55 protein-coding genes, 2 pseudogenes and 2 riboswitches (1 of these 59 running past the window's edge) are annotated in these 57,671 nt (G+C 40.8%); of the genes and pseudogenes, 12 read left to right on the plus strand and 45 right to left on the minus strand.

Going from position 1 to position 57,671, the window contains the following annotated elements; all coding sequences use genetic code 11:
* The 7 genes from HGJ98_RS02005 to HGJ98_RS02035 form a co-directional block, all read right to left on the minus strand.
* A partial coding sequence (locus HGJ98_RS02005; RefSeq protein ID WP_291349321.1) for a slipin family protein occupies positions 1–764 on the minus strand: 764 nt, incomplete at its 3' end.
* 6 nt (positions 765–770) lie between these two features.
* Positions 771–1,064 (minus strand): hypothetical protein, encoded by a 294-nt coding sequence (locus tag HGJ98_RS02010; protein ID WP_291349322.1) that lies wholly within the window; start codon positions 1,062–1,064, stop codon positions 771–773.
* Between the two features lie 546 nt (positions 1,065–1,610).
* Complete coding sequence (locus HGJ98_RS02015; protein ID WP_291349323.1) at positions 1,611–2,618, minus strand: WYL domain-containing protein; 1,008 nt, start codon at positions 2,616–2,618, stop codon at positions 1,611–1,613.
* On the minus strand, positions 2,605–3,888 hold the full coding sequence (locus HGJ98_RS02020; protein WP_291349324.1) for a WYL domain-containing protein: 1,284 nt from the start codon (positions 3,886–3,888) through the stop codon (positions 2,605–2,607). The genes HGJ98_RS02015 and HGJ98_RS02020 overlap by 14 nt, the downstream gene beginning before the upstream one ends.
* Before the next feature lie 27 nt (positions 3,889–3,915).
* Positions 3,916–4,395 (minus strand): GNAT family N-acetyltransferase, encoded by a 480-nt coding sequence (locus HGJ98_RS02025; RefSeq protein WP_291349325.1) that lies wholly within the window; start codon positions 4,393–4,395, stop codon positions 3,916–3,918.
* A gap of 57 nt (positions 4,396–4,452) precedes the next feature.
* Positions 4,453–4,764 (minus strand): AzlD domain-containing protein, encoded by a 312-nt coding sequence (locus tag HGJ98_RS02030; protein WP_291349326.1) that lies wholly within the window; start codon positions 4,762–4,764, stop codon positions 4,453–4,455.
* Positions 4,754–5,470, minus strand: a complete 717-nt coding sequence (locus HGJ98_RS02035; protein ID WP_291349327.1) for an AzlC family ABC transporter permease — start codon at positions 5,468–5,470, stop codon at positions 4,754–4,756. The genes HGJ98_RS02030 and HGJ98_RS02035 overlap by 11 nt, the downstream gene beginning before the upstream one ends.
* 118 nt (positions 5,471–5,588) lie before the next feature.
* On the opposite strand from HGJ98_RS02035, the gene HGJ98_RS02040 reads away from it, so the two are divergent.
* Positions 5,589–6,464 (plus strand): LysR family transcriptional regulator, encoded by an 876-nt coding sequence (locus HGJ98_RS02040; protein WP_291349328.1) that lies wholly within the window; start codon positions 5,589–5,591, stop codon positions 6,462–6,464.
* A gap of 172 nt (positions 6,465–6,636) precedes the next feature.
* On the opposite strand, the gene HGJ98_RS02045 is transcribed toward HGJ98_RS02040, so the two are convergent.
* The 6 genes and pseudogenes from HGJ98_RS02045 to HGJ98_RS02065 form a co-directional block, all read right to left on the minus strand.
* On the minus strand, positions 6,637–7,080 hold the full coding sequence (locus HGJ98_RS02045; RefSeq protein ID WP_291349329.1) for a PPC domain-containing DNA-binding protein: 444 nt from the start codon (positions 7,078–7,080) through the stop codon (positions 6,637–6,639).
* Positions 7,081–7,235: 155 nt separating this feature from the next.
* Complete coding sequence (locus tag HGJ98_RS02050) at positions 7,236–7,646, minus strand: Uma2 family endonuclease (RefSeq protein ID WP_367142649.1); 411 nt, start codon at positions 7,644–7,646, stop codon at positions 7,236–7,238.
* Positions 7,636–7,803 carry a hypothetical protein gene (locus HGJ98_RS22310; RefSeq protein ID WP_367142650.1) on the minus strand — a complete coding sequence of 56 codons (168 nt, stop codon included), beginning with the start codon at positions 7,801–7,803 and terminating at the stop codon, positions 7,636–7,638. The genes HGJ98_RS02050 and HGJ98_RS22310 overlap by 11 nt, the downstream gene beginning before the upstream one ends.
* Positions 7,804–8,258: 455 nt before the next feature.
* Positions 8,259–8,585, minus strand: a complete 327-nt coding sequence (pylSn, locus tag HGJ98_RS02055) for a pyrrolysine--tRNA(Pyl) ligase small subunit (protein WP_291349330.1) — start codon at positions 8,583–8,585, stop codon at positions 8,259–8,261.
* Positions 8,586–8,871: 286 nt separating this feature from the next.
* Positions 8,872–9,915: pseudogene (gene pylB / locus HGJ98_RS02060) on the minus strand (methylornithine synthase PylB); the annotation flags it as partial.
* A 191-nt stretch (positions 9,916–10,106) separates the two neighbouring features.
* Positions 10,107–10,904, minus strand: coding sequence for a methyltetrahydrofolate cobalamin methyltransferase (locus tag HGJ98_RS02065; protein ID WP_291349331.1), 798 nt, complete (start codon positions 10,902–10,904; stop codon positions 10,107–10,109).
* Positions 10,905–11,397: 493 nt separating this feature from the next.
* Between HGJ98_RS02065 and HGJ98_RS02070 the strand changes: the two genes are divergently transcribed.
* Positions 11,398–12,879, plus strand: a complete 1,482-nt coding sequence (locus HGJ98_RS02070) for a sigma 54-interacting transcriptional regulator (RefSeq protein ID WP_291349332.1) — start codon at positions 11,398–11,400, stop codon at positions 12,877–12,879.
* On the opposite strand, the gene eutH is transcribed toward HGJ98_RS02070, so the two are convergent.
* The 10 genes and pseudogenes from eutH to HGJ98_RS02120 form a co-directional block, all read right to left on the minus strand.
* The gene (eutH, locus tag HGJ98_RS02075) at positions 12,874–14,115 is read right to left on the minus strand and encodes an ethanolamine utilization protein EutH (protein WP_291349333.1); all 1,242 of its coding nucleotides are present in this window, start codon (positions 14,113–14,115) and stop codon (positions 12,874–12,876) included. The two genes, HGJ98_RS02070 and eutH, sit on opposite strands and share 6 nt — an antisense overlap.
* 204 nt (positions 14,116–14,319) lie before the next feature.
* Positions 14,320–15,735, minus strand: a pseudogene (locus HGJ98_RS02080) (trimethylamine methyltransferase family protein).
* A 112-nt stretch (positions 15,736–15,847) separates the two neighbouring features.
* Positions 15,848–16,483, minus strand: a complete 636-nt coding sequence (locus tag HGJ98_RS02085; RefSeq protein ID WP_291349334.1) for a B12-binding domain-containing protein — start codon at positions 16,481–16,483, stop codon at positions 15,848–15,850.
* Positions 16,484–16,872: 389 nt separating this feature from the next.
* Entirely contained in the window at positions 16,873–17,712 is an 840-nt protein-coding gene (gene pylSc, locus HGJ98_RS02090; RefSeq protein WP_291349335.1) for a pyrrolysine--tRNA(Pyl) ligase large subunit, read from the minus strand.
* Positions 17,713–17,944: 232 nt separating this feature from the next.
* Positions 17,945–19,084, minus strand: coding sequence for a 3-methylornithine--L-lysine ligase PylC (pylC, locus tag HGJ98_RS02095; protein WP_291349336.1), 1,140 nt, complete (start codon positions 19,082–19,084; stop codon positions 17,945–17,947).
* Between the two features lie 74 nt (positions 19,085–19,158).
* Positions 19,159–20,415, minus strand: a complete 1,257-nt coding sequence (locus HGJ98_RS02100) for a PocR ligand-binding domain-containing protein (RefSeq protein ID WP_291349337.1) — start codon at positions 20,413–20,415, stop codon at positions 19,159–19,161.
* Positions 20,416–20,767: 352 nt separating this feature from the next.
* Positions 20,768–20,944, minus strand: coding sequence for a hypothetical protein (locus tag HGJ98_RS02105; protein ID WP_291349338.1), 177 nt, complete (start codon positions 20,942–20,944; stop codon positions 20,768–20,770).
* A 127-nt stretch (positions 20,945–21,071) separates the two neighbouring features.
* Positions 21,072–21,824, minus strand: coding sequence for an alpha/beta hydrolase (locus HGJ98_RS02110; RefSeq protein ID WP_291349339.1), 753 nt, complete (start codon positions 21,822–21,824; stop codon positions 21,072–21,074).
* 145 nt (positions 21,825–21,969) lie between these two features.
* Entirely contained in the window at positions 21,970–22,410 is a 441-nt protein-coding gene (locus HGJ98_RS02115) for a GyrI-like domain-containing protein (protein WP_291349340.1), read from the minus strand.
* Between the two features lie 66 nt (positions 22,411–22,476).
* On the minus strand, positions 22,477–23,373 hold the full coding sequence (locus HGJ98_RS02120; protein ID WP_291349341.1) for a YafY family protein: 897 nt from the start codon (positions 23,371–23,373) through the stop codon (positions 22,477–22,479).
* A gap of 306 nt (positions 23,374–23,679) precedes the next feature.
* Between HGJ98_RS02120 and HGJ98_RS02125 the strand changes: the two genes are divergently transcribed.
* Together HGJ98_RS02125 and HGJ98_RS02130 are read left to right on the plus strand one after the other, a co-directional pair.
* Positions 23,680–24,114 carry a NapC/NirT family cytochrome c gene (locus HGJ98_RS02125; protein WP_291349342.1) on the plus strand — a complete coding sequence of 145 codons (435 nt, stop codon included), beginning with the start codon at positions 23,680–23,682 and terminating at the stop codon, positions 24,112–24,114.
* A 17-nt stretch (positions 24,115–24,131) separates the two neighbouring features.
* Positions 24,132–25,400, plus strand: a complete 1,269-nt coding sequence (locus HGJ98_RS02130) for an ammonia-forming cytochrome c nitrite reductase subunit c552 (RefSeq protein WP_291349343.1) — start codon at positions 24,132–24,134, stop codon at positions 25,398–25,400.
* A gap of 46 nt (positions 25,401–25,446) precedes the next feature.
* On the opposite strand, the gene HGJ98_RS02135 is transcribed toward HGJ98_RS02130, so the two are convergent.
* The 4 genes from HGJ98_RS02135 to HGJ98_RS02150 all read right to left on the minus strand — a co-directional run bounded on the left by HGJ98_RS02135 (position 25,447) and on the right by HGJ98_RS02150 (position 29,970).
* Positions 25,447–25,596, minus strand: a complete 150-nt coding sequence (locus tag HGJ98_RS02135; protein WP_291349344.1) for a hypothetical protein — start codon at positions 25,594–25,596, stop codon at positions 25,447–25,449.
* A 476-nt stretch (positions 25,597–26,072) separates the two neighbouring features.
* Complete coding sequence (locus HGJ98_RS02140; RefSeq protein ID WP_291349345.1) at positions 26,073–26,522, minus strand: hypothetical protein; 450 nt, start codon at positions 26,520–26,522, stop codon at positions 26,073–26,075.
* A gap of 149 nt (positions 26,523–26,671) precedes the next feature.
* Positions 26,672–29,032 carry a trans-4-hydroxy-L-proline dehydratase gene (hypD, locus tag HGJ98_RS02145; RefSeq protein WP_291349483.1) on the minus strand — a complete coding sequence of 787 codons (2,361 nt, stop codon included), beginning with the start codon at positions 29,030–29,032 and terminating at the stop codon, positions 26,672–26,674.
* Positions 29,033–29,067: 35 nt separating this feature from the next.
* Positions 29,068–29,970 carry a glycyl-radical enzyme activating protein gene (locus HGJ98_RS02150; protein ID WP_291349346.1) on the minus strand — a complete coding sequence of 301 codons (903 nt, stop codon included), beginning with the start codon at positions 29,968–29,970 and terminating at the stop codon, positions 29,068–29,070.
* 258 nt (positions 29,971–30,228) lie between these two features.
* On the opposite strand from HGJ98_RS02150, the gene HGJ98_RS02155 reads away from it, so the two are divergent.
* Positions 30,229–31,281 carry an asparaginase gene (locus HGJ98_RS02155; RefSeq protein ID WP_291349347.1) on the plus strand — a complete coding sequence of 351 codons (1,053 nt, stop codon included), beginning with the start codon at positions 30,229–30,231 and terminating at the stop codon, positions 31,279–31,281.
* 180 nt (positions 31,282–31,461) lie between these two features.
* On the plus strand, positions 31,462–31,959 hold the full coding sequence (locus tag HGJ98_RS02160) for a hypothetical protein (RefSeq protein WP_291349348.1): 498 nt from the start codon (positions 31,462–31,464) through the stop codon (positions 31,957–31,959).
* Between the two features lie 62 nt (positions 31,960–32,021).
* On the opposite strand, the gene dapA is transcribed toward HGJ98_RS02160, so the two are convergent.
* From dapA to HGJ98_RS02195, 7 genes are all read right to left on the minus strand, one after another.
* A complete protein-coding gene (dapA, locus tag HGJ98_RS02165) occupies positions 32,022–32,897 on the minus strand; it encodes a 4-hydroxy-tetrahydrodipicolinate synthase (protein ID WP_291349349.1) in 876 nt (291 codons plus the stop codon).
* A gap of 160 nt (positions 32,898–33,057) precedes the next feature.
* A riboswitch (Lysine riboswitch) is annotated at positions 33,058–33,231 on the minus strand.
* Between the two features lie 330 nt (positions 33,232–33,561).
* Positions 33,562–34,371 (minus strand): MerR family transcriptional regulator, encoded by an 810-nt coding sequence (locus HGJ98_RS02170; protein WP_291349350.1) that lies wholly within the window; start codon positions 34,369–34,371, stop codon positions 33,562–33,564.
* 217 nt (positions 34,372–34,588) lie between these two features.
* Positions 34,589–35,116 carry a DUF3795 domain-containing protein gene (locus tag HGJ98_RS02175; RefSeq protein WP_291349351.1) on the minus strand — a complete coding sequence of 176 codons (528 nt, stop codon included), beginning with the start codon at positions 35,114–35,116 and terminating at the stop codon, positions 34,589–34,591.
* Between the two features lie 380 nt (positions 35,117–35,496).
* Positions 35,497–36,027, minus strand: coding sequence for a hypothetical protein (locus tag HGJ98_RS02180; RefSeq protein WP_291349352.1), 531 nt, complete (start codon positions 36,025–36,027; stop codon positions 35,497–35,499).
* Positions 36,028–36,053: 26 nt separating this feature from the next.
* On the minus strand, positions 36,054–36,791 hold the full coding sequence (locus HGJ98_RS02185) for an energy-coupling factor transporter transmembrane protein EcfT (protein WP_291349353.1): 738 nt from the start codon (positions 36,789–36,791) through the stop codon (positions 36,054–36,056).
* The gene (locus tag HGJ98_RS02190) at positions 36,772–38,301 is read right to left on the minus strand and encodes an ABC transporter ATP-binding protein (protein ID WP_291349354.1); all 1,530 of its coding nucleotides are present in this window, start codon (positions 38,299–38,301) and stop codon (positions 36,772–36,774) included. Before HGJ98_RS02190 ends, HGJ98_RS02185 begins: the two co-directional genes overlap by 20 nt.
* 100 nt (positions 38,302–38,401) lie before the next feature.
* A riboswitch (cobalamin riboswitch) is annotated at positions 38,402–38,577 on the minus strand.
* A gap of 81 nt (positions 38,578–38,658) precedes the next feature.
* Positions 38,659–40,797, minus strand: a complete 2,139-nt coding sequence (locus HGJ98_RS02195) for a catalase (protein WP_291349355.1) — start codon at positions 40,795–40,797, stop codon at positions 38,659–38,661.
* A 376-nt stretch (positions 40,798–41,173) separates the two neighbouring features.
* On the opposite strand from HGJ98_RS02195, the gene HGJ98_RS02200 reads away from it, so the two are divergent.
* Positions 41,174–41,440 carry a hypothetical protein gene (locus HGJ98_RS02200; protein ID WP_291349356.1) on the plus strand — a complete coding sequence of 89 codons (267 nt, stop codon included), beginning with the start codon at positions 41,174–41,176 and terminating at the stop codon, positions 41,438–41,440.
* A 70-nt stretch (positions 41,441–41,510) separates the two neighbouring features.
* On the opposite strand, the gene HGJ98_RS02205 is transcribed toward HGJ98_RS02200, so the two are convergent.
* The 3 genes from HGJ98_RS02205 to HGJ98_RS02215 are packed head-to-tail and all read right to left on the minus strand — an operon-like array spanning position 41,511 to position 45,146.
* Entirely contained in the window at positions 41,511–41,987 is a 477-nt protein-coding gene (locus HGJ98_RS02205; RefSeq protein WP_291349357.1) for a (2Fe-2S)-binding protein, read from the minus strand.
* Positions 41,980–42,822: an FAD binding domain-containing protein gene (locus tag HGJ98_RS02210; protein WP_291349358.1), complete on the minus strand. Its 843-nt coding sequence runs from the start codon at positions 42,820–42,822 to the stop codon at positions 41,980–41,982. The genes HGJ98_RS02205 and HGJ98_RS02210 overlap by 8 nt, the downstream gene beginning before the upstream one ends.
* Positions 42,819–45,146 (minus strand): xanthine dehydrogenase family protein molybdopterin-binding subunit, encoded by a 2,328-nt coding sequence (locus HGJ98_RS02215; protein WP_291349359.1) that lies wholly within the window; start codon positions 45,144–45,146, stop codon positions 42,819–42,821. The genes HGJ98_RS02210 and HGJ98_RS02215 overlap by 4 nt, the downstream gene beginning before the upstream one ends.
* 367 nt (positions 45,147–45,513) lie before the next feature.
* On the opposite strand from HGJ98_RS02215, the gene HGJ98_RS02220 reads away from it, so the two are divergent.
* The gene (locus HGJ98_RS02220; protein ID WP_291349360.1) at positions 45,514–46,431 is read left to right on the plus strand and encodes a YIEGIA domain-containing protein; all 918 of its coding nucleotides are present in this window, start codon (positions 45,514–45,516) and stop codon (positions 46,429–46,431) included.
* Between the two features lie 3 nt (positions 46,432–46,434).
* Complete coding sequence (locus HGJ98_RS02225) at positions 46,435–46,638, plus strand: hypothetical protein (RefSeq protein ID WP_291349361.1); 204 nt, start codon at positions 46,435–46,437, stop codon at positions 46,636–46,638.
* A 152-nt stretch (positions 46,639–46,790) separates the two neighbouring features.
* Here the strand turns inward: HGJ98_RS02225 and HGJ98_RS02230 are convergent, their stop codons facing one another.
* The 5 genes from HGJ98_RS02230 to HGJ98_RS02250 are packed head-to-tail and all read right to left on the minus strand — an operon-like array spanning position 46,791 to position 51,367.
* A complete protein-coding gene (locus HGJ98_RS02230; RefSeq protein WP_291349484.1) occupies positions 46,791–47,645 on the minus strand; it encodes an ABC transporter permease subunit in 855 nt (284 codons plus the stop codon).
* Between the two features lie 3 nt (positions 47,646–47,648).
* Positions 47,649–48,545: an ABC transporter ATP-binding protein gene (locus HGJ98_RS02235; protein ID WP_291349362.1), complete on the minus strand. Its 897-nt coding sequence runs from the start codon at positions 48,543–48,545 to the stop codon at positions 47,649–47,651.
* Positions 48,545–49,585: a hypothetical protein gene (locus HGJ98_RS02240; protein WP_291349363.1), complete on the minus strand. Its 1,041-nt coding sequence runs from the start codon at positions 49,583–49,585 to the stop codon at positions 48,545–48,547. The genes HGJ98_RS02235 and HGJ98_RS02240 overlap by 1 nt, the downstream gene beginning before the upstream one ends.
* Before the next feature lie 59 nt (positions 49,586–49,644).
* On the minus strand, positions 49,645–50,697 hold the full coding sequence (locus HGJ98_RS02245) for a HAMP domain-containing sensor histidine kinase (RefSeq protein WP_291349364.1): 1,053 nt from the start codon (positions 50,695–50,697) through the stop codon (positions 49,645–49,647).
* Complete coding sequence (locus HGJ98_RS02250) at positions 50,690–51,367, minus strand: response regulator transcription factor (RefSeq protein WP_291349365.1); 678 nt, start codon at positions 51,365–51,367, stop codon at positions 50,690–50,692. The genes HGJ98_RS02245 and HGJ98_RS02250 overlap by 8 nt, the downstream gene beginning before the upstream one ends.
* Positions 51,368–51,694: 327 nt before the next feature.
* Between HGJ98_RS02250 and HGJ98_RS02255 the strand changes: the two genes are divergently transcribed.
* From HGJ98_RS02255 to HGJ98_RS02265, 3 genes are all read left to right on the plus strand, one after another.
* Positions 51,695–52,678, plus strand: a complete 984-nt coding sequence (locus HGJ98_RS02255; protein WP_291349366.1) for a tyrosine-type recombinase/integrase — start codon at positions 51,695–51,697, stop codon at positions 52,676–52,678.
* Positions 52,679–52,989: 311 nt separating this feature from the next.
* The gene (locus HGJ98_RS02260; protein WP_291349367.1) at positions 52,990–53,427 is read left to right on the plus strand and encodes a hypothetical protein; all 438 of its coding nucleotides are present in this window, start codon (positions 52,990–52,992) and stop codon (positions 53,425–53,427) included.
* Positions 53,428–53,457: 30 nt separating this feature from the next.
* The gene (locus HGJ98_RS02265; protein WP_291349368.1) at positions 53,458–54,846 is read left to right on the plus strand and encodes a 4Fe-4S binding protein; all 1,389 of its coding nucleotides are present in this window, start codon (positions 53,458–53,460) and stop codon (positions 54,844–54,846) included.
* Between the two features lie 159 nt (positions 54,847–55,005).
* Here the strand turns inward: HGJ98_RS02265 and HGJ98_RS02270 are convergent, their stop codons facing one another.
* The 3 genes from HGJ98_RS02270 to HGJ98_RS02280 all read right to left on the minus strand — a co-directional run.
* Positions 55,006–55,320, minus strand: coding sequence for a ferredoxin family protein (locus HGJ98_RS02270; protein ID WP_291349369.1), 315 nt, complete (start codon positions 55,318–55,320; stop codon positions 55,006–55,008).
* Entirely contained in the window at positions 55,304–56,992 is a 1,689-nt protein-coding gene (locus HGJ98_RS02275; protein ID WP_291349370.1) for an adenylyl-sulfate reductase subunit alpha, read from the minus strand. The genes HGJ98_RS02270 and HGJ98_RS02275 overlap by 17 nt, the downstream gene beginning before the upstream one ends.
* 62 nt (positions 56,993–57,054) lie before the next feature.
* A protein-coding gene (locus HGJ98_RS02280) for a nitrite/sulfite reductase (RefSeq protein ID WP_291349371.1) crosses the window boundary here: on the minus strand, positions 57,055–57,671 show its 3' portion. Its footprint extends 1,006 nt past the window's final position; only the last 617 of its 1,623 coding nucleotides appear in the window; its start codon lies beyond the right edge, outside the window; the stop codon is at positions 57,055–57,057.

Here is a 57,671-nt window from a genome sequence, read left to right on the forward strand (position 1 = left end):
AAGCTGCCTCCACCTATAAGGGATATATTTCCGATCTTATCACAGATTTTTTCTAAGAACTCCAGTTCCTTTAAACGATAAAGAGTCTGGTTTTCCTCCATAAGCTTTGCCGTATTTAACAGGCTTCTGGTTGAAGCAACTTCCTCTCGCCGAGTGATGACGTTGGCTTGCGCCTTCTTTTCCGCAATCAACACGGTATTGAGAATTTCTTTAATTTCCCCAGGCAGAATAATATCTTTCACCCCAACGAACATAAACTCCACACCAAAACCGGAGCTTTTTTCTTGGAATTTTTCAAGGATGTAGTTTCCAACTTCTTGCTTTTTCAAAAGAAGATCGTCTAACTTTAAGGATCCTATATATTCTCTTAAGATGAGCTGTAAAATGATATAAAGCTGTTCCTCAAAGGACTTTACTGCAATGACTTTTAGTGGATCGATAATTTTGTACTGACAGACAAAGTTCAATCTTAAGGTGATCTTGTCTTCCGTCATAATTTCTTGACCCGTCATATCCATCTGCTGCTGTCTTAGATCAACATTTTTTACGGCAATATGTACCGGACTCTTCCAGAAGTAATATCTGCCGGGTTCCAATATCCTTTGAATTTGATTGTCGTAATAGAGAATCCCTTTTTCATAGTTTGCAACTTCAGAATAATTCAAAAAACCGACCAGCTTCGGGTTACTATAGACTGAAGGGTCTATGTCCGATTGGACTTCGGGATTGCGTATGTCTATGATGATAAACTCATGCTTTTTCATGACGTTTCAGAAGGCATACTTTCCTGGCTTTAGCACCTCAACAAGCTTCTTATCTTCAAAATGGATAGCAATCTCATAGTCCTGGATATCAACAACTGTGAGTTCCTGCAAAAGTTCATGATCTCCAAGAAACAGATTGATATTTTTACCGTTCGTCTCAAACGTTTGGTTAACATCTGATGTCACGACCTGATATTTAAGCAATGGATTAAAGTAATGTTTCCCAGGTTTTAAGCATTTTGTATAGTTACCGTCTTTGAATAATAAACCTCTTTCATCATTCTTAATGCTTACCTTCATTTTAATCCATCCTTTTCTTAACAATTTTTGCTGAATCTTTTTCGAGAACCCCTTCGGAACCTTAGCGGAGTACTGCTTAAGGACAGAGTTACCTACTTTGGTCATGAAGAATTGTTAATGCCTCAGACTTAGCCTTGGCGTGAACGACTTCAGACTAGTTTAGGTTTTCTTTATCCGGTATCCGCGCACTTCATGGCTTAAGTCTCGATGTCCTTGCAGATGTACTGCCTAAACGTGGGATTCTCTCCAAAGATCCAATCTTCAGGTGACCATTGAGAGCTAACCATAGTTTCAGATCCTTAAATCTGATGGGGATTCAAACCCCTTCTTGCCGAAGGCTCTGCCACTGAGCTAATTACCTTTATGGTAATGGAGGAATCGAACCTCCGTTCCTCGGTTCTTGAGCTCCACATTCCGATACCGGCATACCTAAATCTTAAAAAGTCAGGCACCGTAAGATTATACAGAAATCTATGTAAAGGAATTAGGAACATTTTTAGTATACCGGGATAATTTGCCGGTCAAAAGACAAAAAGTTTGCAACATTTATCTTGTTGCAAACTCTAATGATTTTTTTACTCGGCTTACTATTTCATCAGCGATTCTTTGAGGGGATGTTACCTTGACATAGGGTCCTAACGAAATAATATTCCGTATTAAATTTTCTTCTTCAAATAGGTAGTAATGAAGTTGTAACTCGTATTTATTATTTCCTAAATGTTTTGCTGATCTCTCCATACCGGAAAAGCACATGAAACTTCTTTCCATCGCTCCCTTTTTGTCCGTCACTTCTATGACAATGGGTTCTTGGGAGTATATTCCAAAAAGCAATGCCCTTGCGGCTTCTCTATCTATAGGGACCTTTTCGTTGACGATCCTTAGGTTTGCCAGCGTAAAAAGGTTGGCCATAATCGGCCTGTTATCATCTAGCGAAAACATAGATATGCGAAATCTACCGTCTCTCATTGAATATTCAAGGCTAACCGGCATGGCCAGTTTATTCTTATGAACATTCCCTTTTCTATCTTTGTTATCATAGCGAATAGGTTTATCTTGAATCAACGCTTCTAAGAGCAATCGAAAATTAGTTTCGTAAATCTCCGGGTTAGAAATCTCAGGCAGCTGAATGATATTTGTCATTTCCAGATAGTCTTCTTTAATCGGTGTATCAATGTCACGCAGAATGGTTTGAAGCTGGGCCAAAGTCTCGTCACTTAAAATCATTTCTATTCCCGGTTGGCTAAGCAGCGCTTTTAGCCATGCTTTTTCCAGGTTTGTAAAACGAATCGGTAAGGGGTTTTTCCCAGTATCTCTAATGCACGGAAAAAACAGATCATTCTCTTGCTTTAAAAGGTTGAAATTATGGTTATCATCACCACTATTCAATACGAGATCAGCAAAAGTGTGTTGATTTTTTCCGATAACTTTTTGATCAAATTCTCCCTCATCAATAATCATTAAAATCTCATCTTTGGTTTTCCCGAAGACGCATTCGTTAATAATTATAAATAGCAGATGAAAATATCTGTTCTTTACTTCATCAAACAACTCCATAGGACAAAAGAATCTCCTTCCAGTCTGCTGCAAGTTTTTCGGCAAGCTCAGCACTTTTTAAGACACGGATGTTTCCGGCATAGCTTCTAAGCCAGGGAATCATCTCACCACTGTCACTGACCTTCAGGGAATAATGATAGCGACCTTCCTCGATTTTCTCCATTTTCCCACCGGGCGCCTCGTTTTTTATCTTTTCAATCAAATATCCTTCCGAGACTTCATCAATCAACAGTTCTATTTTAATGTTTTCCGGTTCCTTTCCATCTACCAAAGCTACACTTGACCAAGTGTATTTCATACGCTCTTTGTAATTTTTTTTATAATCTTCCCTGCTGAAGGATTCCTTTTGCAGTTCAATACTCTCGATCCTATCCAGCCTTGAAATAATGCACTTACCATAATTATTGAAGGATATTAGATAAAATCTGCCATGACGTACATCATATCGTAGTTTGTAAGGAGTTAGAACTTTATATGAGTTCTTATCGGGTCTTTTTGCAGTATGATAGTAGAGTTTAATCTTTCGTTGTTGATGAATTGCCTTCAGAATCTCCCATAGGATCTGTTCCTCAATTACAGGATGAAAGTGAACATACTTGTAATTAAATAAGTTAACAGTGACGCTGTGATTTCTTTCATACTTCAAATAGTCCTGAAGTGTCTGGGTGCAGAAATAACCGATAGTTGTTGGAAATAGAATATTTTTATAGAGATCAATGGCCCTAAGCAGCTCTAGTAACTGGTCGCAGCTAAGGAGATCTAATATATCCGGTGCTATATAGTACTGTTTTGTCCTTTTCTCCGTATCACAAGAAAGTATGCCAATTCCTTTAGACATTTCATTAAGTTTTCTTTCGATGGTCTTTACGCTGATATTTTCGAAGTTTAAATTTCCATTCTCAATTAGTTCATCGACGATAGTATTTACTGAACAAGGAGTATTTTTTGACTGAAGGTACAATAGAATCAGAAAATACAAGTAAAGGTCAGTCCTGGTAAAACTTTTTGTCATAAATGTATTAACCAGAAAATTGTCTGGATGTCTTAAGAAATCGTAAGTAAGGCTAATGAGTTTATACCGCCCATCCATATCTACCTTTACATATTTCTTTTCAACATACTGTTGAATACGCCGTATTTCATAGCTCACTTTTCTGGGGCTAATATTCCTTTTAGTTTCGAGATCGTCAATCGAAAAGCATCCGTACAAAAAACAATCTCTGAGAATAACTCTAATGGTATTATAATGTTTAATAAAATCGTTAAACATAATGCTCCTTATAATAACTAGAACTCATTAAACTATAAATTTATAAAGCCCTTTTAAATCATCACAAGTATAATTATTATACTCTAGTACTTTCCTTGAAACACTGTTACCTTCAAGGGGGTCTGCAATGATTTGAGCAGGTTTTTCATTCTCAATAACCATTTGAGTTAGTTTGTTAACGATCTGCTTTCCAATTCCTTTGCCTAAAAACTCTTCATTGCCGATAAGATAATCAATGCCGAATGTGCCTTCCGGCTCATTGTCCCATCCGTACCCCTCACCAGTTTTACTACAGTCGTAATACTGGCAAAATCCCATCGGCTTATCTTCATATTCAATAATGTAATGGTTTATCCAATCATATTGGCTTTCGCGATTATAAATTTCGTTAAGCCATTCCCGAGGATCACCAAACCATTTTCGAACATGCTCTTTGTTCAGCCATATCTTAACCAGCGGTATATCCTGGTTATTCATTTTTCTGAGCTTCAAGTCCTCCCTACCCATACTGTTCTTGATGACTCCCTTCCTTACAATAATAACTATAAAAGGTTAACCTTCTTGTCAGCCCCATACCATCAACTCAAAAATAAAGACCGATAAACAAGCCAGGATGGAAACCTTGAACAGACTGCCACCTCGATAGGCCAGGATTAAGGCTGTGCCAAATCCTGCCAGGGCGGACCACAGGTTTGCCGTCGCGCTTAAGATCGCGGGAAAGGTCATCACCGCCAGGGTCACATAGGGAACATAATATAGAAAGGATTTAAGATAAACATTCCTGATTTCCTTACGCATGAAAATCAAGGGAATCAGTCTGATCAAATATGTAACGCCCGCCATAACCAGAATATAGAGATAGATATTACCCCTCATGGGCAGCCTCCTTCACCGGAAACAGAAGAGCAGCAATTCCTGCTATCGCTACCGTTAAGATAATGATTTTAAATCCCTGGGAGATTTGACTAAGGATGGGTAGTTGGGCAAACAGCAAACTCAGCAGCATGGATGAGATAATGATTCCCGTCAATAGTTTGTTTCCTTTTGCCGGCGGGATAATCACAGCGATAAACATCCCATATAGGGCAACACTTAAGGCGCTGATGATCCTTGCGGGCAAAATCTCCCCTGAAACAACACCGCAAAAGGTGCCCAGCATCCAGCCCGATATACTAACACTCATCAGACCGTAATTGTAGAAAGGGTTCAGTTTACCTTCTTTGCAAACGGATACCCCGAATATTTCATCCGTAACGCCGAAGGCCACCAGAAAGCGATGAGGCCAGCCTGTTCCTACCTCTAATTTTTGCGATAATGAGCAGGACATGAGACAGTATCTTAAATTAATAACCAGTTGAGTCAGGGCCATTTCCAGATAAGTTGCGGAAGTCCCGATTAAAGCCAGTGCTCCGAATTGTCCGGCTGATGTCAGGTTGGCTCCGGACATGAAGACGGCCTGAAAGGGCGTCAGACCGGCCTTCTTCGCCACAATGCCAAAGGTAAAAGAAACCGCGAAGTAGCCGAGAGCGATGGGGATACCGTCTTTGATCCCGTTTTTCCAGGGGATAATCTTGTTGCTCATTGAAACTTACCTCTGATCTATCATTATATTTGCTTCATCATACTCTCCCCTCTTGACATAAGTAAAACGAATTTCCATAATGAATATATAAGTTATTCTAATGTATATGAGGTAAGCCATGAACCGCTATCAAGCTTTTATGAAAATCATCGAGACAGGAAGTTTTACCAAAGCCGCTGAGGAACTCGGTTACACCCAATCCGCTATCAGCCAGATGGTCCGCGCCCTAGAGGAGGAACTCTCCACCATACTCTTTTTGCGTTCGCGCAAAGGGATCGCTCTAACGCCTGATGCCGAGGAATTCCTACCCTACATTAAAGGGGTACATAATTCCCTCCGAGAGCTTGAGGAAAAACACCGGGAAATGCAAGGACTGCAAAAAGGGATTATTCGCATCGGCACCTTCTCCAGCATTTCAAGCAATTGGCTGCCTGATTTGATCAGGGATTTTAAAGCCAGGTACCCTTCGGTATGCTTTGAGCTTCACCAGGGGGAGTACACCAGCATTGCCCAGTTGATTAAAGAAGGAAGCGTGGATTTCGGCTTTGTCAATCCCGACGCTCAAGCTGTATCCGAACTAATGACAATCCCCCTCCAACAAGACGAAATGCTGGTGGTCGTTCCCAAAAACCACCCCTTAACGCGCAAAAAGAAGCTATCACTCCGGGATCTGGTCAATGAAGCCTTTATCCTCTTGGATGAAGGTCAATTAAGCGTGCCCTTGGAGTTTTTCAAACGGGAAAATCTTCATCCCAACATCCAATACCGTGTTCATGACGACTATACGATTATGTCCATGATTGAAAGCGGTTTAGGAATATCTATTCTGCCAAAGTTAATTATCAGCAGGTCCCCTTATCATATCGCAACCTTAGAGCTGTCTCCGCCCATTGTCCGCACCATCTCCCTGGCCTTTAAAAACAAGAAGGTATTGCCTATCGCCAGCCGGTACTTTATGGATTTCATTGTCGAGCAGTATGGAAGGAGTTCCTGAGTCCGCTGAGATGAAATGAGCGCAAGGAATCAGTCGCGGACCTCTATGGCCTCCGCAATCTTAAAAGCGTGGTGGTTATGATTCGACTAACAATAAAAAGCTAACAATCCTGTCAGCCCCATGATGCCCCATTATATAGTTAAGCCTGTCCCTCTGGTCATGTCTGTAAGTGTTACAACTCCAATAGTTCAAAACCAGTTTCCGGATCTACTTTTCTCTGTGCTGTAGAATTAGCTAATTCAAAAATAATCACCTCGCCAATATGCCAGATCTTGACCCCTTCTCTTGTACATCCTGTAACAGTGTCTCTATTACGCCCAAAAGCGGAGTGTAAGTGCAGTTTTGGAACCTTTTGTTCGTTGGTAAATATAGTTCCAATTCCTACCGCCTCGCTTGTACCCAACAATTCTGTAACCATGGGGATTGGTTTCCTGGCTGTACCATCTTCAGGCCCTACCACAACTTTGCTATTAGTGTCCGCACCGCCAAGAAAGTGCACAATTGCAGAGTTAATTTGGTATGTTATGGCAAAGTTCTCAATGGTATCTGGTATTATATCCCCGTGTTCTAGTCTCAGAATAAAAATCCTTCCTAAGTTTGCCTCTGAATATTTCATACTTCTCCTTCTCTCATCAAAATTTGTCTTAGAAGGTAAGACGTTTGGCTCTTTATAGTAATCTTATAATTGATATAATTCCTCAATCACTTCACGCTCATTGGGAATGCTTATTCGTTTCTCGGACATCTATGCTCCTGGGGAATGAACTCCTACTAATCCTTCAAAAACACCAGACCTAAATTAATGTACAAGTCAGCAAATATTCCAACCTTGATTTTATCAGGATAATGATAAAGTCCGGTTCGTTCATATTTGTTATCCTCATTAAGCGCATATATATCGATAACACAATCCAAGGGAAATACCAGCCAGTATTCTTTTACACCGCTGCGTTCATACAATAAAAATTTATCCTGCATATCCTTTTTAGCAGTTGCAGGGGATATTATTTCTATTATCAAATCGGGCGCACCCTTGCACCCTCTTTTGTCCAATTTACTCCGATCACAAATAATCGCTAAATCGGGTTGCACCACTGTTTCAATTTCCTCATCTTTTTCTTGAGCTAGCGGCAACCTGACATCAAAAGGAGAATAGAAAACTTCGCATGGTTTATCTGGCAAATTGCATAACCAGTTCACGAGAAATTCTTTGGTGCTCAGTAGAAGGAGCTGGGGTCATATTATAAGGTAAACCATTGATAAGCTCCCAACGCTCGTGTTCTGGCCAAGTTAAATAATCAGCGTAGGTATGCTTTTTAAGTACATTTGGTAATGACATAACACACTCCGCTCCTTTTTGTCTTTTCTATATATTACCATGAAGATATATATAATCAAAGTCTCCCTAATGCATACGTATTGCCTGTTTTCAACGTGCCCTATCACGTTAAAAAAACTGAGCGAGTTCGATATAACTCTCTCAGTTTTTTTCTTCTTAACTACATCCAGTAGCGTTTAAAATCCTTGGTGTAGTTATTAGCCCCCTGCCAACATCGGTGTAGTTAGGACAACCGTGTCTCCGTCCCTAAGTTCCAAATCCGCGTATCCTTCCATACAGCAAACCCCATTTACAAGAATACAAGCTGTGGATCGCAGCTTGTATATCTCTTAAGCCATCCCTGTTGGCTATTTTTATCAAAAGGGCATTAGTCCTCGATGATCACCCCAAGTTGGGGTTTCTGAGGCGAATTCAGACCACAAGCCTTTTTCTCCACTCCATTGCCCATTATTAAATTATAGATGTGCCCCATAATGTTGATTCATCACCGTCGATGAATACTTTAGGAGCTTCCATTCCGGAACCTTACATATCGGACAAGCACTTATAAACCATTTATTCCTCAGCCAGCGGGCTGCCCGACTATGCCTCGAATTGTAGATAATAAAACGTCGGTTACAGTGAGTTTCAATCTCTGCCCTATCCCCTCTCCGAGTTAATGACTTGATTCCATGCAATTTACCACTACGGGAAGGCCATAGTTTAATTTTTTCTACTAAATTACAGAAATCTGCATTTTTGCGATAATACCTTTTCTTTTCTCTAAGGGCCGCTTGGGACATTTGATCCCCACCTCCTTAATATTGTTATCTATGGATCAGAACGTCTGTACAGTGCATGCCAATAGCATGGGCGGCGACTTCGGAAAGTGTATGACCGGTTTTTCTCACTAACTCTTCGTTGAATTCTTCTATTTGTTATGCGATCAAATCGATATTCCTTTCCTTTAGACGAGTCATAGCAATTCAGCTCCTTAATTAAGCCCGAAGGATAAGGATCTATTACTATAGGGATGTTGAATTCCTCCTGAATCCTCTGAAGGACTTGATTTCTCTTTTTTAAGTAGTTTAGAAACGTTTGATAGTTTTCATTTGTTGCAGCTTCCAGCCTGTTGGCCTTCAGAACAGGAAGCACCTTCTCAATGGACCGGTTTCCATCATCAATATCCAGTGTACTTTGAGATACTCCGGCCATACCCACCGCAGGGGGAATGATTGATGTGATTACGTTTGCTCCGGAATTAAGCCGTTGTTCCATCCCCTTTAAACCATCCACATCCAGAGAGGCAGGAATCAAGCGATCGGGCATGACAATACGCATGACAGCAATGATAAGCAACTCGCGAAAAGGAGAATTAATTTTCCAATTTGCCAGGGGTGTGTTTTCCTGAGGAACAAAGCTCATGACCCGAACTTGGTCCGCTCCCATTCTTGTCATAGTTATAATAGAATCTGCCATATCTTCATTGGTATCACCAACTCCGGTCAGCAATCCTTCTTCGATTAAGTACCCCATTTCTTTAGCCTGGATCTTCCGATTCATCCGTTCCTCATAACTTTGCTCAATTCGTAATCCTTGATAAAGGATCTTATTGTGAGTTTCCTGATAACATGCATACCAGTCGGCACCGGCTTCTTTGAATTTTCGAAGAACCTCCGGAGAAACGACCCCCGGTGAAATCATAATCGGTATTTTGGTTTCCTTTTTTAGCTCTTTAACAATTTCTAAAAGATCATCAAATCCATGAACTGAATGATAATACTGGGGATCCTCCCCCATTGTCAGGTCTAAAAGGTGCACTCCGGAATTAACCAAACTTTGAGCAGTCGTCACGATTTCTTCCCTGGTTTTTCTATAACGCGGATAATTCCGATTGGATTTTCGGTAGAGACAAAAGGTACAATCGTTCCGACAGTATGTAGAGAAATATACAAAGCCATAAAAGAATACTTTGTTTTCAAAATACCGTTCACGAAGCTCCCTCGCCACTTGTGAAACTTTACCCAATTCCTTCTCTGAGGTTATATTTAATAATCTCAAGATTTCCTCACGGCTAAGGGAAATTTCTTGTCTCGCCTTATCGAGAATCCCGTCTATTTTAAAATCCTGCATTATAGCTGCCCCCTTGCTTCGTCTGATGGATTCTGCTCATTTTGTTTTGTCTCATTTACTTTGGAGGTATGGGCGACGACTTTTTGTTAGTTTTAATATGAACCACCAAAGGAACGTTAATCGTTTCTTTGGTGGTTTTCCAGTGTTTCACTCATCTCAGCTTTTGTGGCTTGAGATAACTATTTGTCTTTTTAGAATTCCAACAATTGTGAACGGTAGGCGTTAAGGTAGTTCGAGCAGAAATTGTCACGTCCAAATAAGGTTTCAGCGGTGACAAGGCCTGCCATCATTCGTTTATCTAATGGATTGATAATTAAGCCATCCAGACCTTTTGCAATGGCCATAATTGCAAAGGCTTGATTGATAAATTTCCGGTTAGGCAATCCATAGGAAATGTTTGATAACCCGCACATGGTGTGGACACCCTTGAATTCCTTAGAAATTGCCTCTATGGCATTGAGAAATTCTATGCCAAAATCGTTATTGGTCGCGATAGGCTGCACCAAAGGGTCGACGTAAATATTATGGATCGGGACATTGTTTTTTACTAATCCGTTGATAAGTTGATCTGCAATTTTGAGTCGCTGCTCGGTGGTCTCAGGCATACCTTCATCACTCATGCAAAGAGCAATGACTTTGAGATCGGTTCCGGCCACAACAGGTACTAGGGAATCAAAACGACTCTGTTCCAAAGATATGGAGTTAATCATGGCCGAACCTTTGTGTACCGACAGTGCCGCTTGAATCGCCTTTGGATCCGGGCTATCGATGCAGCAAGGCGTGTCCGTAGCCTCTTGAACCGTTTTTACTAACCACTGGAGGTATTCCGCTTCTTTCCCCACGAAGATTCCGGCATTCACATCGATGAAGTTGGCACCTGCTTCACGTTGGTCAACAGCAACCTTTTTAACTGCCTCTGCATCTTGTGCCCGAATAGCTTCCCCAATTGCCTTTCGGCTTGCATTGATGAGTTCTCCTACAATTAACATATCATTCGCCCCCCTAAATAATAGTTCCAGTCTTTCTAACTTCCGTTTTTACTTTTCATGACATCATTCAATAGTCAAATAACGACATAAACATTGAACAATTTCTCCTTTCTGTCTAATTTTAATTCTGCAAACAAGTAATTAACTGAAATATTTGGCAAATTAGTCGAAAGAAACAGTATTAAGTCGCAATATTCAGTCTTGTTAGACTAATGTAATCTATATATAATTTTTAATAAGCAAGTTTTATGCCAGTCTGGACAATGACCTTAAAAACCAGTCAGCAGAAGAGATTGCGATGTCGTTTTAACATAAGGAAATAGATCTCACTCCATAACTGTAAATACACCTTTACAGTAAGCTGCCACTTACTAATAAAAAAGATGTAATATAATTTTTCCATGGAAAAAAACAATTACAGGTCGGATCCATCAAACTCTGCTTCTTCGGAAAAAGCTGCAATCTAAAAAACTTGGTTTTGGAGGATTTTTCAGTGAATAATGATGTTATGAACGAAAAACTTCAAAAGGAAAACGAAGAATTAAAGAAAGAGAATGAATTGCTTAAAACCGTTATTGATAGGATTCACGAAGCTGTATATATCGTTAATGAAAAAGATGAAATTATTTTGTATAATACCGAATCGGAAAAAATGGAAGGTCTCGATAGAAAAGATCTTTTAGGGAAAAAGGAAGAGGAGGTATTTTCTCAGCCTTACTACTTTTCTGAGGAAGTAACCAAAAAAATTCTAAAGACGGGGAAGCCCCTGATTAACCAGCCCTATTGGTATAACTTAAATGACGGAAGAAAAACGAATATGATTTTTAGTGCATATCCTTTTTATTACAAGGGTCAAATCACAGCAGTTTACGTTATCTTTCGCAATATGAATCAGCTCAGTGATTTTATAGCTATTACTTTAGAGATGCAGAAAAAATTTATCAAAGACGAACTTAGTCGTCATGATGGAGCTATGTATCTCCTCGACGATATAATCAGCATAAACAGCAAGATGAAAAAGATTACGGCAGAAGCACGAAAAATAGCTCGCCGTAACTCTCCAGTAATAATCGTAGGGGAAACCGGTACAGGCAAAGAACTATATGCTCAGGGGATTCATAATGCCAGTTTGTATTCGAGAGGTCCTTTTATCCCTATTAATTGTGCCGCTATTCCAGATACACTTTTGGAAAGCCTGCTCTTCGGAACGGTTAAAGGTGCTTTTACCGGTGCAACCGATATGCCCGGCCTCTTTGAACAAGCCGAAGAAGGAACTATTTTCTTAGATGAAATTAATTCCATGTCCTTGTCCCTGCAGGCTAAACTGCTCAGAGTACTCCAGGAAAAATCAGTGCGGAGACTTGGCAGCAAAGATCAGATACCCCTTCATTGCAGAGTCATAAGTGCTGCAAATATGGATCCAATTGAGGCAGTTAAAAAACAAATCATGCGCTCTGATTTATACTTCCGTTTGGCTACCATTACCCTAAATATTCCTCCCCTAAGGGAGAGAAAAGAAGATATTGAAGTTTTGGCCAGGCATTTTATTAAAAAATACAATCATCAATTTGGCCTATTCGTTAAGGATATTTCGGAAGAAGTGATTAGTTTCTTTGAACAATATGACTGGCCGGGCAATGTTCGGGAATTAGAAAACTTTATTGAAGGTGCAATGAATTTTATTCATTGCAAAGAGAAGATGCTGCAGCTGGATCATGTACCTGAATACTTTGAAGAAAGACTTTTTCTTCTTAAGAAAGACTCTCAAAATAATACAGACTATAAAAATCAAAAAAAACCAATTCATACCGGAACGCTTCAGGATGCTTTGTTGGAAACCGAAAAAAATATCATCGAGAGCACCCTAATGCGCAATAACGGGAATATTAGCCGATCAGCCAAAGTACTGGGGATATCCCGGCAGAATTTACATTATAAACTTAAAGCATTGGGAATTACGAACAAAGAGTTATAGTCCTTGATTGTATTCCTTTCTATTTTCTATATTGGTCTTTCGTTCATGCTCTTCGGCAATTTTGATGGCTTGGGGAACGGATAGTTTATCAGCTATAAAAATGCCCATAATCCCCCCACATAATTGTCCGCAGAAAACAGGTACGATTAAGGTTGGTTGGAAATTAGCGGTGAAGGACAAATAATCTCCCAAAAGATAACCGGCACAAACGCTGTAGGCAATGCACTTAACCTTATCCTGCGGAGACATATCCTTAACCGTGGCAAACATAGCTAAGACGTTGGCAGAGGCAGCTAAGAGCCCGGCACTGCCAGAGAAAGTTAACCCTAATTTTGTCCCTATTTTCGTTAAGGGTTTCTGCAAATACTTTTTCAGCAAATAGACCATAGGAAATGCTCCAGCCAACATAATTCCGATAATACCCGAGATTTCTAATGCCCTGAAGGTTTCTTCCTCATCGGCAATAAAAGGATCAAAACCCCATCCGCCTAAAACCTTGGAAAACACTCCAGTGAAGTATTCTATAATCGCAAAAGCGACCACCAGTTTTAAGGATGACATAAGTATCTTGCCATAGATCATAAAGCCCTTAATCATCTTCTTAGGTATCAGCTTTAGCCCCAAAGCGAATAAAACACAAATGATAATTAAAGGAAGAAGGTTAATAAAAATAGTACCTAAACCTAAGGTCAATACATACGCGGCATCGGCATTCGTGGAGATAGCTTCCCGAACCGGAATATGAGTAAAGAAAAGGATCATGCAAGTGACAAAAACCCCAAAAGGAACTGCCAGCATTCCGGACATCATACCTAAAGCTAAATATGGGTGATCTTTTTTATCTAACATAGTTAAGCCGATGGGAATATTATACAAAATTGTTGGTGCCGCCATAATACCCACCACCATGGACATGATCCAAGCTTCAGTTGATTGGGCAAGGGCCTGGGCTAAAACATATCCCCCTATATCGCTGGGAATAAAAGTCGTTGCAGCTATAGCCAAATCCGCACCTATAAAACGATAGATTGAACCAAAAACCTTCTCAATAAAGATCGTTAAATATGGAATAGAGATCATAATTCCTGCTATAGGCAGAAAAATAATTCCTATGGTTTCTATACCTTTGATAAATGACTGTCCCAATTCAGAATCCTCTTTGATAACCGAAGCGAGAGCTCCCGCTAAACAACAGGTCATGATAATAAAAATTATTGCTTTACCAAATATAATCATCAATATCTCCTCCCGACAAATGTTTTTAGAACGTTCTTGACAACAGAAGATTAAAACGGAGGAAATGCACCTACATCTCCTCCGTTTTTCCAGCAGTGTTTTGCTTACTAAATAAGATGGCACCTACCACTTATCCGGTAAACCAACCACTGTTTGTCCTTCCAGAATGCCTCACATTGGGGTTTTATGAGGTTTCATTAATAATTATTTTTCTACCTCTTCGATGATATTTCTGAGTTGTTGTTGTACTTCTTTATCCAAAGGTTCGGGTTTGTATTCGTTGAGAATTTCTCGGGCCTTTTCAGCGGCACGCTCTCCAGCATCTTTGCCCCCGGTCTCCCCTTCCCAGATTTGGCGCATTTTCCGGTCAAACAGATTTGCCCTGGATTGCTCTTGTTTAACATGCGCCATGGTATGTTTTTCCAACAAGTAGTGCTTGCCGCTGCCTCCGCCTACTCGCTTGATTAGATCAACCGCCAAGGTTTCATCGTTAACTTCCACACCACGAACCACTCGTTTTACCATTTCTGCTATTTCGTTATCGATGAGCAGTTGAGCATAGCTGAAGGTTACCCCTAACTCCAGCATTCCCATCCCATAAATCAGGTTAACTCCTGCCAAGGCCGGCAGCAAAGCCGTCATGGTCTTTTCATATCCTGCCTGGACATCACATAATTTGCTATCTGCCTATGTCCCTGCTGTGAAGCTGGGAAGTAAGTAGAACTGAGCCAAAGCAGCCACACCCGCGCTGCACATTCCAAGCTCCGGCGAACCCACTGGAGCTGTAGCAAATTGCAGGTCAAATGTCGTAGTAGAACTACCGTACATTACCGGCGCACCCTTGCTAGCGAGCTGGGATAAGGTAATCCCTGCGAGAACTTCGGCATTGTGCACAACTAGGGTACCGGCAATGGTTACTGGTGTGGTGGCCCCAGACATAGCCATTGACAATATATTGCAAGGTACACCTGCCCGGGCAAATTCCATGATAATGTCACAGCACTCTTTATGAAGCTGGAGGGGACTTTGCGGACAGGTTAGGGCTGATAAAACAGGCCGCTTCCTGAGATTATCCCAGCCGCCTGCAATAATTGCACCCATTTCAAGATATTTTTTGGCATGATCACCAGAGGTAAGGTCAATGTGCATAGCATGTTTACTAGTATTGCTCAAAAAAGCTTCAGCTTCATGCAGATCAACGGATACTTTAGGGCAATCCCTGGCTGAAACCGCATGGGAATAAACGTCAACTCCATCCAGATAATCGGCAACTAGAGCTGTTCCGGCAACGTCAGCCTTGGTTGTATTTCTTAAAACTCCTGTTACAGGGTCAATAATTTTTACTCCCGCGCCAAACGTGGTGAAGCTTACCCGGCTGCCCTCTAATACGCAATCGTTTTTGGGATTACGACCGGCAAGGGTAATGGTGCTCGGAGCAGACCTAATCGCATCTTCCACAAGGTGCGCAGGAATGCGTACAACGGATTCACTGCGGTCTACCATAGCCCCGGCATCTTGGAAAAGATCGAGAGCCTCTTTAGAAGTGATATGGACCCCTTCCTGCCAAAGGATTTCCAGAGTTGAATAATGAATTTGTCTTAATTCAGCGTCAGTGAACATACTCAGACTAAAACCATGTTTTTTAGGATTATCAGACCAAGGATTTCTTATGGTCACCTTTTACTCCACCTTTCTAAGAACATTTATTGAAGCCAAACCCTAGTCGGATAGGTTACTTGGCCAGTAAGCCTTTAGCAAGATCGCAAGCAGTAGCGGCATCCGGTGCAAAACCGTCGGCACCAATTTCATTGGCATATTCCTGAGAAATGGGTGCCCCACCAATAATAATGCGTACCTTATCCCTTATGCCCTCTTCCTTAAATAGCTCGATAGTATCTCTCATTGCTGGCATAGTAGTGGTCAGCAGAGCAGACATAGCGATCATATCAGCTTTTTGTTCCTTAGCTGCTTCTACGAACTTTTCCGGTGAAATATCGACGCCTAAATTGACGACTGTAAAACCGGCACCCTCCATCATCATAGCTAACAAATTTTTTCCGATATCATGAAGGTCACCTTTAACTGTACCAACCAGCACTTTACCTAATGAGGGAATATCTTTTTCAGCTATATGGGGTTTAACCAGATTAATACCTTCTGACATCGCTCTAGCTGCCATAAGTACTTCGGGAACAAACATTTCGCCCTTTTTAAATCGTGCTCCAACTACGTCCATACCAGCAATGAGACCCTGATTGATAATTTCCAAAAAATCCTTCCCGCTATCAATTAAACTTTGAGTTAGAGATTTTACTTGATCATCCTCACCCTTTAATACTGCTTTTGCTAAATCTTCATAGCCTGCCATAAAATATTACCTCCTATTGTCCTTTACTTTTAACCCTAAGTTCTTCTGACTTAATAGAAAATGATTATTCCCTCCTTTTTCTTTTCTACTTTGATCACACTGTTAAAAATAAGCAATATTAATGCCAAGCTTATAAAGAATTCAGAAAAACCAGATATATCAGGGACTTCAATGTTTAGCCGGTATTAAAATTAAGAGGACATCATCCGAACTGTAATCATGAATTTACAGTTCGGATGATGTCCTCTTAAAAAATAGGTGTAACTGTTTTTTACATAGAAAAATACAATTACACCTTTAATTGACTTATTAACAAAGCTATGACTTTAACTGGCAAAGTCATAGCTTTCGTTTTAATCCTATGAAACTTAGTCTGGATTTTTTCATAATTATTTTATATTTAACCTTACTCCATCCAGATAGGTTAAGCTTCTGGCCATGCTCTGAACATTCTGTGCACCTTCCCGAATCATAAGAAGCCTTTCCAATCCAAAACCTATGCCGACCCAAGGATCAAAAATCCCCCATTTCTCGTCCAAAAAATGAGGCCCCATAGCACCTGATCCCAGCTCAAGATCACCTTTCATCACATCTACAGTATCTCCATAGACCACAGACGATTCGGCAAGAAGCCCATAACCTTCAATTCCTGCTGCCTCCATAACCCAGCGAGCCATTTCTTCAAGCCGTTGATGCCGCTCTTCAAGGGGGGTACCCAGTTCTGTCAGGTTAAGCATCGTAAATTCATTCAGATGCTGCGCCCCCTGTGACTCTTTTCGATAGCAGGTGCCGATTTCAAATATCCGAATCGGTTTATCCCAAAGGCGTACGAGATCTCGCCACAGTGTATAAAGATTCGGAGCCAACATAGGCCGCAGGCATCGTTTAGCATCTAACCAAAAGACTTGTGAAAATAGCGGGTGATCGTCTGAAATCGTCATTTTCGCTAATGAAGTCTTCGAAATAATTGTCGGTGTAACAACCTGAACAAATCCTTGCTTGCATAATGCCTCTGCCAGTCTGTCTTCTAGTTCAGGTAAGGCCGGCCGGCGCTTCTCATCACGTAATTTTTTAAGCTGTAATTTCCCCTGCTTAACTAAGCTATGTTCGACAGCTTGGAATGCACGGTCGCGGCTTGATGTTTCAGTAAAGTTCATATCCAGTTGTTCAGACGATGCGTTAAGTTCTTTTAATCGTTGCAATTGAACCGTTGACCATGAAATACTCAAGAGATGAACCTCCTGTCAAAACCCTTAGACATAAAAATGGCGAGGAGTACGGGAGTTTCACCCGTCTGCACGAATTTAGAGTCCGTGTGATCGATTCGATCTACCCCCCATGTTGATTTTAGATTACCATTAATTCCAATTTTGTGCAAGCTAACTATCCAGGGCGGCTTTAATCCTTTCCGCTTCCCGCGTAAATAAAGCGGCCCAGCGGGCATACTCAGCAAGTTGTATTTCAACATTCTGAGTATTTCTCTATCCCCCACTCGTCTTTAATCGACTGGATGATCATGTCTCTTTTTAACCAAGCCTCTTGGATATTCACCCCGGTGATAATTAGTGCAGCCACCCAATCCGTTTTACCTAGAGTATAGTTAGAGATTGCTTCATCTGCTCCATAAAAATCCGGATATAAATATAGTGGACCAGCTTCAGCCATAATGTGTTCGCCGCAGATCTCAAGTCTATCATTTATTATATGGATGTGTTCGAAAATCACGCTTCTTTTCACGAATACATCAAACTCTTGCCATGGCTCACCTTGTACAAATGCGTTACCAATGATCTCCAGCATATTGATCCCTGTGGTATGATACACTGAGATTGGGGTTTGGCTAGGCAGACGAGCGTCGATTTCAAGAACCTTTAACTTTCCTTGATGAAGAATAGTTTCAACGTCCATAATTCCTTCAAGATTCAGATTTCGGGCTAACCTTAGTGCGATCGATTCAAATTCTGCTCTAAGATCTTCCGGTAAAACAGCTGAACCCACCACACGTTTACAATCATAGTTTTTGTCCATGTGTAATTCCGTGACTTGAAGAACTTTATAAACACCTGAAAATCCTATGACTTCCAACGAATAAGATGGCCCATCCAAATACTCCTCTAATACCCAATCCTTCAAACCATTTTCAAATAATTCCTCGAACTCTTGAGGATTATTAATTTTGTAAACCCCTTCGCTCCCACTAGCACCTGAAGGTTTCAAAATGATTGGAAAACCACATTCCGGCCACGGTAGTGGAGCAGGGACTCCAATTTTAGCAAACAATCTGTTAGAGTCAATTTTTGAAGAAGAAATAGCATAAGCATCCTTATCAAATAATAAAGGAGTCTTGGTAAATCTTGCACTTCGTACCAGACAATCTATTGCTTCTTGATTTTCAAGAGCAGGAATAATTAGATCAATACCTTTAAGTATCGGTATACACTCCAAAATTTTTGTAACGTCGAGCAAATAAAATTCATTACAAAGCACCGCCGCAGGAACCTCCGATTTTTTATCAATTAGGAGAACTTCCCATCCGGCTTTCTTTGCCAGATAAGTTGCCTCAACTCCCTGCAGTTTTCCACCTACTATTGCAACCCGCATATCAACACCCTCTTCGTCATCAAGCACTTTGCAGTAATTGTTATCGTTTCTTTTATGGATATAATTACAGTAGGTTATAAAGTGTATTGTCTGTATCTACTTGGAGCAATTCCCTCAATTTTTTTGAAAACTCTTGCGAAATAAGTGGGATCTTCAAAACCGTTCTTTTTAGCAACCTGTATAATATTGTATTGAGAGTTCTTTAACATCAATTTAGCGTTTTCTAGTCGTACCTGAGTAATATATTCCGATATTGTACAGCCAAGATTCTGTTTAAAAATTCGACTTATATAACAGGGACTGAGATAAACTGCTTGGGCTATGTCTTCAATGGTTATCTTTTTACGGTAATTAATTCTTACAAACTCTGCTGCTTTCTGAATTGCTTTGAAATTTCTTTGATATTTTCTAAGATCAGGCAGATTCATATAGTTTTCCAGCATATCTTTAGTCCGGGCGCAAATTTCTTCAGGTGTTGTTATTTCAAGCAACTCTTTATAAAATAAAAAATTATGCTGCAAGATCACATTTAAATCGGCTCCTCTGTTTACAGCGGCTCTTGAGATAATAATGACTAGTTCCATAACTCTGGTTTTAAAAGCATCGAAGTGTTCATGCTTAACTTCTGTGATATCAAATAATAATTGTTCGAGAAGCTGCTGAGCTGCTCGCTTTTCACCATTTCGCACCATCGTTTTAAGCTCATATTCTTTATCCAAAGAGTTAATACTCACTGCTCTTGACTCAATTATTCGCATTGCAACTTTAGGACGTTCGCAAGCCTGTATTTCTTCAGCCAGTCTCGCCTGCTGATCTGTGCAGTCCCTGCTTTGCGTTAAAACCTTTGTACCATTTTTCAATAGTTGATTCGACATAATAAATAAAAGATCAGCTGCCGCCTGAAGTTTATCACTAGACATAATCTCTAATTGGGTCGACGCCCAGTTAACCGCGAAAGAATCGACACTTTTACAGATGATAGAAAAACTATATTCATTTAAGACGATGGGCACGGCCCACATTAGCAAACCTGCATGACATCTAAAAATATAAGGTTCACCATATTTATCAGCCTCTGTACAGGCGCGGGCATAAGACCTCGTACACTTTTTTATTCCTATACTATCCTCTCTAATCTTTCGACAAAAGTTAGAATCTTTAATCTGATGATCCGTAGAATTAATAAGGGTATTCCCTTGAGTGTCAACGATGATAGCCTTCAGCCCGGTAGATTTCGAAAACGAACTGAGCATTTTTTTCAACAGATTCCACTCCGCTAGGTTCTCAATCCATTGTAATTCATTTTCAGAAGTAATATTTACTTGTATCACCTTCCCACCTCCGAAAGAAACTTATTTCAACTCGATCTAACCCTTTTCCTTAATTCCTTTAAGGATTTCAGAGATCATTGTCGCAACACCCAATTGAAGTGGATCATGGATTAACCGAGGTCGGATTTGATCTAACCCTCAATACAACATACCAGGTCCATAAATCATATTGGCACTTGCCAATACGGGAAGGAACCGTTTCGTAAAAACTCCTTTCATCTTTGATACCATTATAAATTGCAAAAAGCATGCCAAAACAAAAACAACACCAAAATGCCTGTTCAGCGGCATTTTGGTGTTAAATATCATTATAAGCGTCTATACTTGTCAGAATTTACTACACTAAGGTTTCTTATTTAATCAAAACTGTAACATTATTTTTACATAAAAATTTAAAATTACTAGGAAAATGTACTAGAATTATTACAAACCCAAGCTGTTTTTCTTTTAATGCATCTTTAGACCTAGAATACGCTGGGGCGGACTCTTCTTCAAAGCGGGTTTCTGCCACACTCATTAGTTGTTGCATCAACAACAGTCTTCACCCCGAATTTCTTGAGTCGTTCAGCTACTCCGATACCAATCTCAAGGGCAGCCTTCCGGTCACATTGATTGAGCCTAGTACAGTGTTGACAATTGCAGGGTTTGATAATATATTAATTTTCTTTGAAAAACTGCACCGCAGTCTTAATTACCCGATCCAATCCGCCCGGTGTCATAATACGGTGATCTGCACCTTTGACCTCAGTCAATCTCGCTCCGAACTGCTTTGCAAAGCGCCGAGCGTCTACCACCGAGGCGGTCTCGTCGGCGTCACCGTGGATCATCGCTATCTCCGCCATATCTGGCCGGCAGAGTTTGAATACATCATGCGCCTCTAGGTCGTCGTAAAATTCCCGGGTGAACTTCAGAGGGCGAATGTAATCAAAATCCGGCATAATGTAGCCCTGCTCCCTTAGCTGAGTGTATTGCTCCTGGGAAGTAATGTTCCTAAACAGCCTCGGCATATCCACTGCCGCACAGCGTAAAAAAGATTTCTTGCCCGCGTGGGTGCGCGTCGCCAGATAAATCAGATTAATGTACGCGCCAAAGCTGGACGAGAAGTAGGCGATCTCCGCCCCGAGCCTGAGCTCACGCACATGGGCTTCCACCGCAGTAAGGTCGTTTAGACAGTTGGATATCCTAAACTTCTCGCCGTCTACCGGGCTGTCACCATGGGCGGGAAAATCAAAGCTGTAAGTCCCAATACCGTGTTCCGTCAGTGCTGACGCCATAGACTTAGCCGTCGGACTTTCCTTGCTGCTACCGAGTCCATGGCTAATGATGACGATCCTCCTCTCGTCACCGCTCAAATTGTTCACGCATGGGATATCATAACCGTTTAATCCTCGGATGGTTTCTTTTTTCATGACAGCCTCCTTCATTCTCTTAATGAAGTATTTTAATCATGGTCTTTCCATGTTTTAAAGCTGAATAGAACTAACTAAGGTTTAACATTTAAAGGAAACAACGTTAGGGGCAGCATATTACCAGTAATTAGAAACACTAACCTGGTTATTTTAAGGCAATGAAAATATCAATATCTGCATTCTCCCAATCACTATTAAGATATTCTTCAAAATCTCCGGTAAAGCTTCTGTTTAAGTCCATTTTCCAGATTTCACCCCAAGCCTCGGCAACTGCTTTTTCCATATGCCCGTGTACCGAGAACTTCGCATACCTTCCTGCAGGAATTATTTTTACAGTCAGTTCATCATTTTCCGCTTTAGAAACCTCATTGCCGGCAGTAACGCAGTATTGGTCATCTGAGTAATCAGAATAAAGCCCGATGGCATACTCGTTAAGCTTATTTTTGATTGCGGCATTTACACCACCGTGATATAACGTTTCCCAAAGTCCACCGATAATTGTACCCATTTTAGGATCAGCATTGCCGGTAATTGCACTAACACCGACGATTGTTTTTTGCTCTAAATTTACGATTTCATAATTCATAATAATAACCTCCCTCTCTTTGATAAGGCTATTATACTTTGTCAAATACGACAGCTGTATGTCATATTAAAGATACAGTTTCAAAGTGTTCTGCAGTTCCGCTTGGACATCATTTCTCACGTCCAGCGGTTCCAAAACTTCACAATGCCTACCGAAGGTTGTGATGTAGTAAACTAACCATTCACCCTTTGGATAGTTAATATCCGCAATGAAACTTCCGTCCGCTTGTTGATCATAGCTATCGAATTCATCATATACCCGATAAGCAACCTCCGCAGACAGCTTTAGCTTTAGTTTAATATATTCTTCTTTAAACACGTTCTCGTTAGAAAGAATTTGGTTAGGAGATTTCCTCTGAAAAGTTTGCTCTGATACACAAAGCTCCCTGATTCGCCTTAACTTAAAGAAACGGAAATCACATCGTGACTTACAATATCCATATAAATACCATGCCCCACTTTTGAAGCAAAGTTTTAAAGGTTCTACTTCACGGGCTGTCTGCTGTCCTTTGGCACTGGCATAGGCAAAAGAAACGATTCTCTTGCCTAATATTACAGATTTAAGTGTATTGAATGTTACAGTTTCGTTCTGTGCATTAGACCAAGATGAAAAATCCACTTCAATCCAATCTTTATTTGATTCACCAAACAGGCTGCTGAGCTTTTTAAGCGCGGTATCTGTTTTGCTGAGATTAACAGCCTTTACAGCTTTTAACGAAGATAAAATATCGTCTCTTTCTTCATCCGTTATTACAGCTTTATTCAGCACAAAATCAGGCAGCAGTGAAATACCACCGCCCTTTCCTTTGCTCATATAAACAGGAATTCCTGAAGAAGACAACGTTTCAATATCCCGGTAAATAGTTCTTGTTGAAACCTCAAATCGTTCTGCCAGCTCCTTAGCCGTTACTGCTTTTTTATCAAGCAGGATATATACGATTTCGAATAGTCGGTTGATTTGCATTTAATCACCCTATTTCAATATACCCTTATAACATGACACCATCAAGTCATATTTAAATTACCTATGATTAAAAGTTGAACTCGACGGTTCCTTGAATAGCGCATCTTTCCATGGCATCAAATTGGTTTCAACAATGCTTGTGAGATTTTATGGTTAATTTTTGAAGGATTTAATCGATAAATCTAGAATAGAGTATCAATTACATAAAATTTACCATACCCTCTCGAAGCGACTTATTAGCTTCACGGATGAATTACTTATGATAGTTTTTAGAAAGCACCGATGAGAAGGGAGGCGGTCTCGGAATTGTCGAGGAAGAAAAAACTTTTGATTATTAGCGGTGCTCTTTCGCTTTGTTTTTGCCTAATCCTATTGACAAAATTACCTGCACTTGGTTTAGATCGTTCCGAGTTTTGTGGGCAATGTCATGTAATGGATGAACAGGTTGATACGTTTCTACATTCTGCTCATCGATTAGGAGCTAATTGTGGTGATTGTCATATTCCCCATAGTTTAGTTCCCGGTGCAATGTACAAGGCATACACGGGAACCAAAGATATCATTTCCGTACTTGCAAATAAAGACCCTTACGAAATCCGGATTAGTCCTATTGGCCGGAATATTGTGCAGGCTAATTGTTTGCGTTGCCATAGTGAACTCCTTCAGGCTGTCGGGGATACAAGCGAGAATGGAGGAAAGTATTGCTTTGATTGTCATCGTAGTACTCCTCATCAGAAATAAGTAAGGAGGGAAAAACGTTGGAGAATAAAGCCTATTCAAGAAACCACATTGGGATTGCTGTGCTTACTACTATTATTATTGGGACGGTAATGTTCGCTGGGACATTTTTCTTCGTATCTCATAATCAAGATCTTAAAAAAGAACAGTTAGGAGAAATTGCCGCTAATGAGACCGATCCCGCTGTATGGGGGAAGTTTTATCCGCTGCATTATCAGACATATCAAGAAAATCTTAACAATACAGAAAAGCCTTCGCATTTTGACACAAAACCTTATATGGAACCTCTTTATGCTGGCTTGGGTTATGCCAATGAATTTAACGAGCCAAGAGGGCATGTCTATACGTTAGATGATATTAGGGAAGTCGATCCTTCAAGATACAAGACTGGTGCAGCCTGTAATACCTGTAAATCCTCACAGATTCCAGGATTGATCGAAAAGTATGGTGATCAGTATTATACAATGTCCTTTGATGAGATTAACTCTCAGTTAGAAGATCCCATTGCTTGTTTGAATTGCCATGACCCCAAAACCATGGAGCTAAAAATTACTCAGCCAGCCCTAATCCAAGCCTTTGAAAGACAAGGTAAAGATATTACTAAGGCTACACGACAGGAGATGCGTTCACTTGTGTGTGCACAATGTCACGTAACCTATTATTTTAAACCTCAGTCTAAAATCGTGACGTTTCCTTGGGATAACGGAATCAAAGCAGATCAAATTTTATCCTATTTTGATGATGATAAGTTTTCCGAATGGAAACATCCCGATGCTGGTACAGGACTTGTAAAAGCACGACATGCAGAATATGAGATTTTCATGGGTAGTACGCATCAGACTGCTGGCCTAGCTTGTGCCGATTGTCATATGCCTTACGTCAAAATCGGTAATACAAAAGTTAGTTCCCATAATTGGACGAGTCCGTTGAAGACAATTGATGAGAGTTGCGCAGTCTGTCACAGAGAAGGCAGCGAATGGCTAACCGCAAGGGTTAAAGATACCCAGGAAAAAACCAAGGAAGTTCAGGATCTGGCTGGAAAAGCTATGGTAGAGGCAATTAATTCCTTGAAACTAGCTCGTGAGACGAAGGGAGTTAATACCGAAATACTTGCCCAAGCTCAAGAAATGCATCGCAAGGGTCAGTGGTATTTAGACTATGTCATGGTTACTAATGGTTATGGCTTCCACAACCCTACAGAATCGTTGAACAATCTAGGTAAAGCCATAGATTATGCCCATCAGGCAAAGCAGCTTGCTCAGGATGCCGTTGTAAAATCAATTGAATGAGTCTAGGAATGAAAGTTCGATTTAGAAATTAATTGTATGTTGCACGTTAAAGGATAGTTACTACCTGCTCCAATCCGCCTGGAATCAAAATACGGTGAGCTGCGCCTTTGACTTCAGTCAATCTCGCTCCCAACTGCTGTGCAAAGCGCCGAGAGTCCACAACCGAGGCGCTTTTGTCGGCTTCATCGTGGATCATCGCTATCTCCGCCCTATCCGGCCGGCAGAGTTTGAATACATCATGCGGCCTCTAGGTCGTCGTAAAATTCCCGGGTGAACTTCAGAGGGCGAGTATTATTAAAGTTACTCAATGATATATCTCATTTTTCCTGACATTTTAATTCATCGTCTGAGGAAGTTGTTACAGCGTTGTGAATTTTAACTATACAAATAAGAGGCAAAACTTGGCCTCTTATTTGTTCCTGACTGATCCGTCCGGAAAACTTGAAGAAATAACAGGATTTGCCCTATTGTTTAGAGATTTCTCTTTGTTCTTAGTATAAAATATTTTCGTTCAATTTAATGAATCCTGCTGCAGCTTGACCTTGAATTAGAAAGGCTAGGGAGACCCTCATTATAATAATATACTTTCCTTGATGAATGGTTATTTTTTGCCTCTATACAGCTAAGTTGGTTTAATGAACGGAACGGAGATATAAACGAGAATTTAAACTATCATAAACCTTTCGTTTCGTCATACAAATAATCAACCACCGGATCAAGTGGGTCTATGTCGTCATCCTTCACTTTATAATCTAACGTTTTCCCAACAAGACCTGAGAGAAATAGAACTATTTTTTTATTTATATCGTTAAAGAACTGGGGAATATCGTGTTCTACAACTTGAATGATTCCTTCAGAATTGATTTTTAACTTACAAAGCAAATCTGCTGCATCCCATTTATCTTCATTATAGTAGTCCTTAAGGACAAAGGTCATGACTCCATCCTCTTCGAACATTTCAGAATCCACATAGCCTTCCACAGGCATGACTTCTTTCAGCATATTCTTTAATTCATCGAGTTCAATCGTTAACTCTTCAAAGTAACTATCTATAACTTTTTGGATAAAACTATTTTCTGTCATATTAATCTCCTCTTTAGACACCTTTATGTTTACTAACATTATAGGCATTCATTAAAAATGCTATACATGTAAACCCCATAATAATGACAATAATAACCCAACAATGGGGCAAAAAGGCCAAAGAGCAGTTTCAGCGTCCGCTATACGCCTTTGATACCAGAAAAGTCCTCCAGATCAGTCCTTTTCTATCAAAACTCCTGTTGTTCAGTACGGAGAATAATCTCATTCTGCAGCTCTTCGGTGAGGTTATTGAAGTAATCACTGTAACCTGCCACACGGATGATGAGGTCATTATAATTCTCTGGATGATGCTGGGCATCCCGAAGCATATTGCTGTCCACAACATTAAACTGAATGTGATGGCCGTCCATACGGAAGTAAGCTCTAATCAGATCCTTCAGGCATTCCAGACCTCTTTCCCCTTCTAGGACCGCGGGGGTGAATTTTTGGTTGAGCAGCGCGCCGCCGGTTCGGAGCTGGTCCAGCTTAGCAGCCGACTTTATAACCGCGGTGGGGCCGCATTTGTCTGCGCCCTGCACCGGAGAGATGCCTTCGGAAAGGGCCACACCGGCTTTACGGCCGTCTGGAGTGGCACCGATAACTGATCCGAAATATACGTGGCAAGTCGTGGGCAGCATTTCCACCCGATACTGACCACCGATGGGGGTTGGTCTTCCATTGACCAGACTGTAGATGATCTCGAAAACATCCATGATGATGCTGTCTGCCTGGTCGTCGTCGTTGCCGTATTTGGGGGTCTTGTTCAGGAAGATCTGGCGTTCTTTTTCGAAACCTTCAAAGTCTGCGTCCAGGACGTCCAGCAACTTATCCATGTTCAATGTCCGATCATCAAAAATGTGCTTCTTGATGGAACTTAGGCAGTCAGTAATTGAGCCCAGGCCCACAAACTGAATGTAGCGGCTATTGTAGCGAGCACCGCCGGCATTATAGTCCTTGCCCTTGGTGATGCAGTCTTCAGTGATAACACTCATGAAGGGTGAAGGCATATATTCGGCATATAGTTTTTCGATAACATTGTTACCGCGGATATCGACTTCGATGAAGTAGGCAGTCTGTTTTCTAAAGGCTTTCATAAGGTCATCTATGCTTTGGAAATTTCGTGGATCCCCTGTCTCCAGACCGATCTTTTTGCCGGTGCGAGGATCAAGGCCATTGTGCAAGGTAATCTCCAGTACCTTTACCATATTAAAGTAACCGGTAAGAATGTAGGCTTCCTTCCCAAAAGCACCTACCTCCACACAGCCGGAGGTTCCCCCTTTGCGGGCGTCTTCCAAGCTCTTGCCCTGGCGAAGAAGTTCCTTTACCACTGCGTCATGATTGAACACAGATGGGAAGCCCATGCCCTCGCGAATGACCCTGCAGGCTTCAAGGACAAATTTGTCAGGATTCCTTTTACTGATCTGTACGTTGGTGGAGGGTTGCAGGATACGCATATCCTCGATCACGTCCAGCAGGAGATAGGAGACATCGGACACACCGTCGGTACCATCGGCTTTCATTCCGCCGATATTGATGTTGCAAAAATCGGTGTATGTGGCGCTTTCCTTCAGGGTTATACCAACCTTAGGCGGAGCAGGCTGGTTGTTGAATTTTACCCAAAAACTTTCAAGCAGCTCCAGGGCACTTTCCCTTGAGAGAGTACCGGCTGCCATCTCTTTCTGATAAAAGGGATTAAGATGCTGGTCTAGATGGCCTGGGCTGAAAGAATCCCAGGTGTTCAGTTCTGTAATTACGCCCAGATGAACGAACCAGTACATCTGCAATGCTTCATGAAAGGTACGGGGCGCGTGGGCCGGAACCCATTCGCAGTTCTCTGCGATCCGGATCAGCTCTGTTTTCCGTTTCTCATCTTGGCATTCGGCAGCTATTTCACGGGCCCTCTTCGCATAGCGCTCGGCAAAGATCATAAGGGCGTCGCAGGCAATGTCCATGGCTTTCAGTTCTTCTTGCTTATCGTAGGCTTCAAAGTCGTTGACAAAGTCCAGTTGATCAAGTTGTTCCTTGATCTCGGCTTTGAAATCCAGCATTCCTTTGTGATAGATTTTGTCGTCACAAACGGTGTGGCCGGGGGAACGCTGTTCCATGAATTCGGTGAAGATACCAGCTTCATAGCAATCATGCCATTCTTGGGTCATCTGATCCATAATCAGGTCACGAATGGCTTTCCCCTTCCAGAAGGGGATAATAGTCTCTTCTTGAATCTTCTTGATCTCGTCACTGACCTTAAAAAATATTTTTTCGCGTTGATCCATGATCTCAAGATCTTCAACACTATGGCAGCACAATTCGGGATATGTGGGCGAAGACTGGGGTTTAGGGCCGCGTTCGCCCACGATTAATTCCCCATCTAGAATGACTACGGTCTTGTTCTCGCAAAGATATTTAAAGGACAGTGCCCGAAGCACTGGAATGGAGACCTTACCCTGATAGTTCTGATATGCTTCCGTCATTAAAACGGCACGCTCGATGGAGATGCTTGGCACGGTACTGACGCTCTCTTGACGTAGTTTTTGAATACGTTTATTCATGCCTAGAACCTTCATGTTTTCGGTAGTCATTATATCTAACCTCCTATATGAACATTCAAGCCCTGTTGCGACAGGATTGCAGCCAGTTCCTGCATATGCTCTGCCGTAGGTTCATTAATGTGCGAAATAATATAGGGCAAATGTAAACGATGATATTTGGCCCCTGCCATTTTATGATAAGGGAGCAAATAGATTTCTTTTAAACCAAGATCCCGCATTAGAACACTAAGGCTATGAATAAATTCAGGCGAATCGTTAACAGTGGGCACCAAGGGTACACGAATCCAGACCTGAGCTCCTTTCTCCACAATGTGACGCAAATTGAGCAGAATGGGCTCAATCGGTGCCTTTATGTACGTTTGGTGTACGTCATCCTCCAAATGTTTGATATCGTACAGAAAGAGATCCACATAAGGCAGCACGGCGTCAAAGACGCTCTCCGACACAAAGCCGCTGGTATCGATGGTGGTATGATAGCCCTGTTCCTTGCACCGTTTCAGGAATTCCACCGCGAACTCCTTGTGGCTTAAGGGTTCACCACCGCTTAGGGTCACCCCGCCGCGACTCTGCTCATAGAAGACCGCGTCTTTATCCACCTCTGTCAGAACCTGTTCTACAGTCATTTCCTTTCCCAAAATTTCCAGAGCAAGAGTAGGGCAAGCGATAGCACATTGGTTGCAATAGTTACAATGTTTAGTATTAATGACGATACCCTGTTCTGCAGCTTCCAGTGCCTTATGGGGGCAGACCTCAACGCAAGACTTGCAGCCTAGGCATTTCTCGTGGTGCCATACAATCTCTGGCTGAAAAGCCTGAGTTTCAGGGTTATGACACCATGGGCAATGCAGTGGGCAGCCCTTTAAAAAAACCGTGCTGCGAATACCCGGGCCGTCGTGGATGGAATACTTCTGGATGTTGCTGACCAGCGCAGTTGTCAAGGTAATACCTCCCAAATCAACGTTCACCATAGCGAGAATATGTTTCTTTTCTATTTATGTATAATTCTTTAAGATTAAAAAATTTCCTGCAAAAATAGTTAATTTTCCTGATTCATCCGAACTCCATTTGGGACACACAAAGCAACGGTTAATGAAAGCAAAACAAGGCGGTAACAGAAGGAAACTAAGTATATATTCTTCATAATAAGGAAACCAATATCCATATAAGAGATAAACTTGACTTTAAAGGTGAAAATAATGGAGCCATTAGCTGTTGTCACAAGAGATGGTTATGTAGAGAGTATTCACTATGGATATATTTGCGTTGTTGATTCTTCTGGACAAGTACTGTATAACATCGGTAATTATAATACCAGGATATTCTTCCGTTCCGCCGCAAAACCAATTCAGGTAATACCTCTTATTCAGTCGGGGGCTACTAAAGCATTTAATTTTTCAAAAAAAGAAATTGCTATTACATGCGCTTCCCATAGCGGACAAAAAATTCATCAAGAAACTGTAGGGGAGATTTTAAGGAAATTAAGTCTTAATGAAGTAAACCTTCACTGCGGTATTATGACACCCTACAGCGAGGAAGAAAATAAAAGGCTTATATCAGAAGGACAGTCTCCCTCAGTCTTTCACTGCAGCTGTTCGGGCAAACACTCAGCAATGCTGGCTTTAGCCAAATTCAGAGGACATAGCACGGATGATTATGAAAAAATGAGCAACCCAATCCAGCAAGAGATTTTAAATACTATTGCTGAATTTACTGACGAAGATATACATTCCATACCTATTGGTACAGACGGATGTGGTGCCCCCATATATATTCTGCCGATTAATAAAATTGCACTATCTTATGCAAGACTGGTAGCCCATGCACAAAATTCCAAAAGCCCTTATAGTTATTCCTGCAAAACCGTGTTCGATGCCATGACACAATTCCCCGAAATGATTGCAGGAGATTATAAATTCTGCACAGAGCTGATGAGGGTTACTGAGGGTAAACTTATCGGAAAGGTGGGCTGCGAAGCAGTATATTGCCTTGGAATAAAGGAAGGCAACCTGGGTGTATGCATCAAGATTGTTGATGGAAATGAACGGGCAGTTTATCCGGTCGTTATACAGGTACTAAGAGAGCTGGGGATTTTAAGCACCACTGAATTCAATTCATTAAAGCCTTGGTATAGACAAGCATTACATAATAATATCAGTGAGATCATTGGGGAGATTGTGCCTGCTTTTAGTTTAAAATCACCTTCAGATAACCATTTATCACTTGGAACTAGGTATGAATTAAATAGTTAGGATAGTATAGTTTAATCACATGGAAATTCGGCCTGTAATTATTCAAAAGCAAATCAAGCTAGTGGCGTAAGGGCTTCTTTTTTCTGCTATAATTAACTGTCAGATAGACACCAATTTCTACGTCTGAACGTAATGGGAGTGATATCTCCATCAATTATAGCTTAAAGGAGGCGAGAAGAATTGGCAGTAGGATTTATAGGCATAGTAGGAATCGTTCTATTCATCTTGGTACTTCTTATAATTGCAGTCATGCTTTCAGTTCGTTCACGGCAGAAAAATTTAGATCCTGTCAATCAAGATGAAGGGGGGAAAAAGATGATTAAGACGGTTTATACGTATCTTATTTTGTTTGCCACCTTGATGATGACCATTGGGGGAAGTGTCGCTTCCTTTATGGCAGTGGCTGACTTGATTTCACCACCAAGTTACTATATGACGTATGAGGATTTTAAGAGAGGATATGTTGTGCCTAAAGAGTATATTGATACAAAACAATCTCAACCAAAAGTCGAAGTAAAAAGCGAAGAGGAATTACAAAAAGACTATGAAAGCCTTGTTAGTCAGGAAAAGGTTCGAGCCCGTGAGCGTGCTTTAAATAGCCTGATTAAGAGTTTTGGTTGGATTGTAATCCCACTACCGGTCTTTTTGTACTACCAGCGAAGGTTGAAGCACGAGTAAAAGAAAAACGGCCCTTCCTTCGTTTGATTTAACAAAGGGGAGGCCGTTTGTTAATGCTTAAATTAAGCTTTAATCTGGCGGTATAAATCATCTAAGAAGGTTTTTTCATTTTCTATAGCATCAACCAAAGGAAGTCTTACACCACCAGCATTAATCCCATGATGCTTTAACAGATATTTAACCGGTACAGGGTTAGTAGTGACGAACATTCCTTTGAACATGGGAAGCAGTTTCAAATGCCATTTCAAAGCCGTTTGAGTATCCCCCGCAAACCAAGCATCCACCATGCTTCTCATTTCGTCACCAATAACATGTCCAGCCACACTGACGATACCAGTGCAGCCCAAAGCCAGCATCGGCAAAGTTAAAGAATCATCACCGCTATAGATAGCAAAGTTCTCAGGGAGGATGCGTTTTAGTTCGCTGACCTGATCCATCATTCCGCAGGCTTCCTTAAGCGCTGTAATGTTAGGGATTTCGCTAAGTCTGAGCACGGTTTCCGGGAGCATATTAGTAGAGCATCTTCCCGGGATATTGTAAAGCATCATAGGTAGCGGGGTCGCATTAGCTATTGTACGGAAATGCTGATATAAACCTTCTTGTGACGGTTTGTTGTAATAGGGTACGACCGCCATTAAAGCGTCTACTCCGACTCCTGCAGCTTTTTTGGCTAATGCGACACTTCCATCAGTTGTATTTGAGCCTATTCCGGCAATTACTACTGCCCTTGAGCCAACGGTCTCTTTAACCACCTTAAATAATTCAAGTTTTTCTTCAGTAGTAATTGTCGGAGACTCCCCTGTTGTCCCTGCGACGACAATACCATCATTTCCATGTTCAATTAAGTGTAAAGATAGATTCCTTGCTTCTTCATAATCGACTTCTAAACGCTCATTCATGGGCGTGACCATAGCAGTTAAGATTTTTCCAAATGACATACTCCCACTCCTTACCTCTTATTACTCTATTATGTTTACACGTTTAATTCGGGGTCTAAGATATCAGTTGGGTTTTATCGCTGCAAAAACACAAAAACAAGGCGTAGATTAAGCTGACGCCTTGTTTAAAACAAAATTAATAAAAATTAAATAATGTACACAAAACGATAGCTCTTCACCAAATGCGGTGACAGTTCAAGGACTCTTAATCCGCGAACCAGGCATGGATTTAAGAGAAATCCACCCTTCGGAGCCATCCCCTTTCGCTAAGGATCATAGGTATCTCTCCAACCTCATCTTAGCTACTCTTGTTTGACCCGCCTCTATCTTCTTTTATTCAACTACTTTGATTATAACGAAAATCATCATACTGTGCAATCTTTATTTGCTTGCTTTTGGCTTATATTACCTATTGAATCTGTTTTCATCTTCATCTATTGTGTTACAATCCTTACAAGGTTCAGATAACCCATTAAATGGAATATTTTACGCTTATTCCTCCTTGCCTTATTATGCTACTATGAGGAAGGTCTATCATGAATTCAACCTACACTAAGGCGGTTAACATGTAATTGTTCGAATGTTGTCTCTGAATGTACAACAAGATGAGAGGCCGTTCATTCGACCTCTCATCTTGTAATCCCCCGTATGTTACCATGTCGAACTATTTTTTGACAATCGGAACTTGTAACTCGGTTAACCAATCTTCTTCATTTTCCTTGTTCCAGATACCGTCTATATAACTTTCTCTCGGAGCGTCTGCAACGGTGTAACCATTTTCTTCAATCCACTTGAAAGCATAGGCATATGCTTGTGACAATCCTGAATATGCACCTTTATGCATAACAGACACAGCGGTGGTGGACTCGATCTTTTTGAATTTGATGTCATCAAAATCTGGCTTCATTCGGTCGATTGCTTCGCAGAATTCAACATTAAAATCTCTTTCCTTATATTCTCCATCGAGATAAACTATAAAGCAGTATTCCGGCACCATACACTTGATGTCTGGATATTTTTGAGTAACCTTTTTGCCCAATACAGGAATAAGTTGGAAGTACGCATCATAGCTTGGCACGGTCATACGCTTTGAATAAACGATGCACTCTTGTAATTCCTTAATTATTGCTTGATAATTCATAAAATTCGGCTCCTCTCGTCCTAGTAAAATAAATTGAATTCGGGAGAGCTGTTCTTGTGCAAAAGATATTTCCGCAACCAATTCAGACTTGCGCCTTTCTAGTATTGCTTTGGCGCTAATTCCTGACAGTATCTGCTTGATTTCATTAATGGACAGCCCCATTTGCCGCAGGGATTGTACATGATGAAATTTTACTAGCTGGTTGGTCGTGTAAAAACGATAGCTTGTAAATTTATCGGTTTCTTCAGGTTTCAAGAGCCCGATTTCATCATAATAGCGTAATGTTTTGATTGTCGTTTTGCACATTTTAGAAAATTCTCCTATACGGAACATCCAAGCATCTCCTTTCCTTTCAAATTCATTCTACTAACTCCTGTAACGGGAGAGTCAAGAGGTCCTGAAACATAATCTGAGGTAACACCATGGACAGTGCTACCTCAGACTAATCCTTTCTAATGGTTACTTTGACTGCCTAAAAACCTATTACACCCCTACATATCAAGCTGTAACGATAATAATTTACATTTCTATCTACAACTGAAAAAATGCCCTAAGACTTCTTAGCTTTGGTAATATGGTTTAGAATTGCTTCCTTGTTCATCTCCACATAGGAACAACTAGGGGTATTTCCACATTTGCGGCAGACCATATCATAAGCAGAGTTTAGCGTACGACATTCCGGACAGGAATAATGCTCACCCATTTCCCAAGACCATTGTTCGTACCCTACATCTTTAATCCTCTTTTGTGATTGCCATAAATCAAGTCTATGGGGCATAAGAGATTGGAAGGTTTTAATTTCTTCACAGGGAAATTCTTCACATTCACCGCAAAACTCAATTCCCTTTCGTCTGGCACACTCGATCATAGTACAGTTCTTACAATAAACTGTCCTATGTTCAGAACGACAGCCTTCGCAATGAGTTTCTTCAATAGTTTGATTAAGAATTTTCGCAAGTCTTTTTAACCGCTCTGGATCCTCTTTAGTCGCAATATATACTGAACAAGATGGGCAAAAAAGACCACAGACTGCTGAAGTCATTTTAATAGGGTCCTTAACGTGTTGATTGTTACTCATTTCAGTTCCTCCTTTTTATTCGTTCTAACTTCTTAGATACAAAGAGAGGTGGAAAGTTACAAACAACTTAAAGCTTCACCTCTTCAAACTAATTGCTTCGGAGGTTCCATTCATAGTTTATTCTATAGTGCATAGTCAATCATAGCAAGGCATGTGACCACTGTTTTCGTCATGCTTAGCTACTATTAAATGTCAACATTAGTCAAAATTATCCCTATTTTTCATGTGATCAAAAAATTATCCTTATATTTTGCAAAATATAAGAAATGCTGAATAAGTTATAAATGTAGGCGTAAGTTAAAGGCTAAGGTTATTGAACCTTAGCCTCTTGTAATAGAGATAGAGATAATTCAAGATTATCACGCCAACCACACACAGAATTAAATCAATGCTGATTTCTTCAAGGAACCGTAGACACTCTTTGTCAGGATGCCCGCAACAATCGTTCCAACAGTGGCGGTTAAGCTCGACGATAAAAGTGCGATCTTCCAGTCAAGATGAAAGACGTAAATCAATCCAGCCATGACGCAAAGGTTACCGGTAACGGCAGCTCCGAGCATTGATAATATATGATGGCTTAGTTTCTCCATGGAAAACTTACTGGAAATTAAGGAGTAGACTATGGATCCGAGGACATTTGCGAATAAGAAGAAAAAGCCCAGCGGTGAGTAGCCTGTAGCCATGGCTACAACAGCCTCCACTACCCCGGCGATAATACCCGCCGGTTGCCTGTACATTAAGACAATCAGACCTGTAAAAAATGCCCAACATGTGCCATTTAGGAGTAAGAGGGTGGGATCCAATATTGCGTCGATACGTCCTGTAACCTGCATCATTATCAGCATTACGATCCCTATGATGACGGAGCCTACCAATGCTTTTGTATCAGTTCTAAATAATTTTTCATTCATTTCTAAATATCCTCCTCTAATTCTAATTATAGTAATGGTAATACCTTGTTAACCAGGCTGATGCTTATTACCATTAACATCCCAGAGATTAAGGCAATATCGTAAGGCTTAAGGGCTAAATTAGACGTAAAAGTACGGGTTTTGGTTCGTCCATAGCCTCTTAACTCCATGGCTAGGGCAGTTTCTGCAGCACGCCGGACAGAGCGATATAAAAAAGGCAGAAACGTCGGGAAAATACCTTTGAGATTGTCCATGGCACTCTCCATCTTAAGGCCCCGGGTACGCTGGCTATCGACTATGGATATATATTCAGCTTTCATGATTGGAAGGAAGCGGACGCTTAACCCCACTAACATGGCAAAACGGTAAGGAATTTTGAATTTCATGAGCATCAGGGTAAACTCTTGTGCTGAAGAAGAGGTAAAGAATTGCATACTTGCAAAAACAATAATGCTGGCCTTGAGGATCCCGGTGATCGCTAGAGGTATAGCTTCACTGTATATTTTGAGGATTCCCCATTGGTAGATCAGAACACCCTCCCGACAAAAGACCAACTGTACGGTCAGTATCTGTAGTCCCAAAAGGAATAAAACCACGATCATTGCTTTATACCGCTTCAAGGAACCTGTTAAGATTAGCGAGGTCACAACCTCTACTAATAAAACCATACTTAACTGAAGGGCGGTCCCACTAATCAGTGAAAAATAAATCATTAAAACATACCAGGCCAGCTTAGTCCTGGGATCAAGCTTCGACAGTCCCATTTTGAACCTCCCGGAAAGAAATAATATTATGGAAATTCAAACCAATTGCTTTAAGGGTTTTGAGATATTCCTCGAGATCTCTTGTCAAAATATCTAGTTGAAGACGGTGATTATTCATGGCCACTATCCTGTTAGAGTATTCTTTTGCCATGGTCAGATCGTGAGTGATGAGTAGAATGGTTTTGCCACTTTTCGATAAATGAAAGAGTTTATCCATAATCATGTACCCTTGGGTTTCGTCAAGGCCTGAAGTCGGTTCGTCGGCGATAATGAATTCCGGATCACTGACGAGTATGGAGGCTAATGCTAAAAGCTGGCGCTGGCCGCGGCTTAAGCGATGAGGATGGAGCTTTTTATAGTCCAGCAGCCCCACAAATTTCAGGCACTCATCAATCTTTTGTTCTATTACTTCATTTTGTTCCCCCCTTAGCTTGAGTGAAAATCCAACTTCTTCTTCGACGGTACTTGCGAAAATTTGATAATCAGGGTTTTGAAACAGAAAGCCCGCCCGGAAACGGATCTCTGCCAGCTTTTCCTTATTCAGAGTCTGGTCAAACACTCTTATTTCACCTTTAGACGGCTTTAAGAGACCGATAAGCAGCTTAGCTAACGTTGATTTTCCCGAACCGTTTAATCCTATGATTGCTAAAAAGTCACCCTTTACTATTTCTAAATTAATATCTTCACAACCGGACAAATGGTCTTTGTACGTATAGGTGACATCAGTGACTTTAGCAATCAGTTCGTTGGACTTACCCTGAACCGTATGTAAGGATTTCAACCTTTCTTTTCGACTCTCGATTTGCTCCTTGTAATATGCCTCCGGCGAATACTGTTTAACGATTTCGCCTCCCTGAATATAAAAGACCCTGTTGGCATAGTTGAGGACTTCTTCAATTCGATCCATGACCAAAATAATGGTAAGGTTTTGAGTTTTATTCAACTGACCCAACCGCTTATAAAGCTCATCACGGCCCAGGGGATCAAGTTCAGCGGTGGGCTGGTCAAGAACTAAAATAGGAGCATTAAGGGCTAAAACACCCGCTAAAACGACTCGTTGGGCTTGCCCCCCTGAAAGAGAAGTAGTCTCCCTGTTTTCATACCCTGATAGACCCACAAATTCCAAGGTGTTTTTAACCCTCTGATCAATTTGTTCTATGGGAATTTCCAGATTGCCAAGGCCGAAAGCAACATCTTCGTAGACATCCAAACCAATAATTTGATTTTGGGGTTCTTGCATCATGTATCCAACATAGTCGGACATTCTATTGAGGTGCATATCCTTAATATCTTGCCCCATGATTGTGACTTTTCCGGTTAATTCTGCTTTATGGTAGTGAGGAATTGCGCCTGTAATGGAATGCAGCAAAACTGATTTACCAGAGGCTACACCACCTGTAATGACGATGAAATCTCCCCGATTTATTTCGAAATCAATGTTTTTAAGTGCGGGTTTATCTTCATTCGGAAAGACGAGTTTTTCGATGTTAACCTTCGCAATTGTCTCCATAGCAACTCCTAAATCAATGATTTTAGAAAACCTGGTGGTCTCAAAGCGGTAAAAGAACAAAAAAGTTCTAGCTTTAATAAGCTAGAACTTTACCTTTGTCCTTTTGCAATATTTCATAGGCAGGTTTCCTGACTTGTAGACTAGAATGTACGCCTTCCCAGTTTCCCAGTGGCAAATGTACATTTTTCAAACATCTACTTACAGTGGTGGGTCCGTCCAGGATTAGAACCTGGTTCCCTATTATCCCTAGCGGGCACCTATTAAATAATATATTTAATTGACTTCATGATAGAATAATTTAGATATTTTGTCAACAGGAGTTTATGAAAATTAACCCAGTTGTATTGAAAGTGCTAATCAAGCAGGAACCACTTCTTTCTTATTTTGACGGTACCAATGACGATGCTGGGAAATGGCCTTCATGAATTCTTTACTAAAAACACTCATATCTTCTGCATTACAAATAGTAACTACGCCCAGTTCTGTCACCAGCTGTGCCTGTGTGGCTGCACCAGCCATTGCCACTTCCTTTATAGCAGAAGCCCTTAGCAGGTTTACACCTTCATTAGCGGCTCCAATTGCTTTAGCGTGTTTAAAGGCTTCATTGACAAAGTGCAGTGAATCACCCTGTATCACTAAACTATCCACTGATTGTTGCCCTCCGGCTATATATACAGCATCATACTTGATAGAGCCAGTCGTCACATAGTTCTTTCCAACTTCTAATTGCAGTCCATCCGAGCTTGTAAGTATTCCTAAATTTTTACTTATGATTTCACACTGAATACCGTTGGCCTTCAGTGTCTGCATAACTTGAGTCAGCTCTGGATAATTAAATCCATTCTCCGCAAGTATGGCAACCTTACGGGTACGAGCATTCCTAATGGTATTCTCTTGGCTCACTGCCGGTGAAGATGCGGTCACTCCCGATCCGCTGGGAGTATTAGGCGGCTGTGCGCCTACACCTAAAGCAATCGCATTGGCTAATTGGGAGTTCACATTATTAAACATATCTACGACTCTCTGTTTGATATTCCTATCCATAACACTTCCAACTTCGAAGTGGAAAGCTTCAATGATATGCTCCTTTTCTGCAGCAGACATACTATTCCAAAAAAGAGTTGCTTGACTATAGTTATCCTTAAAACTTTCGCTGCGCTCTCGAACTTTATTCCCTTCGACTTTTTCCGTGTAATGGGCATAACCTCCCTCAGTCTCTGAGGCTGGCTTCGGGTAATTCCTATTAAGAGAATTGGGCGAGTAACTTGTCACTCCCCGGTCTATAGTCATACGATGAGAGCCATCTCGCTGATTATTATGTATAGGCGCAATAGTATGGTTAATAGGTATTTCGTGGAAGTTGGGACCGCCTAAACGAAGAAGTTGAGTATCCAGATAAGAGAAAAGACGTCCTTGTAATAAGGGATCATTGCTAAAATCTATTCCCGGAACTACATGACCCGGATGAAAAGCAACTTGCTCTGTCTCCGCAAAAAAATTATCCACGTTACGATTTAAGGTCATTTTTCCAATCAGTTTTACAGGTGTAATTTCCTCAGGCCAGATCTTCGTTGGATCCAGAATATCAAATGGGAAATTAAATTCTTCCTCTTCATTAAGCAACTGTACACCCAATTCATACTCAGGGAATTCGCCTGAGTCGATTGCATCCCAAAGATCACGCCGATGAAAATCCGGATCCTTTCCAGCTAACTTTTGGGCCTCATCCCAAACCAAAGAATGTACCCCCAGCAGAGGTTTCCAATGAAACTTAACAAAACGTGCCTTACCTTGATTATTGATAAATCTAAAGGTATTGACACCAAAACCCTCCATCATTCTGAAACTTCTAGGAATAGCCCTATCCGAGAGCAGCCACATGATCATATGAGCGGTTTCCGGCGTACTCACTACAAAATCCCAAAAGGTATCATGGGCTGCAGAAGCTTGAGGTATCTCATTATGCGGTTCAGGCTTAATAGCATGAACAACGTCGGGAAACTTAATGGCATCCTGAATAAAAAAAACAGGAATATTATTGGCAACCAGATCGTAGTTTCCTTCTTCAGTATAGAATTTTGTGGCAAACCCGCGAACATCCCGTACTGTATCTGCCGACCCTCTAGAACCAACCACTGTTGAAAAACGTACAAAGACGGGTGTTTTTTTGGATGGGTCTTGGAGAAACTTAGCTTTCGTAAACTCACCCATAGACTCATAGACCTGAAAGTAACCATGTGCACCAAACCCTCGGGCATGGACAACACGCTCTGGAATACGTTCATGATCAAAATGAGTTAACTTTTCTCTGAAGTGGAAATCTTCCAAAAGAGTTGGTCCTCGACTACCAGCTTTTAAGGAGTCATCAGTACTAGCTACATATAACCCTTGATTCGTTGTTAGTTTATTGTCATCGTGACTTACCTTGAAGACTTTTAACTGTTCTTCTTTGCTCTGTTCTCCAATAGCAGTTTTATTCCGCTGCAATAGATCCATTTTTTCCTCCTTTTGGGATACTTAATTGCATTCTTAAGCTTCAGATAGATTGATACTGTAAGACCAAAGCTTGTCTTTATTAGTATTTCTTAGATATATTTCCTTATACTTTAGATAACCTTTGCAAAATCGTTAATGAAATCCAAGTTTATAACCTTATAAGTTTTCAATCTGTTATTGAACTTACAACTAAGTTGAACATCGAGACTTCTGTTGTAGGAGTCTATCTTATGTAAGCAGAGTACGGCAATCCCACTTGTAGAAGAGGGATTAACATCATTGGATAAAGGATAATTGTTAGTCTTCGCATAACGGCTTAATTAGAATGGCATGCTGTAAAGATAGGATTAATCTCTATGGAGGAGGAACCAAATTAATGCAACAGAACCAACAAGCTCAACAAGCAGCTCAACTGGCTGAGCGAACAATTCAGAAAGCCTTACAATCGATTCAACAAGCAATACAGATAGCCGATCCTCAAGCTGTTCAACAAGCACAACAGCATATACAGCATGCTATCCAGCAGGCACAGCAAGCTCAAAATAGTTCTCTAAAAGATCAAAAACAACAATTTCAACTGGTTCTACAACAACTACAGCAAGCACTTCAACAGCTGGAACAAGCTAATCAATTGCAAAGCTAAGGAATACAGAGATAGACGCCTAGTGGAAGTACCCCTAGGCGTCTATCTCTGAGTTTTTATTGATCATTATTCAATAGTTCCCATTACCGGTAGAGCCGTCTGCCAGAACTGATTTTACAGCTTCTTCAATTTCTTTATACCCCGTACAACGGCATATATTTGACTCCAGGCAATCTTTTATTTGTATATCATCCGCTTGTGGATAGTTGTTAATTAACGAGTTGCTATTCATAAGAAATCCGGGCGTACAATAACCACATTGGAAAGCAAACTTCTTTATGAACGCTGTTTTGAGAGGTATGTTTTGCAGCCCTTCCACCGTAGTAACTTTCTTACCTACAGCCTCTATGGCAAGCATCAAGCAGGACTTCATTGCTTGGCCATCCACATCAACAGTGCAAGCACCACAATCACCGTTTAAACAACCGGGCTTAGCTCCTGTCAAACCCAGTTCTTCACGGAGAACATATAAGAGGGTGTCTGAGTGACGTACATAAACTGAACGCTCCTCACTATTCACATTCAGTGTAATTTCTGATTTATTCAATTTCCGTTCCCCCAATAGTATCCAGCACGTCGAGTAATGTATTCTTGAATACAAACCTCCGATAATCCTCAGAGCCATGAACATCTTTCAATACAGGTGCCGGGATTTGCCGCATTGCTTCTTCTATCCTCGCCTCTTTAGGCAAGGCTTGATTATTTAAGCTCTCATCCATTTTTTCGTTACGAAAGGGATAGGAGCATAAACCACTAAACGCGAATCTGATTTGTTGATCTTTTTTTAGTGCTGCGATGGTCATTAAGGGGTAACCTACATCCCATTGTCTCCGTTTTTTGATGCAGAGAAAAGGCAATTCGCTCTCCTTCTCTTCAATCATGATCTGGATCAGCAGTTCTCCTCTTTGCAGCCTTAGAGTCTGATCGAATACCTCATTTAGAGGCAATTGTTTTAACCCTCCAGGGCCAGCTATGATAACTTGACTGTCTGTTAACAAAAGAGGTAAGATCGTTTCCCGGTAAATAATATTAGCACACATGTTTCCACCAAGAGTAATTTTATTTCTAGCCGTATGGTCAGCAATTTCACCAATTGCTTTGTTTAAAAAGCGAAAATATTGGGATTCTCGAATCCTATTTAAGGTTTGGGCTGCTCCAAACGTTAGTTTATTGGCTTCTCTTTTTAAGACGAGACATTCTGGGATCTCCTTAATATCAATGACCGCACCCGTCTTAATTTTATTAACTCTGCCAAGAGTGATGATTTCTGTACCCCCGGAAAAATAGATGGGCTCCTTCCCCTGTTGATCCAAGGATTGAAACAGTGAGATCGCTTTGTCAATTGAGGACGGTTTGAAATATTCGAAATCATAGGAAATCAATATTCATTCACTCCTATTTTTTGTCTCCAAATTGCCTCAGGAGTAAGGGGAAGTCTATTCAACTCCATTCCGGAAGCCACTGACAAAGCGTTTGCTAAGGCTGCAGGCATACCTATCAAGCCATGTTCCCCAAGGCCGCGGGCTCCGTAGGCACTCTCGATATAGGGTGTTTCGATAAAGCTAACCACATACTCCGGATGATCACCATATCTGAAGGGAGTATAGGTACGAAGGCGGGAATTAAGCACTTCTCCCTGCTCACTAAATACAAAGGTCTCACTACTTCCGAAATTTAACCCCATTTCCATAGCACCCATTACTTGCCCTTTCGCTAATTTCCTATTGAGCACTATCCCTGCATCGATAACGGAGTAGGCCTTAAGAATTTTGTATGTATAATCCCGCGTATCAAACTCTATTTCTGCCCCTTGAGCAGCTACTGTATACTCGGGTCCGGGACGTCCTACACCTGTTTTTGGATCGATATGTGTCAAATGTCTTAACATATATTGCCCTCGGCCAATGACCTGGCCGCCTATCGCATAGCCATGGGGGTATTTATAGCCATAACAAATATCTTTTACCTTTATGTAAATGTCGGGTTCGTTTTTGACATAAACCCTTTCATTGCCTACCTCAAGCTCATCGGGAGAACACATCAGCACACGGGAGGCAATATCCTTCATTTGTACAATGGCATCATCTGCGGCCTTCAATAAGGCTCTACCAGCCATCAAGGTACCCCTGCTGGCCACAGTTTTCCAATGCTCGGGTATGGATTGCGTATCGATTTCCATTTTGACAAATATTTTATTGACATCCATTTTCAATTTCTCTGCCAGCATCTGAGCAAGTACGGTTTTTGTTCCCATTCCGATTTCAACAACCCCAGACTCAATGTTTACACTGCCATCCCTATCAAAAACTAAAATTACTCCAGAGCTAGCATCGCTATCAATAGTTGATGTCTTCCAAATACAACTTATTCCTTTAGCACGAACTTTCCGATCATTGATGGGAATGACTTGTCCCTCATTCCAGTTCATTTGTTGCTTTAGGGTTTCAATACAATTGGGTAAATTTCCAACGGTACTTTCATTAAGACGAATTTGGGTTGGCGTCGTCTGACCTGGCAGAATTGCATTTTTCATCCTCAGTTCCAGGGGATTCATATCAAGCTTCTTAGCTAACATATCCATAGCTCTTTCAAAAGCAAAGGAAAGCTCAGAATGGCCAAATCCTCTGTAGGCTGTTACATAGGGGTGATTCGTGTAGACACATAGAGAGTCACACCATACGTTATCAATATGATAAGGTCCTGTCGAAGTGACTGCCGCAGCTCGGCTTATGGTTGCTCCCTTATCGGAATAGGCCCCCGTGTCAAACATGTAAAGGATTTCTGCCGCGGTTAGTTGCCCATCCTTTGTAGCTCCTAGCTTGATAGTGGCATCCAGGCCTATATGTACTGGAGAGGTAATCATGTCCTCTTCCCGTGTATTTACTAGCTTTACCGGTCTGCCCCCAACGGCTAGAGATGCCATATAGGCAATCAATTCCAACTGAACAGCTACCTTTCCACCGAAAGCTCCGCCGACTAAGGGGGTTTTGACGATAATCTTCCCGTCCTCAAGGTTAAAGTAATCGCTCATAAGGTGCTTGATCATATAGGGAGACTGAGTAGCTGAAGTAAAGACAACACAACCATCCGGGCGTATTTCGGCAATAACACATCGTGTTTCCATAGCCATATGATCCGATTGAGAAAAGGAAAAACTAGCCTCTACCATTTCATGGCTAGCTTTCCATCCTTCATTCATGCATCCCTTGCGAATCTTGATACGATCTGCAATGTTGGTATTGGCCTCCGGATAAACATGTTCTATTCTTTCGTATACGGCTAGATTTTCGTGAACTAAGGGTGCACCTGGAAGGAGGGCATTCTTAGGAGAATTCACAACGGGCAGCGGTTCATAGGTAACTTCGATTAATTCAGCGGCCTTTTGGGCCTGAAACGCAGTATCTGCCACGACGACGGCGACAGGTTCCCCATGATACCGTACCTTGTCATAGGCAATTGGAGGTCGATCTTTGATTTCCTCTCCTGTTAAGGGGAAGGGCTGACCAAGTACAATCCCCCGAACGCCTGATACTTTCAGGGCCTTTGTCGTGTTGATTGCCTTTATTTTGGCATGTGCATAGGAGCTTACTACCATCTTTATATGTAACATATCCTTGCTCGAATGATCACCAGTATATTTAGCTCTACCCGTTACCTTTTCAAGCCCGTCTTTACGATAAACACTATGTCCAATACTCCAGCTCATGAAATTACCGCCTTTAGAAAAATGTATCTAAATATTAGTGCGTTCTATTTATTATGAACTCTACTAATCTCATCTATTCTCTTATTTATGGAATTAACTCCGTTTGACTAAAGCTGACCTTCGAGACTTCTGTGACATAAGTCTCCGTAGGATAGTCTTTGGTAAGATTATCGCGCCCCCGTAGTAATTCATTCGTAACCAGAGCAAACTATGAGACACCCATATTCTAAAATGGGTGTCTCATAGTTTGCTGGAAGGTCCTTCACACTCTTTGTATAAAAATACTTATTTGGCAAATTATACTGCTATGTGCTCAAAGTACAGGATCCGTATATATGATCGAAATGAACGATTAGGAGTAATTAAGATGCCAAACAATAATGATCTAATCTCACCTGAAGTGCTTACTCTTATTATTACAGCAACTATTATTGGAACCTTGAGTCGAATTTTGACCATTAAACTAGATTACAGACAATACCCCAATTATCCAAATGGCTATTTAATTCATGCAGTAACAGGTGGGCTTGCTGCTTCAATCGGTGCGTTTATCATACCGGCAGTTGTGGCAAAGCAATTTACAGCGGTTACCTTTTTAGCCTTAGCAATACAACATTTTCGAGAAGTTCGAAAAATAGAAAGAGAAAGTCTCTCAGATCTAGAAGGAGAAGAGTATACAAAACGTGGTAAAGCTTACATCGATGGGATCTCGAAAATCTTTGAAGCACGTAACTACATAGCATTTCTGGTTGCCCTTGTTACTGGTATTACCATTCAGCTCTTGCAAAGCCTTACGACTGTTTCTATGTTGATTGAGGTTGGATGTGGTTCCGTTGCGGGACTTATCGTATTTTACATTCTTAAATTATTTACAAAAAGGCAAAAAATAAGTGATATTGCTACCGTAACAGAAGGCAAAATTGAAATTACTGATTCCAGTCTATATGTTAATGGTATGTTTATCTCTCATTTAATGGGTAGAGAAGAAGCTAAAAAGTGGTTTATAGAGGACGGGCTTGCTGCAGTTATTAATCCTAATCATAAACACTTCCAAATCCCTCTTCTGAATAAAGGTCAACGACAGGCAATTATATTTGAAGTAACACGTAGAATAGGGCAGAGAAAGATATATAGCGTTCAAGAGATTAATAGCGGAAAACTAATTATTGCCTTAGTTCCTGTTATCAAAAATTTTAACTTATTTAAAGAAACGATTTTATTAACACCTTTATTAGAAACGGTAAAAAAGAATCCCGAATTATTGCGCAAAAATAAAGGAGTGTAGCTGATGACAAACAATGGAGGCGGAATCCAGGGTATACTCGCATATGTCACTACTGATAAAAATCGCTATCTCGGTGGAGATCCCTTGGCATTATTAGCAAAAGACAAAGAAGAACTACTTGAAATATCTGAAGCAATTGCTGAAGCTTTTTTGGCGAATATTCTCCAACTTGTAAATGGAGACTACTTAATCATAAAAAAGTCCTAACTCACCGGAGGTACCCTTCGACCGCTTACGCTTATTCCGTTTTATAATATAACTCTTTGCCTTTAAAACAAAGCAAAGAGTTATATTATATAGATTTAAAGAGAAAACTAACACTTCTATCCGGCTTGTTGAATTTTTTAGTCGAAACTATTTTAAGTGATATCTTTCCTGGAAAATTTCCGTATGGCTAAGATCACAAATCCAAGCATGTAGATGACAATATAGATAAACATCCATATACTTGCAGGTTTACCGCTGCCGGATAAGCTAGCACCAGACATAGCGCTTGCCGCAAGCCCAGAGCTGGGGACCATCACCCGTTCCATGGTACTGTAGATCGTTTGAAAAGGCGAAATCAGACTAATAAAAATCCCAGTACCAATGACCGAGTTATTATTCACGTACTGCCCAATCATCTCGACCATGCCGCCGACATTACCTAAAATATAAACAAAGATCATTAGGATACCATTGGACACGGCTTTTAAGGACACAGATCCAAAAACTGTTAAGCAAAGGACAGCCACCGGGAGCAGAAGATATAACAGCCATCCTGTAATGATTTGAGAGAATGTTAAACTGGTTATGGTGCTAAGCCCAAACAAGGCTCCGATGACCAGAATCAATGAGAAAAGCAAGGTTGCGTAGGTACAGGCTAAAATAATCAATCCGCCAAGTTTCCCAAGAATATACTGATAGCGTTGAATGGGACGAGTGAGAACTCCTTGAATTAGGCCTGAATCGAGTTCTGACGCAATGGCACCCGATCCGAGCATAATAGTTAGCAGGGCAATTAACATGGCAGAAAATTGAAAGCCCATTTTGGTAACCATTTGAATGGCAAAGGGTCTGAATTGGTCTCCCATTCCATGAGTCACTGATGTGTTGGGAAAATAATTGAGCATGACTGTCCAAAATATCAAGTACAAAAAGGTGACGATACCCATTATGATAAACGTCTTTTTTCGAATGGCTTCATTAAGGGTTGTGATTAATATGGCACCGATGAGTTATCCCTCCTCCCCAACAATTTGCATAAACACAGTTTCAAGGGTCTCTCGATGAGGTGTTAACTCATACAGGGTCACACCATTTGAGATAAGGCTAGCTGCCAGGGAAGGAATTTCTTCATAATCTTTTAAGGAACATGTAAGACTACCATCTGCTAGTTTTTGCAATTCGTAGTGTTTATTCAGTTTTGTAAACAAGTCTTCAGTTATGCCCTTAGCACGGATTGTTAGGGAAATTTTATTCATGAGTAACTCGTCCATCCGGGCAGATCTAACAACGGTTCCTTTGTGAATAAACGTAACACTGTCGCAAACTGCTTCCACTTCACTTAAAAGATGACTGTTTAGAAAGACAGTTGTTCCTTCATCTTTCAGAGAAACAATAATGTCTCTGACATCTTTACGACCAATGGGATCCAGAGCAGACGTCGGCTCATCCAGAAAGATCAGTCGTGGGTTGGGCAGCAGCGCACAGGCTAACCCTATTCGCTGCTGCATACCTTTACTATAGGAACCGACTTTGTATTTTTCCTGCCCTTCAAGTCCTACTAACTTTAAGACTCTGCCAATTTGATCCTTCTTATTCTTTAATTTGCCTAATTGGGCGTGGAAATTCAGCAAATCTAAACCTGTCATCCAATCTTGATAACGAAAGAGTTCAGGGAGGTAACCCATTTTTTCTCTCGCTGAAACATCACCAAGGGGTCTGCCAAGGACTGTGCCGCTTCCCGATGTGGGAAATACCAGTCCTGTCAACATTTTTATACAAGTACTTTTCCCGGCACCGTTACGGCCAAGGAATCCATAGATTTGTCCGGCTTCTACCGAAAGATTGATTTGGTCACATGCCGTCTTGTTACCATACGTTTTAGTAAGAGCATGTGTTTCGATGATCATTAACGAACACTCCTAGCGATTTTTGCAAGCTCTGCATCCGTCTTATTACCAATTAATCCATATAAATTGCCATCTTTGGTCCAAATCAGCACAGAAGCATTCTCCATAGTTGGCATTTCTTCCATAGCAATTTTATGAGCTTCTTTCATAGCAGCAAATTTTTCTTCGCCGTATTTGCTAATTAATTTTTCGCTCATTTCATCCATTGATGCTTTGTGCGATTCATCTGTTATTTCAAGAGATTTCGTATGAGCTAGGCCAGATGTCATGTCTGCAGGAATAGTCTCACTAAGTCCTTTTAAATCTGACAAGGTATAGATGTAACCATTTTTCCCGCCCAAATCTACTTCTCGACCGAAACCAACTAGGACAGGAAGATAGATATCGGAACTATCTTCATCGATTTCAGCCAGTTGTTGGCGCAGACTCGCAGGAATTAAGGGGAAATTTAACATAACATCTCGCAATTCATTTTTGGCAGTTTGCGGCGCTTCTAAATAAGATTTCTGTGTCGCTAAGAATAGGACATCATTGTATTTTGCGAAGGCAGCAGCGGAGGATACCATAGACATTTCCACGTTTTGCAGATCACTGGACAGCTGTTTTGGACTATTAACCCCTTTCAGCAGTTCATTGAAAGCATCCACATTTAAGGTGAAGGTCATTTTGCTGGAATCCATGGCTGAGATCTCAGGGGTTTGAGAGTCTAATTCCCGTGGCAAACGCAGCTTGAAAGCATCAAACTCCTTAGCCTGGTTTAGTTTTTTCACTTCATGTTGTGGTTGTGAAACAACGTTAATAAGAGAATTGTGTTCAAAGGTCTTTCCTTTGGATTCTTCTTTCAGCTTAGAAATGGTTTGCATACCTTCTTGCAGGTCCGCAATGGTAATTTGAATTGTTTTCACATCAGTTACACGGAAAATTGACAGAGTATCCAGCGCTAAGGTTTGCACTGGTTTTACAAAGGTAATCAGTCCCAATACAAGCGCTAGTGAAGCAACAGTAAAGATTTTTCGTTTCATAATTTCAAATCCCTTCATACAATTATTCGTTCCTTCTCTTTTTACATCAAGAATATGTCCTCAATGTGACGGTTTTATTAATATCTAAAAGGTAATTTAACCACAAAGGTGGTCCCTTGACCCATCTCACTTGTAAAATCTATTTCACCTTCATAGATTTCCACGATCTTCTTAACGATAGCTAAACCAAGACCACTGCCCTCTTTGGAATGGGATTTATCAGCTTGAAAGAATTTCTCAAAGATTCGTCCTTGATCGATGTTGGCGATACCAATCCCTTGGTCCTTAATCTCGACGATTACCTTGTCCGGTGTTTTTTTTGCACGAATCCATATAGTTTCAGACTCAGCAGAGAATTTGACGGCATTCTCAATTAAGTTTACCCATATCTGTTGGATTAAGGCTTCATCCCCTGTGTAAACTATTTCATCAAGGTCTATGTCCAGGTCTAAGTTTTTCCTCGACCATTTTTCCTCAAGAAGGACTATGGTCCTCCGAATCTGCTCATCCAAAGAAAAGGGTCGCGTACTCTCAGGGATGAATTGATGGTCCAGCTTAGAAAGACGCAGCATATTCGAACTTAAATGGCTTAATCTTTTTGACTCATCAATAATAATGTTTGTGTACGCTTGAAAATTTTCTTCCGACAAATCTTTGTCTAGGAGCATTTCAGCGAAGCCTTGTATAGAGGCAATAGGTGTTTTGAATTCATGGGATACGCTGCTAATAAAATCTTTTCGGAGATACTCCATATTCCCAAGTTCAGTGATCATTAGGTTGAAATTTTGAGCTAACATGCCTATTTCATCGTTACCCTTATAGTCCATCCTCACTGAAAAATCACCCTTAGCAACGTCTTTTGCTGAATTGCTAATCCGAATGATTGGCTCAGAGATTTTTCCCATGGCAAAGTATAATAATGAACCTCCTAAGGCTACACATAAAAACAATGTTACAAACATAAAAATTCCAAAAACAGCATGGGCTTCTTTGATGCTCAGATCCCCATGATAGAGCACTAAGAAAAGAGTCGTCATCAGGGCAAAGGAAACAAAACAGGAGAGAAACAAGATTCCAATGGCCATAAAGGAACCCTTGGCACGAATTGAATTAGATAATTTCTTAATCATAGTACTTTTCCGCCTTATAACCAAGTCCTCGAATGGTGATGATCTTAAACTCCGGCCTGTCATCGAACTTCTTACGAAGCTTTTTGATATGGCTGTCCACCGTTCGTTCATCGATATCCGTATCCATTCCCCAAATTTCAGTCATTAGTTGCTGCCTTGTGAAGATTTGCTTTGGATAGCTTAGCAATTTAAATAGGAGCAGAAATTCTTTTTTGGGCAATTCTATATGGAGGCCCGGTCCGGCTACGCTTAAATTATCGTAGTCCAGGACGATTTCACCGATAATAATTTTATGTTCATTGGTAATTCTAGCCCGCCTTAACAGAGCGGCTACTCTCAAAACCATTTCGTTCATATCAATTGGCTTTACCATATAATCGTCCGTCCCGAGTCTAAACCCTTTTTCTTTGTCCTCAAAGGCTTCTTTAGCAGTAACTATTAAAATTGGCATATTAAAGTTTGCTTCTCTAAGGCTTTTAACAAGTTCGAAGCCATCCATTTGCGGCATCATAATATCACTAATAATTAAATCCACATGTTGGTCTTCTAATATTTCGAGAGCTTCTTGACCATTTTCAGCTTGGAAAACTTTATAACCAGCTTGTTCCAACCGAGTTTTCATTAACATTAGTAAATTTTTATTATCCTCGACAATCAAAATTCGAAACACAACAAACCTTCTTTCAAAAAGATTATCTTTTTATTCAATTCAAAATGAAAGCCTAGTTAATTCTATAGCTTGTTATTTCACAATTAATTAGCATTCTATACATGTTATATCACTCTTCGTATATTCGTTATATAGAATGTACCTTAATATTGTGACTTCAATGTGCCCAAATTAAAACGACCCTAGAAATGATATATCTCAGATTTCTTTTAACTGCATAGTTGAATTATGCTCTATTTTACTGGTAGTATAGTATAAACGAATCAGAACGTACATTCTGCTCAGCTGTATTGCACTAAAACAAATATTCGTAACGGAGGTTTCATAATGGATACCAGATTTCAGTACCCCCTTCCCCCATTTGCTAAGGATTTTATAAATCACCTTGCCGTTACCAATAAATCTAAATCCACCCAAGTCGCCTATACCTACGAACTTTTTATGTTTTTTCAGTACTTATGTAATTCAATGGAGAGTTTCCCCTCTTCCCCATCAGATATCGGGCTATCAGATATGGAGGTTATCGGGCATCGCCATATCGAGTCATATTTAAGCTGGGCAAATTCTGAACGTACTAATGGCCCCCGTGCTCTGGCGCGTAAACAAGCCGTTATTAAGTCGTTATATCGCTACCTGCTCCGGGAAGATATGATACATAAAGATGTTACAATTAAACTAGATCCTATCAATGTTCAGCAAAAACTACCCAAAGCATTGGAACCTAATGAAATTGCTGACTTAACGGACGCATTAGAAACGGGTATAGGCTTATCAGATGGCCAACTTAAATACCACGTTTATACCGAGAAACGTGATTATGCCATCGTCCTTACTTTGATTGGTACAGGTTTACGTTTATCTGAGCTTTGTAACCTAAGTATCAGCAAAACAAATATTAATAAGGGCTATTTTGAGATTATGCGTAAAGGGAATAAAGAAACGGTTATTTATTTTAACGATGATGTGGGCAAGGCCCTAAATGATTATTTAGTGAACGAACGTCCTCGTTATGTCCATAAAGATTCTGATGCTCTATTTCTATCTATACAAGGAAATCGAATAAGCAAGAGAGCGGTACAAAATCTTATCGCCAAATACATGACAATTCTAAAATCTCTTGGTCATAACACGGAGGGCTTCAGTGTCCACAAGATGCGTTCGACCTTTGCTACTATACTCCTTCGTGAAACTGACAACTTAGCTATTGTACAGGATGCATTGGGGCATTCCGACCCTAGGACAACGAGAATATACACCAAAGTGCTGGACGAGCAACTGAAACGAGCTGCGCACTTAATTAAATTCAAATAGGTTTATGCCCTATGGTGTAAGTTGTTTATTCGATTACTTCATTAAACATCTTAATGCTCCCTTATAGTTAACAGATTAGAATCTGTATACCTATAGGGGAGCATTTTTTGAGCTCATGTTGTTAAATATCTTCAGTGCTTGTGGTAAATGACACACAAAGCTGTGCTAAATGACTCAATCAAGCTAGGAATTTTAACCTTTAGGTTAGCCTACAAGCAAAATATACACCGCAGACTTGGCACAAAAATTGCTAACTAGGATATACGTCTTAAAATTAGAAGGAGTTGGAAAAAGGTATGCATTATAAGATGATGTCATTTCGAAAAGGATTATCCATTGCAATCATAGTTATCGGCCTATTATTAAGCTCTGCCAGTATGGGTTTTGCTGGTGAAAGTGATAGCTCAGGTGGGCATGGAGGAATGGACATGGGTGGCAGTTCGACGACACATTCTGAGCCTAAAACGAATGAGGTTCCTAAGGAAACAACGAACTCGCAACCTGAAGACAATCATTCTAGCCCGGATTCGGGGCATGAAGCAACACCGGATATGGACCCTAACATGCCTGGGCACGTCGAATCAAGTGATATAGGTACAGAAAGTAGTGATGGTCATGGCGGAAGTAGCGGTGGACACGGTGGAGGAGCTTCAGACCCGGAAGGAGTTAATTGGCCGGTAGTTTGGGGATTCGCAGGAATCAATGCCTTAGTAGTGGCCATAGCCGGCATTCTCAAATTAAAGCAATAAATCATCGACAATAAGGGAGTGAAACCATAAATGTCAGTAGCGAAGAATATTAAGCCTAATACACAAAAAGAACCTCCAAAGAAGAATTTATTAGAGAATAATACAATCAAGGGAATCCTAAAAAGTCGTTGGTTTCCAGGAATAATTCAGTTACCTGTTTTAGCTATTTTTGCACTGATTGTTTTCGAATTGATGGCTGGACCTGGTTCCGCTCATGATAATTTTGGAACGGCTGGAACTTGGGTATTATGGTGGCCGCTTATTCCAATCATTTTCGTATTGTTAGGTCGGTTCTGGTGTGCAATTTGTCCTTTTGCAACGGTGAGTGACTGGATTCAGAAAATCGTAGGAAACAATCGTCCCGTTCCTAAGTTTCTAAAAAAATATGGAATATGGTTAATTGATGCATTCTTTATCCTAATCACATGGGCTGATCATACCTTTGGTGTTGTTGAGAGCCCTAGAGGTTCAGGTGTTTTACTACTAATCATTACAACAGGAGTTATTGTAAGCGGAGCGTTCTTTGAGCGCAGAACATGGTGCCGTTACTTGTGTTTTCTAGGCGGATTGTCGGGGAATTACGCTAGGTCAGGTTCTCTTGAGTTAAGAGCTACTCCTGAAAAGTGTGCAAAATGTAAAACTCAGTCTTGTTATAAAGGCAACGAAAAAACCCCGGGGTGTCCGATGTTTGAATTCCCACGAACTATGGAAAGTATGGCAAGTTGTAATCTGTGTGCGAATTGTATTAAGACTTGTCCAAACGACTCGATTCAATTAACGACCCAAGTTCCATCTAAAGGCTTATGGTCTATCAGAAAACCAAAATTTGAAGAGTCCTTCTTAGCTATTATCATCATGGGCATCGTCTTTGTTCAGAATATTACCATGCTTGAAGTATGGCAGGAAATGCTTACTAAGCTCGAAAATTTTGTGGGAACAACGAATTACTTTGTAACCTTTACCATAACCTTCATTATTGCAATGGCAATTCCAGTATTAGCATTATTTGCTAGCAGCTACTTCGCAAAAACCTCCAATAAGAAAAGCACTATACAAAACTTTGCAATCTTCGGATATGCCTTGATTCCTTTAGACTTAGCAGGTCATATTGCTCACAATCTGTTCCACTTATTAGCCGAGGGTAAATCTGTTATTTACACTTTCGTAGCATTATTCGGTGTAGATACTCATGGTGCATCAGCTGCTATTCTAAGCAATTCTACCATTCAACTACTTCAGTTTGGTCTAATTGCCCTTGGAACCTTTGGTTCAATCTATACGGCTTATAGAATTTCCAAGCATAATTTCGATGCTGAAGGGAAAACAATATCCAGTTTTATGCCTTTTGCAGTTTTGTGCTTAATACTTGGGGTTATTAACATCTATCTATTCGTTCTCCCAATGGCAATGCGCATGTAAAGCGAAAATTAACGGGCTTGATGAATAAACATCGAGCCCGTTAATTTTCGTGCTAAGTATTATACATAAAAGCGACTAAGGATTAATTCCTCAGCCGCTTTAACAAGTTTATGGTGCTGCATTGCTGCCACAGCCGGGCAGAGCAATTTAAGGGCAATTCTAATACCTATTAGCTTGAGTTCCATCGACAGTAATACAGACGTGTTTTCCATCAGGTTTGCATATAAGCCAGCTCAACTGATCATTATCGCGTTTGGTATACAAATATCCTCCCCTACCACCGATATCTGCTCCCAAATAATACTTAATCGCTCCTGTAGGGCATTCCTTTAGACAGGAGGTACAACCCCAACACTCTTTCGGATATTTCACGTAAGCTTTGCCTTTATCACCCATATCCAAAAGATTTCCCGGACAAACATTAACACACTTTTTGCACCTAATACAGAATTCTTGATTAATCTTGATGCTCATATTGTTCATCCTTTTTCACAATTTCTCGGAAAATTATCTCGATGTTTCCATTGCCATAGCGTGAATTAACATACCTAAAAAAATGTTCATCATCCTTTTTGGGATAGTCGGCGTTCTCATTATAACAATGCCACCTAGTTTCTTTTCTAGCTATCAGATGCTCTATCACTACCTGGCAGACATATAACCGATCAATCACCTCATAGATAAACACCAACTCATGCATATCGTTAGCTCTGAGAAAGGTACTTCTATCTAACAATATCTTAATCTGTTCTCGGGCTATGAATAATTTGTCCATATTTACCATATAACCCGCAGATATCCCTCCGGCATATTCATCCATCACTTTTTGCATAGCTTCTTCAAGGTCTTCTACACGTAATAACCCGGGTGAGTTCTTTAAGAATCTTGTAACATTGCTAAATTTATTAATAATCTGTTCCCTATCAATAGAAACGGGTTTTATTCTTTCAATATACGACATTGCAGATAGTGCTGCTATCTCACCTTCAGCAAAACAACCCGTCACATATTTCTGCGGACTGCCGCCCGCAACATCTCCGGCAGCATATAGTCCTACCAGGGTCGCCGCTCTTTTTGTATCTACCCAATAACCGCTTGCCGTATGCCCACCAACAATGTATGGTTCCGTACCTTCAATCTCTACATTTTCAACCGATGGCCCCTTTCCACGCTCAATCCAGCGCAAAGTCTGAGCTGGTGCCATGTTTAGATAAGCTTTGTAAAGTTCCTCCTGTGTCTCCATGGGCATTCCTTTAGTTTCCAGATAACAAGGCCCTCGACCTTCCATGTTTTCCCTAATGGTTGAGTACATGCGGTTGGGGGTTGACGGCGCCCCGTAGTTTCTTTCGTATTCTTCTCCCTTGCCGTTAATCTGCGAAGCACCCACTCCCTGAGCAATCGTCCCGGTTGGAGCAATCGTATCCTTACACCTCAGAGCAATAAAACGCATTTCCATACTAGTCATTTCAGCCCCGGCACGGATGCCCATGGCATAACCAGCACCGGTATTGAATGGTGAATACCACATTTTATGCCGCGAAAAACCCGGGTTGTTCGGACGGTATAATCCTGCAGCACCGCCTGTAGCACAAATAACAGCTTTTGCTTGAATTGTGAAAAAAATGTTGTCCTTGATTGAAAATCCATAAGCGCCAATTACCCGGTTATCCTGAATAACGTAATCAATCATATTTACTTGGTTAAGCACCTGAACATTTTTCTTTTCCTCAACAGCCTCAGCCAGAAGCGGTTTGATATTTTCTCCATTGATTTTGATATTTCTCCGGCCACGGGCGACGTAATCGCCCTTCGAGTCCTTTTGGATTACCAACCCCATAGTTTCCACTTTACGCGTAACTTCATTTAACCTCTTGGCCATAGAAATGACGAGATCTTCTCGAATTATCCCTTCCGCGTCGTTGCGTACATATTCGAGATAGCTCTCTGGGGTTTCTCCCTTAAGAATATATGCATTAAGGGCGTTAACCCCTGCTGCTAGGCAACCGCTTCGTTTGATATTGGCCTTTTCTGTGATAATGACCTGGCAATCGGAATTATTAGCAATCGTTAATGCCGCAAAGCACCCAGCTGTTCCTCCACCGATAATAAGAATGTCTGTATTTAATATCTTAAGCTCTAAGTTCATTAAATCTTTCACCTAGCTTTCACATCAATCATTTAGTTGTTTCTATATGGAATAATCATAACTTATTTACCAGCTAACCTTAGTGTATCTACAAAAGGAGCGAGAAGATTTTGAAAGGTTCCTATTCCAAACCGAGAAACAAAATCATAAAACGATTCCTGAGGAAATCTACTATTTTTATAGAACCTAATAAAGCATTCCAAAACCTCTTCAACCATTTCGGCTGGAATAGCCCCTTGGAGCGCAGTCGCAAAGCCAGCATTAATTCCGAGGCTTCCACCAATGGATAGTTCAAATTTCTCGACTGTTTGACCATTGAGCTTTCCTAATGTCCCCTTTAATCCGATGTCAGCAATTTGTAAATGTCCACAGGAATTAGGGCAACCAGTAACATGGATTCGGAGTGGCGTATCTACCTCGACCTTTTCAGCAAGGGTTTGTGACAATTTCAAAGCAAACGCTTTTGTTTCCACTAAAGCTAAATTACAGAATTCCTTTCCACTACAAGAAACAGTGTATCCTACAAAGGGTTGCGGATTTGGGCTAAAACGTTTAATTACTTTTTCCTCGAGGAGTGCCTCGATCTTTTCAGTCGGTATATTAGCAAGGACCAGATTTTTCGTAGGACACACCCGAAGGGAACCATCTCCGTATCTATCCGCGCATTCTGCTATTTCAA

The organism is Desulfosporosinus sp., assembly GCF_014237355.1.
Lineage (GTDB): Bacteria > Bacillota > Desulfitobacteriia > Desulfitobacteriales > Desulfitobacteriaceae > Desulfosporosinus.

Bases quoted from the DNA above. Each gene is read 5' to 3' on its own strand.
- HGJ98_RS02180 (WP_291349352.1), bottom strand. From the start codon at position 36,027: ATGAATGAAAAATTATTTAGAACTGATACAAAAGCATTGGTAGGCTCC.
- HGJ98_RS02255 (WP_291349366.1), top strand. From the start codon at position 51,695: ATGGATACCAGATTTCAGTACCCCCTTCCCCCATTTGCTAAGGATTTT.
- HGJ98_RS02155 (WP_291349347.1), top strand. From the start codon at position 30,229: ATGGAGCCATTAGCTGTTGTCACAAGAGATGGTTATGTAGAGAGTATT.
- pylC (WP_291349336.1), bottom strand. From the start codon at position 19,084: ATGCGGGTTGCAATAGTAGGTGGAAAACTGCAGGGAGTTGAGGCAACT.
- HGJ98_RS02065 (WP_291349331.1), bottom strand. From the start codon at position 10,904: ATGTTAATTGTAGGAGAACTCATCAATGCAAGCCGAAAGGCAATTGGG.
- HGJ98_RS02175 (WP_291349351.1), bottom strand. From the start codon at position 35,116: ATGAGTAACAATCAACACGTTAAGGACCCTATTAAAATGACTTCAGCA.
- HGJ98_RS02140 (WP_291349345.1), bottom strand. From the start codon at position 26,522: ATGTTAGTAAACATAAAGGTGTCTAAAGAGGAGATTAATATGACAGAA.
- HGJ98_RS02025 (WP_291349325.1), bottom strand. From the start codon at position 4,395: ATGGGTAGGGAGGACTTGAAGCTCAGAAAAATGAATAACCAGGATATA.
- HGJ98_RS22310 (WP_367142650.1), bottom strand. From the start codon at position 7,803: ATGTCATTACCAAATGTACTTAAAAAGCATACCTACGCTGATTATTTA.
- HGJ98_RS02275 (WP_291349370.1), bottom strand. From the start codon at position 56,992: ATGAACTTAGAGCTTAAGATATTAAATACAGACATTCTTATTATCGGT.
- HGJ98_RS02225 (WP_291349361.1), top strand. From the start codon at position 46,435: ATGACAAACAATGGAGGCGGAATCCAGGGTATACTCGCATATGTCACT.
- eutH (WP_291349333.1), bottom strand. From the start codon at position 14,115: ATGATTATATTTGGTAAAGCAATAATTTTTATTATCATGACCTGTTGT.
- HGJ98_RS02120 (WP_291349341.1), bottom strand. From the start codon at position 23,373: ATGCAAATCAACCGACTATTCGAAATCGTATATATCCTGCTTGATAAA.
- HGJ98_RS02020 (WP_291349324.1), bottom strand. From the start codon at position 3,888: ATGTTTAACGATTTTATTAAACATTATAATACCATTAGAGTTATTCTC.
- HGJ98_RS02270 (WP_291349369.1), bottom strand. From the start codon at position 55,320: ATGAGCATCAAGATTAATCAAGAATTCTGTATTAGGTGCAAAAAGTGT.
- HGJ98_RS02195 (WP_291349355.1), bottom strand. From the start codon at position 40,797: ATGGATCTATTGCAGCGGAATAAAACTGCTATTGGAGAACAGAGCAAA.
- dapA (WP_291349349.1), bottom strand. From the start codon at position 32,897: ATGTCATTTGGAAAAATCTTAACTGCTATGGTCACGCCCATGAATGAG.
- HGJ98_RS02190 (WP_291349354.1), bottom strand. From the start codon at position 38,301: ATGGAGACAATTGCGAAGGTTAACATCGAAAAACTCGTCTTTCCGAAT.
- HGJ98_RS02135 (WP_291349344.1), bottom strand. From the start codon at position 25,596: ATGATCCACGATGAAGCCGACAAAAGCGCCTCGGTTGTGGACTCTCGG.
- HGJ98_RS02185 (WP_291349353.1), bottom strand. From the start codon at position 36,791: ATGGGACTGTCGAAGCTTGATCCCAGGACTAAGCTGGCCTGGTATGTT.
- HGJ98_RS02200 (WP_291349356.1), top strand. From the start codon at position 41,174: ATGCAACAGAACCAACAAGCTCAACAAGCAGCTCAACTGGCTGAGCGA.
- HGJ98_RS02085 (WP_291349334.1), bottom strand. From the start codon at position 16,483: ATGGCAGGCTATGAAGATTTAGCAAAAGCAGTATTAAAGGGTGAGGAT.
- HGJ98_RS02030 (WP_291349326.1), bottom strand. From the start codon at position 4,764: ATGAGGGGTAATATCTATCTCTATATTCTGGTTATGGCGGGCGTTACA.
- HGJ98_RS02240 (WP_291349363.1), bottom strand. From the start codon at position 49,585: ATGAAGGGATTTGAAATTATGAAACGAAAAATCTTTACTGTTGCTTCA.
- HGJ98_RS02110 (WP_291349339.1), bottom strand. From the start codon at position 21,824: ATGAAAAAAGAAACCATCCGAGGATTAAACGGTTATGATATCCCATGC.
- HGJ98_RS02245 (WP_291349364.1), bottom strand. From the start codon at position 50,697: ATGATTAAGAAATTATCTAATTCAATTCGTGCCAAGGGTTCCTTTATG.
- HGJ98_RS02035 (WP_291349327.1), bottom strand. From the start codon at position 5,470: ATGAGCAACAAGATTATCCCCTGGAAAAACGGGATCAAAGACGGTATC.
- HGJ98_RS02115 (WP_291349340.1), bottom strand. From the start codon at position 22,410: ATGAATTATGAAATCGTAAATTTAGAGCAAAAAACAATCGTCGGTGTT.
- HGJ98_RS02045 (WP_291349329.1), bottom strand. From the start codon at position 7,080: ATGAAATATTCAGAGGCAAACTTAGGAAGGATTTTTATTCTGAGACTA.
- HGJ98_RS02220 (WP_291349360.1), top strand. From the start codon at position 45,514: ATGCCAAACAATAATGATCTAATCTCACCTGAAGTGCTTACTCTTATT.
- HGJ98_RS02105 (WP_291349338.1), bottom strand. From the start codon at position 20,944: ATGCAACAACTAATGAGTGTGGCAGAAACCCGCTTTGAAGAAGAGTCC.
- HGJ98_RS02015 (WP_291349323.1), bottom strand. From the start codon at position 2,618: ATGGAGTTGTTTGATGAAGTAAAGAACAGATATTTTCATCTGCTATTT.
- HGJ98_RS02260 (WP_291349367.1), top strand. From the start codon at position 52,990: ATGTCATTTCGAAAAGGATTATCCATTGCAATCATAGTTATCGGCCTA.
- HGJ98_RS02215 (WP_291349359.1), bottom strand. From the start codon at position 45,146: ATGAGCTGGAGTATTGGACATAGTGTTTATCGTAAAGACGGGCTTGAA.
- HGJ98_RS02170 (WP_291349350.1), bottom strand. From the start codon at position 34,371: ATGTTCCGTATAGGAGAATTTTCTAAAATGTGCAAAACGACAATCAAA.
- hypD (WP_291349483.1), bottom strand. From the start codon at position 29,032: ATGAATAAACGTATTCAAAAACTACGTCAAGAGAGCGTCAGTACCGTG.
- pylSn (WP_291349330.1), bottom strand. From the start codon at position 8,585: ATGTCCCAAGCGGCCCTTAGAGAAAAGAAAAGGTATTATCGCAAAAAT.
- HGJ98_RS02235 (WP_291349362.1), bottom strand. From the start codon at position 48,545: ATGATCATCGAAACACATGCTCTTACTAAAACGTATGGTAACAAGACG.
- HGJ98_RS02265 (WP_291349368.1), top strand. From the start codon at position 53,458: ATGTCAGTAGCGAAGAATATTAAGCCTAATACACAAAAAGAACCTCCA.
- HGJ98_RS02010 (WP_291349322.1), bottom strand. From the start codon at position 1,064: ATGAAGGTAAGCATTAAGAATGATGAAAGAGGTTTATTATTCAAAGAC.
- HGJ98_RS02040 (WP_291349328.1), top strand. From the start codon at position 5,589: ATGAACCGCTATCAAGCTTTTATGAAAATCATCGAGACAGGAAGTTTT.